At 69.0% G+C, this 42,881-nt stretch carries 43 protein-coding genes, 1 tRNA gene and 1 pseudogene; 26 read left to right on the forward strand and 19 right to left on the reverse strand.

Annotated features, from left to right (window positions below; all coding sequences use genetic code 11):
- Nucleotides 1-331: 331 nt before the first annotated feature.
- Entirely contained in the window at nt 332-2,431 is a 2,100-nt protein-coding gene (locus ABT296_RS33630) for an ATP-binding protein (RefSeq protein WP_351933078.1), read from the reverse strand.
- A gap of 141 nt (nt 2,432-2,572) precedes the next feature.
- On the opposite strand from ABT296_RS33630, the gene ABT296_RS33635 reads away from it, so the two are divergent.
- Together ABT296_RS33635 and ABT296_RS33640 are read left to right on the forward strand one after the other, a co-directional pair.
- On the forward strand, nt 2,573-3,646 hold the full coding sequence (locus ABT296_RS33635) for a DNA cytosine methyltransferase (protein ID WP_351933080.1): 1,074 nt from the start codon (nt 2,573-2,575) through the stop codon (nt 3,644-3,646).
- Between the two features lie 525 nt (nt 3,647-4,171).
- Nucleotides 4,172-4,690 carry a hypothetical protein gene (locus ABT296_RS33640; protein ID WP_351933082.1) on the forward strand — a complete coding sequence of 173 codons (519 nt, stop codon included), beginning with the start codon at nt 4,172-4,174 and terminating at the stop codon, nt 4,688-4,690.
- Nucleotides 4,691-4,749: 59 nt separating this feature from the next.
- On the opposite strand, the gene ABT296_RS33645 is transcribed toward ABT296_RS33640, so the two are convergent.
- Both ABT296_RS33645 and ABT296_RS33650 read right to left on the reverse strand, forming a co-directional pair.
- Nucleotides 4,750-5,319, reverse strand: a complete 570-nt coding sequence (locus ABT296_RS33645) for a GNAT family N-acetyltransferase (protein ID WP_351933084.1) — start codon at nt 5,317-5,319, stop codon at nt 4,750-4,752.
- On the reverse strand, nt 5,316-6,083 hold the full coding sequence (locus ABT296_RS33650; RefSeq protein WP_351933086.1) for a GntR family transcriptional regulator: 768 nt from the start codon (nt 6,081-6,083) through the stop codon (nt 5,316-5,318). The genes ABT296_RS33645 and ABT296_RS33650 overlap by 4 nt, the downstream gene beginning before the upstream one ends.
- 457 nt (nt 6,084-6,540) lie before the next feature.
- On the opposite strand from ABT296_RS33650, the gene ABT296_RS33655 reads away from it, so the two are divergent.
- The 17 genes from ABT296_RS33655 to ABT296_RS33735 all read left to right on the forward strand — a co-directional run bounded on the left by ABT296_RS33655 (nt 6,541) and on the right by ABT296_RS33735 (nt 20,189).
- The gene (locus ABT296_RS33655) at nt 6,541-6,789 is read left to right on the forward strand and encodes a DUF6284 family protein (RefSeq protein WP_351933088.1); all 249 of its coding nucleotides are present in this window, start codon (nt 6,541-6,543) and stop codon (nt 6,787-6,789) included.
- Nucleotides 6,786-7,319, forward strand: a complete 534-nt coding sequence (locus tag ABT296_RS33660) for a hypothetical protein (RefSeq protein WP_351933090.1) — start codon at nt 6,786-6,788, stop codon at nt 7,317-7,319. Before ABT296_RS33655 ends, ABT296_RS33660 begins: the two co-directional genes overlap by 4 nt.
- Nucleotides 7,316-8,323, forward strand: a complete 1,008-nt coding sequence (locus ABT296_RS33665) for a DUF2637 domain-containing protein (RefSeq protein ID WP_351933091.1) — start codon at nt 7,316-7,318, stop codon at nt 8,321-8,323. The genes ABT296_RS33660 and ABT296_RS33665 overlap by 4 nt, the downstream gene beginning before the upstream one ends.
- Complete coding sequence (locus ABT296_RS33670) at nt 8,323-8,664, forward strand: RRQRL motif-containing zinc-binding protein (RefSeq protein WP_351933093.1); 342 nt, start codon at nt 8,323-8,325, stop codon at nt 8,662-8,664. The genes ABT296_RS33665 and ABT296_RS33670 overlap by 1 nt, the downstream gene beginning before the upstream one ends.
- A 27-nt stretch (nt 8,665-8,691) precedes the next feature.
- Nucleotides 8,692-8,988 carry a hypothetical protein gene (locus ABT296_RS33675; RefSeq protein ID WP_351933095.1) on the forward strand — a complete coding sequence of 99 codons (297 nt, stop codon included), beginning with the start codon at nt 8,692-8,694 and terminating at the stop codon, nt 8,986-8,988.
- A gap of 897 nt (nt 8,989-9,885) precedes the next feature.
- A complete protein-coding gene (locus ABT296_RS33680) occupies nt 9,886-10,578 on the forward strand; it encodes a hypothetical protein (protein WP_351933097.1) in 693 nt (230 codons plus the stop codon).
- Nucleotides 10,578-12,689, forward strand: coding sequence for a hypothetical protein (locus ABT296_RS33685; RefSeq protein WP_351933099.1), 2,112 nt, complete (start codon nt 10,578-10,580; stop codon nt 12,687-12,689). Before ABT296_RS33680 ends, ABT296_RS33685 begins: the two co-directional genes overlap by 1 nt.
- A 233-nt stretch (nt 12,690-12,922) precedes the next feature.
- Nucleotides 12,923-13,228 carry a hypothetical protein gene (locus ABT296_RS33690; protein ID WP_351933100.1) on the forward strand — a complete coding sequence of 102 codons (306 nt, stop codon included), beginning with the start codon at nt 12,923-12,925 and terminating at the stop codon, nt 13,226-13,228.
- Nucleotides 13,229-13,618: 390 nt separating this feature from the next.
- Complete coding sequence (locus tag ABT296_RS33695; protein WP_351933102.1) at nt 13,619-13,786, forward strand: hypothetical protein; 168 nt, start codon at nt 13,619-13,621, stop codon at nt 13,784-13,786.
- A gap of 78 nt (nt 13,787-13,864) precedes the next feature.
- Nucleotides 13,865-14,377, forward strand: coding sequence for a hypothetical protein (locus tag ABT296_RS33700; RefSeq protein WP_351933104.1), 513 nt, complete (start codon nt 13,865-13,867; stop codon nt 14,375-14,377).
- 88 nt (nt 14,378-14,465) lie between these two features.
- Entirely contained in the window at nt 14,466-14,813 is a 348-nt protein-coding gene (locus ABT296_RS33705; protein WP_351933106.1) for a hypothetical protein, read from the forward strand.
- On the forward strand, nt 14,810-15,880 hold the full coding sequence (locus tag ABT296_RS33710; protein WP_351933108.1) for a DNA cytosine methyltransferase: 1,071 nt from the start codon (nt 14,810-14,812) through the stop codon (nt 15,878-15,880). Before ABT296_RS33705 ends, ABT296_RS33710 begins: the two co-directional genes overlap by 4 nt.
- Entirely contained in the window at nt 15,877-16,800 is a 924-nt protein-coding gene (locus ABT296_RS33715) for a bifunctional DNA primase/polymerase (RefSeq protein ID WP_351933109.1), read from the forward strand. Before ABT296_RS33710 ends, ABT296_RS33715 begins: the two co-directional genes overlap by 4 nt.
- Before the next feature lie 200 nt (nt 16,801-17,000).
- Nucleotides 17,001-17,219, forward strand: coding sequence for a hypothetical protein (locus ABT296_RS33720; protein WP_351933111.1), 219 nt, complete (start codon nt 17,001-17,003; stop codon nt 17,217-17,219).
- Complete coding sequence (locus tag ABT296_RS33725) at nt 17,216-18,370, forward strand: DUF3631 domain-containing protein (RefSeq protein ID WP_351933112.1); 1,155 nt, start codon at nt 17,216-17,218, stop codon at nt 18,368-18,370. The genes ABT296_RS33720 and ABT296_RS33725 overlap by 4 nt, the downstream gene beginning before the upstream one ends.
- A gap of 192 nt (nt 18,371-18,562) precedes the next feature.
- Entirely contained in the window at nt 18,563-18,748 is a 186-nt protein-coding gene (locus ABT296_RS33730; protein WP_351933114.1) for a helix-turn-helix transcriptional regulator, read from the forward strand.
- 61 nt (nt 18,749-18,809) lie between these two features.
- Nucleotides 18,810-20,189 (forward strand): tyrosine-type recombinase/integrase, encoded by a 1,380-nt coding sequence (locus tag ABT296_RS33735; RefSeq protein ID WP_351933116.1) that lies wholly within the window; start codon nt 18,810-18,812, stop codon nt 20,187-20,189.
- 174 nt (nt 20,190-20,363) lie between these two features.
- On the opposite strand, the gene ABT296_RS33740 is transcribed toward ABT296_RS33735, so the two are convergent.
- A tRNA-Tyr gene (locus ABT296_RS33740) sits at nt 20,364-20,445 on the reverse strand.
- Nucleotides 20,446-20,669: 224 nt separating this feature from the next.
- Between ABT296_RS33740 and ABT296_RS33745 the strand changes: the two genes are divergently transcribed.
- Nucleotides 20,670-21,158, forward strand: a complete 489-nt coding sequence (locus ABT296_RS33745; protein ID WP_351933118.1) for a YajQ family cyclic di-GMP-binding protein — start codon at nt 20,670-20,672, stop codon at nt 21,156-21,158.
- A gap of 108 nt (nt 21,159-21,266) precedes the next feature.
- Here the strand turns inward: ABT296_RS33745 and ABT296_RS33750 are convergent, their stop codons facing one another.
- The gene (locus tag ABT296_RS33750) at nt 21,267-21,533 is read right to left on the reverse strand and encodes a GlsB/YeaQ/YmgE family stress response membrane protein (protein WP_351933120.1); all 267 of its coding nucleotides are present in this window, start codon (nt 21,531-21,533) and stop codon (nt 21,267-21,269) included.
- A 154-nt stretch (nt 21,534-21,687) separates the two neighbouring features.
- Between ABT296_RS33750 and ABT296_RS33755 the strand changes: the two genes are divergently transcribed.
- Nucleotides 21,688-22,935 (forward strand): APC family permease, encoded by a 1,248-nt coding sequence (locus ABT296_RS33755; RefSeq protein WP_351933122.1) that lies wholly within the window; start codon nt 21,688-21,690, stop codon nt 22,933-22,935.
- Nucleotides 22,936-23,021: 86 nt separating this feature from the next.
- On the opposite strand, the gene ABT296_RS33760 is transcribed toward ABT296_RS33755, so the two are convergent.
- From ABT296_RS33760 to ABT296_RS33825, 14 genes and pseudogenes are all read right to left on the reverse strand, one after another.
- Nucleotides 23,022-23,582 carry an SMI1/KNR4 family protein gene (locus ABT296_RS33760; RefSeq protein WP_351933124.1) on the reverse strand — a complete coding sequence of 187 codons (561 nt, stop codon included), beginning with the start codon at nt 23,580-23,582 and terminating at the stop codon, nt 23,022-23,024.
- An 81-nt stretch (nt 23,583-23,663) separates the two neighbouring features.
- A complete protein-coding gene (locus ABT296_RS33765) occupies nt 23,664-24,062 on the reverse strand; it encodes a YccF domain-containing protein (RefSeq protein ID WP_351933126.1) in 399 nt (132 codons plus the stop codon).
- Nucleotides 24,059-24,922 (reverse strand): zinc metalloprotease HtpX, encoded by an 864-nt coding sequence (gene htpX, locus ABT296_RS33770; protein ID WP_351933128.1) that lies wholly within the window; start codon nt 24,920-24,922, stop codon nt 24,059-24,061. Before htpX ends, ABT296_RS33765 begins: the two co-directional genes overlap by 4 nt.
- A 223-nt stretch (nt 24,923-25,145) precedes the next feature.
- Nucleotides 25,146-26,270: a hypothetical protein gene (locus ABT296_RS33775; RefSeq protein WP_351933130.1), complete on the reverse strand. Its 1,125-nt coding sequence runs from the start codon at nt 26,268-26,270 to the stop codon at nt 25,146-25,148.
- 104 nt (nt 26,271-26,374) lie between these two features.
- The gene (locus ABT296_RS33780) at nt 26,375-27,898 is read right to left on the reverse strand and encodes an NADH-quinone oxidoreductase subunit N (protein WP_351933132.1); all 1,524 of its coding nucleotides are present in this window, start codon (nt 27,896-27,898) and stop codon (nt 26,375-26,377) included.
- Nucleotides 27,895-29,469 (reverse strand): complex I subunit 4 family protein, encoded by a 1,575-nt coding sequence (locus ABT296_RS33785; RefSeq protein WP_351933134.1) that lies wholly within the window; start codon nt 29,467-29,469, stop codon nt 27,895-27,897. The genes ABT296_RS33780 and ABT296_RS33785 overlap by 4 nt, the downstream gene beginning before the upstream one ends.
- 6 nt (nt 29,470-29,475) lie before the next feature.
- Nucleotides 29,476-31,470: an NADH-quinone oxidoreductase subunit 5 family protein gene (locus tag ABT296_RS33790; RefSeq protein ID WP_351933136.1), complete on the reverse strand. Its 1,995-nt coding sequence runs from the start codon at nt 31,468-31,470 to the stop codon at nt 29,476-29,478.
- On the reverse strand, nt 31,467-31,880 hold the full coding sequence (gene nuoK / locus ABT296_RS33795) for an NADH-quinone oxidoreductase subunit NuoK (protein ID WP_351933138.1): 414 nt from the start codon (nt 31,878-31,880) through the stop codon (nt 31,467-31,469). Before nuoK ends, ABT296_RS33790 begins: the two co-directional genes overlap by 4 nt.
- On the reverse strand, nt 31,880-32,458 hold the full coding sequence (locus tag ABT296_RS33800) for an NADH-quinone oxidoreductase subunit J family protein (protein ID WP_351933139.1): 579 nt from the start codon (nt 32,456-32,458) through the stop codon (nt 31,880-31,882). Before ABT296_RS33800 ends, nuoK begins: the two co-directional genes overlap by 1 nt.
- Nucleotides 32,455-33,051: a NuoI/complex I 23 kDa subunit family protein gene (locus ABT296_RS33805; protein ID WP_351933141.1), complete on the reverse strand. Its 597-nt coding sequence runs from the start codon at nt 33,049-33,051 to the stop codon at nt 32,455-32,457. Before ABT296_RS33805 ends, ABT296_RS33800 begins: the two co-directional genes overlap by 4 nt.
- A 2-nt stretch (nt 33,052-33,053) precedes the next feature.
- Nucleotides 33,054-34,022: a complex I subunit 1/NuoH family protein gene (locus ABT296_RS33810; RefSeq protein ID WP_351933143.1), complete on the reverse strand. Its 969-nt coding sequence runs from the start codon at nt 34,020-34,022 to the stop codon at nt 33,054-33,056.
- Nucleotides 34,019-35,278, reverse strand: coding sequence for an NADH-quinone oxidoreductase subunit C (locus ABT296_RS33815; protein WP_351933145.1), 1,260 nt, complete (start codon nt 35,276-35,278; stop codon nt 34,019-34,021). Before ABT296_RS33815 ends, ABT296_RS33810 begins: the two co-directional genes overlap by 4 nt.
- Before the next feature lie 146 nt (nt 35,279-35,424).
- Nucleotides 35,425-36,069: pseudogene (locus ABT296_RS33820) on the reverse strand (NADH-quinone oxidoreductase subunit B); the annotation flags it as partial.
- Entirely contained in the window at nt 36,060-36,479 is a 420-nt protein-coding gene (locus ABT296_RS33825; protein WP_351933147.1) for an NADH-quinone oxidoreductase subunit A, read from the reverse strand. The pseudogene ABT296_RS33820 and the gene ABT296_RS33825, both read right to left, overlap by 10 nt.
- A 188-nt stretch (nt 36,480-36,667) precedes the next feature.
- Between ABT296_RS33825 and ABT296_RS33830 the strand changes: the two genes are divergently transcribed.
- From ABT296_RS33830 to ABT296_RS33850, 5 genes are all read left to right on the forward strand, one after another.
- A complete protein-coding gene (locus ABT296_RS33830) occupies nt 36,668-37,888 on the forward strand; it encodes a sensor histidine kinase (RefSeq protein WP_351933149.1) in 1,221 nt (406 codons plus the stop codon).
- A gap of 112 nt (nt 37,889-38,000) precedes the next feature.
- On the forward strand, nt 38,001-39,332 hold the full coding sequence (locus ABT296_RS33835) for a sensor histidine kinase (protein WP_351933150.1): 1,332 nt from the start codon (nt 38,001-38,003) through the stop codon (nt 39,330-39,332).
- A gap of 302 nt (nt 39,333-39,634) precedes the next feature.
- Entirely contained in the window at nt 39,635-40,294 is a 660-nt protein-coding gene (locus tag ABT296_RS33840; RefSeq protein ID WP_351933152.1) for a LuxR C-terminal-related transcriptional regulator, read from the forward strand.
- 256 nt (nt 40,295-40,550) lie between these two features.
- Entirely contained in the window at nt 40,551-42,479 is a 1,929-nt protein-coding gene (locus tag ABT296_RS33845) for a 2-oxoacid:acceptor oxidoreductase subunit alpha (protein ID WP_351933154.1), read from the forward strand.
- Nucleotides 42,472-42,881: thiamine pyrophosphate-dependent enzyme (locus ABT296_RS33850; RefSeq protein WP_351933155.1), on the forward strand; the 410-nt coding region annotated here is incomplete at its 3' end. The genes ABT296_RS33845 and ABT296_RS33850, both read left to right, overlap by 8 nt.

Below are 42,881 nucleotides of genomic sequence, written 5' to 3' on the forward strand. Positions count from 1 at the left end.
TCGCAAACTGCGCTGCAGCACCACGAGGATCACCACCGTCGTCCGCGCCATCGTCACTCTCGAACTCACCAGCTGATCAAGATGGAAACGGCTCAATGCCCGCAAACTGCAGTTTCGTGCTTTTCCTCTACTTGGGGACGTATGGGTAAAAAGACCTCTGCTAGCTAGGCCTCCGTAAGGAGCACGCTACAGGCTCCTGGCCCCGAGAGGGCGACCAGCAAACCTGAGGACCAGATACTCCCAAGTGACGCGCCCCGGCTAACATCGGGCATCCCTCTTCCGCACGTGCGGAAGAGGGCCCCACCGAGCATCGTCAGCGAACAGCCTCGCTCTACGGAGCGCTTCCGTCGTTTTTCATGTCGTCAACACGAGCCAAAAAGTCACGGTGCGCCCTCAGGGTGTCATCGAGGAGATCGTGCCAGCCTCGGATTTGGATTCGGTCGTCGTTGGCGACCGAGGATAGCGAGACGCTGCTCAGCTTGTCCTTGTGATCGGCAATAAACGTGAGCTTGCGGACGGGGAATTGCTTTCCCAATGCTTCCACCTGGTTCAGGAACTCATCCAAGTCTGCCAGATAGTTCACGGCACGTAGATACTCGGCGTCGCTCAGGTGATAGTCCATCCGCTTAATCTCTACGATCCACAACGTTCCGGAATCATGCAGCAACACGAAGTCAGGGCGCTTCGTCTGCCGATTGATCGCTGTGGTCACCAGCGCAACGCCATGCTTTTTAAAGTACCAGGATTCGAAGGATCTACGTACCCTTTCCAACGATTCGTTCATACCAAGAGGGGTCCACTCCGGAGCCAGTAGCCAGGGGGCCTGCTCCAATAGCTCCTGGAGAGGCTGCTCCAACGTGGAGCCGTCATCAATGAAGGCCGCAAGCTTGTTTACAACTTCGATTCGCTCTGACGCAACCTGACCGAGCGAGTACATCTCGGCAATTCGCGCCTTCTGGAACAATCCGAGCACGATCTCCAGTGGACTACCAGCATCTTCGGCCACTTCATGTAGAGCATCAAGCAGTGTCCGATGAGGGCCAATTGTCTTTGCAAGCTGGTAGACCTTCTCTCGATGCTCCGGATCAGCGATGGCCTCCCTGTCCTTATCGCTCACCAGGAGTTTTGCAGCTTGCCTTACAGATTCTTGGAATGCCTTGTCTCCCGGGGCGTCCGCTTCCAATCGAGTTTGAAGGTTGGTTGCCTGCTCAAAGTCGTTCCAAGTTTCCTTCTTCAGTGAATTTCTGCCGCGTGCACCCAGCTCACGCATAACAGCGTGACCCCACTGCCGCAGCGCATCACCATAGTCGGAACTCCAAATGATATCCTGCCGGTCGGATCGGATCAGATCTTCTCCGTCGTCCAACCACTCAGCGTGAATTTCGCCGACTAGATACGAACGAATACTGTATTCGCCAAAGAATCCTTGATTGATGCCGAAATCGCGCGTCATGGAGACGATCTTTCCGCGTGAATAGATCCTCACACCAGCCATCGCCTCATCCCGATAGGGTTTCTTGCTGTACGCAAGCCAACCCGAGATTGGAAGCTCTTGGCCCGACGTCGTCTTGATGCTGCGGTCGGCTAGGTCGATGCGCGTTTCTGGCATCAACTCGATGTCCAACTCGCCGAGGCTGAAGGTCTCTGGAATCAGCGTATTTTCCGTGTTTACAATCTCGACATTCCAGTCTGCACGCCTGATTCCAAATCGCGCACTCAGTTGACGATGCAGCTCCGATCCGCTGGGCACTCGCTTGCGCCTGAAGTCGCGAAGCTTCACGGTTGTCCCATGCTCAGCGGACCAAGTTCCATCAAGCGGGCCAGGCAACGGCCGATACTCGTCATCCGTGTCAGAGAGGATCTCATTCAACGACAGAACAAGGTGAGCGACTTTATACCCCCTCGCCGTCTGCTCCCCTCCCGCCGTGATCACTTCAACGGTCTCACAGATCCCGAAGGGAGCTAGCTTGCCAATCCCTTTGCGCCCCATGACCGGTCGATCTTTGTCCCGAGACTTGTCTTTACCGAACCGCTTACGGCGATCCGAACCGACGGCCAGATAGTGCGAGTTGACTTCATCCGCAGTCATTCCATGACCGTCATCCGAGACCGTGATTTCGTAGGTCGCCCCAGCCCCATCCAAGAAGACGCCCCACGGCAACTCGACAGTCACCCGTTCGGCGTCAGCGTCGTACGCGTTTGCGATAACTTCTGCGAGCACCGCGGACACCCGGTCGTACATCTTGATGCCGAGTTTGTCGACTGTGAGGCGACTAATCCTCATCACATAGGGTTTGCCGGTTACCTCCCCGACACCCGTAGCGCCTCGCTCGCGGTCTCCACGGACTTGACGAGGGACATCCCCTCCGATGAGGCGATCCCCCGCAGGCTCACCTGACTGACCAATACCGCTCTCGTCTCGCTGCGTCATCACGGCTCCCCAATCCCTGACGGCCACTCACTGACGACGATGCCATCAAGGACCCCGTCGTGCGGCCAGTTTGAAGGGCCGGGCACCCAAGTGCTAGATGGCGCTAGTGCTTTGGAGCGACCCCATGGCTAAGATCGCCCCATGTCTAGACCGAGTGCCATCGACCTCTTCGCCGGGGCCGGGGGCGCTACGCGGGGTCTTCGAGATGCTGGGTTCCGCGTGCTCGCCGCCGTAGAAAACGACCCGGAAGCCGCCGAGTCCTACCGCAGGAACCATCCGCGCGTCCTTCTTTACGAGGCAGATATCAGACGTGTGCCGGCACCGCAGATCGCGAAAGCCGCCAAGCTGAAGCGCGGAGACTTGGATCTCCTCAAAGCTTGCCCGCCATGCCAGGGTTTCTCGTCATTGGCCAAAGGTGAAGTGGACCAAGCAAGAAACGATCTGGTACTCGATGTCGCCCGTTTCGTTGACGTTTTCCTTCCCAAAACACTTCTGCTGGAAAACGTTCCCGGGCTACAACGCGATCGACGCCTACCGCTGCTTCTAGACGAACTCGAATCCCTTGGTTATTCATTCATGAGAGCCCTTCTCGACGCCAGCACATTCGGCGTCCCCCAACGGCGAAGGCGTTTCATCCTGATAGGAGTCCGTAGAGACGTCGGACAGTTGCGTCCGGAATCAGATCCGTTGAGCTACTTGCCTAAAAGCTTCCTGACTACTCAGAAGACGGCACGCCAAGCTCTCGCGCACCTTGCTCGACATTCGATGCCGGATGATCCGCTAAACACTCACAGGAAGAGCAGCGATAAAGTCTTTGCCAGGATCTCTGCGATTCCAGTGGGTGGGAATCGCTTTGACCTACCAGAGGAACACCAGCTCGATTGTCATCGCAAGCTTAACAATCGGTCGGCCTCGGGCTCATACGGCCGCGTCAAACTCGACGAACCTGCTCCTACCATGACGACAAGGTGTACTACACCAGCCTGTGGAGCCTTTGTTCATCCGATCGAGAACCGTGGACTAACACTACGAGAGGCAGCAACCTTTCAGTCATTCCCTGTCACTTATAAATTCCACGGCTTCTACGGATCTATCGAGCGGCAGATCGGAAATGCTGTGCCGGTCAGGATGGCGAAGGGTTTGGGCTTGATTGCACGGTCCATCCTTGACAATTCAAGCCCAAATAGATCAAATTTCCCACTACTTAAACAGTGAGCCTCTTCAGCCGCCGATCCAACGAGCGAGCAACCGCTGGGCATTGACGACGGCGGTGAGTAGGAGGGGCTTCCGCCCCGCCGGCCCAGCCACGCCCCTAGACGTCACCTATCAGCGGCCACCCTGAAGAGGCTCAGTGAGCACAAAGGTCCGCGGCCTCCACTTCCTGGGCTGTGACCGTCTCGTTGGGACGTTTAACAGGGCCTCCGAGCAGCTGGCTCGGAGGCCCTGCTACGGCTCGACCATGGGTCTCGGGTGTGGAGGAACACTCGCATGGCTCATCAAAGTTGCCCGGTGCACGACACTCTATGAACTACTGGCATCGACAGCCACTAGACAAAGGTCGACACCGTGGATTCAAGACGCGATTGCGGAGCCCCGTTCCCTGGAGAACTCTGGGCCTACTGGAGTGGATCGCTCTACCCAGCAGCCCAAAAGCTAGCAGAATCATTCGAGTCGGCTCGCGTAGAGAGTTTTACAGTCGAAATCTCAACCGATTATGTGGATCCGGCGACCGTTGGACGCTTGCTGGAATACATCGACTTCCAATTTAGATGGGCATTGGCGATTGAGCCCTTGCTCAGGGAGGATGCAGCTTACGCGGAGGCTGCCGGATTCCCTATCCATGTCACCCCTCTACATTTTAAGTCTGGCCTCTTTGAGATCGTCGAGGCCGAAACAGGATCTTTCAAGTCGCGCATGAAAGCCACTGCGGCAGCAATGACTGTACTTGGCGGGGCGGTTGCATCATTTGGCGGCGCTTTCACGGCAATTACGGGGATGAACCCGTGGGATTTCGTAGTACACCGCGACGGAACCAGTGTCGAAGCCCCCGTCATTCCACACTCAGCAAAAGATCAGATCGCCCCAATCTGCCTGAATCCGGCCCCGTTTGACATCACGGTCGAACTTAAGATGTCGAATGGCGAGACAGTGAAGGTTGTGGCTAAAGTCCCACAGGGGCACTCTCCGAGTAGCGATCACGTCTACACCGAAATGCGACTGAAAGCCTCGATCGAGGACTTTTCTCGTCCGGCCGAATAACTACTTAGGCGCCCCTGGGTGCTTTTGCCTGAACCGTAGATGGATCTAGCACGTTCAGCTCAAGCTGCAAATCGGAGACGCTCTGGATTGGGCGCGCGGTCCACGAAGCCGTGCTCCGCCGACCGCGCGCGACGCTGGGCGAGCCATCCAGAGACACGTGGTCCCCCATTTACTGCCACGCCCTCGCGGACTGTACGAACGTGACCGAAGTGGTGCGCGAGGTAGTAGCGCTGAAGTGCTTCATTTGTCGTCCAAGCATCCAGACGCAACCACTGTGCTCCTGCGCGATATGCACGATCACCAGCCCAATCAAGCAACCTGCCGCCTAGATCTTGGCCTGCGTATTCCCGAGCTACAGTGAGCTTGTTGACGAACATCGACGGTTCGGTCAGTTCATCATCCGTCCACAGCCCCTCTTCAGCGTCAGGGGTGAGCGTGATCGTCCCAGCGGTCGCATGTCCGTCTCGGAGCATAAAGACGGTACCTGCCTCAATCGTCGCCAACAGTTTGGCTGCGGGATACGGGCGGCTCCACTGATCAGACCCAAGAGACCGCAACCAGACTGCAGCTTCCTCTCGAAAAGCAAGCAGTTTGGTTACGTCGTGCGGTTCTGCCTGGGTGACAATCACGGGGTCTCGCTTCGGGCGGACAGGTCGCCGATCTCGTAGTTCATGCGGTTCAGGTCTCCTCGGAAGGTCGTGATCGTGCACCGGATCGGACGGCCTGCCGAGTAACCGGTGCGGGTCCAGAGCATCACGGGCACACCAGCTCCGATCTCCAGCAGTCGAGCTTCCTCGGGCGTGGGCATCCGCGCTGCGATCTCGTCGAAGTACCCGACCTGCTCGATGCCTCGCGAGGCGAGGTACCGAGTCGTGCCTTCCTCGATGTCACCCGGCTCAGCCAGGCGCGGCGACTCCTCAACTAGCCAAGCCGGATAGTAGGTGGCCTGCGTGGACCATGGCACGTCGTCCACATAGCGATGACAGAACCGCAGTACGGCCTTCGTGCCTGCCGGAACGTTGAGGCGCGCAGCTACATCCTTCGAAGCCGGAAGCATCTCTACCCGGAACGTCTGATGAGGCCGACGGCCGGCGTTCGTTACATCCGTGCTGTATGCGTCCCCGTTCTGAGGGAACGTCAGGTTCTCGAACCGCGAGGCGTTCAGCTCGAAGACCTCGTGCGACTTCACCTGGTACCCGAGACCCTGGCTGGAGGCGATCAGTCCCTCACTGACCAGCAGACTTAGCCCGTTGCGGATCGTGTTTCTGGACGCGTCGAATCGCTGCTGCAAGTCGTTCTCAGACGGCAGCCGCGCTCCCGGCGCGTAGGTGCCATTGTCGATCTCGCGGCGCAGGATGTCCGCGATTTGCCGGTACTTCGGCTGCTTGGTCATAGCCCCATCATGGCGCACTCGCGCAACTTGTTGGTACATGTACCCCAACCCCCCTTGACTCTTCACCGTCCGTGGGTGCAGCATCACTACATCCGCTTGTACCAACAAGCTGAGCAGGTGGTGCAACACCACCGAGTTACGCATTGCTCCGTTGATGGCGTCCAGAGGAAAGCCCGCAGGGGTGAGTACGAAGGAAGCGCGGGTTCTTTGACAACTAAATGGGGATCACGCCGCCTCTCCTCGGCCAAGCAGGCGGCCACGCGGGACTTCTCGCGTGATGCACAGCGCATGCCCACCTTCCGCAGCTCATCTGCTGCGGCCGGCTGCCTCCGCTGCTCGTCTCATACGAGCAGCGCTAAGGGGAGCCGGATCTACCGACTTCAACGGCGCGCGGCCCCGGTGCTGGAACACCGAGGCCGCTGTCCGGGCCGTTCCTGTCTGAGAGGAACACGACCCAATGAACCTCATCGTCACTGTTCAGGAAGCTGTTACCGCGTTCGCCGACTTCATGGAGCCGACGGACGCAGAGCTGGACGCGATCGAGCGGGAGATGCCCGCGATCCTCGCGGGCATCGACCAAATCGACGCGGAGATTGCCGCGCTGGAGCTCCGGCCGGCCGAGCTGTACGCCCGCCGGGCGCGCCGCAAGGTGCTGGCCACCCGGGTGGTGTTGGCCAACCGTGCCGACCGCGAGGAGGCGGCGTGATCCGCATCGTCACCGCGGCCCGGCTCGAACGGCTCGGAATCGAGGCGAGCGAAGCCCGTGAGCACGCCAGGCGGACCAGCGGGGCGGCACACGACGCCTTCGGCCGGCACGTGCGGGAGCTATACAAGGCGACCGGCCGGGCGGAGCGGGCCGAGACGGTGACCGCGGAGGTTGGCGTGCTGCTCGCCGGCGCGGTGGCGGAGTTGTCCGTGGCGCAGCAGGAGATCCTGCTGAAGGACCTTGAGATCCGCCGGTTACGCGAGGAGCTGCGCGGCGGGCCGCGGGCGGGTGATCCGCTGGCGGTGCTGCTGCACCACGGCGAGCCGGTCGCCGTGTACGCCTGCCGTGAGGACGCGTTCGCCGACACCGCCACCCACGGGTTCCCGCCGGATCATCCGTGGAAGCCGTGCGATGAACGCCCGGCGTCCGCGTTCATCTGGCGGTGCGAGACGTTCACGTACAACCCCGCTTCCAACGGATTCCACCGCGCCGGCCTGTCCGTGCCGAGGGCGTTGGGGGGTGCGGCGTGAACAGTGTTCAGACGCGTTCAGCCGAGCGCGCCCTGTCGGGCGGCACGTGGCTGATCGTGTGCGGGGCGATGCTCTACTCCATCCTCACCGTGACACCGCTCATGGCCGCGCACACGGCGGATGAGTGGGACTGGACGGCGCCAATCCTGCCTCTGGTGGTGGATGCCGCGGTGGTCATCGTGGTCAAGCTCGACGACGTCCTCGCCCGCCTCGGAGGAGAGGGCGGCCCCTGGCCGGTCGTGCTGCGGTGGATGACCGGACTGATGACCCTCGCCCTCAACACCGCCGACTCCGCACTGAAAGAGGACCTGGTCGGCGTGGCTGTCCACTCGGTGGCGCCGCTGCTGCTGATCGTCACCGCGGAGACCAGCCTCGCCTACCGCCGGGCCATCGCCCGCGCGGTCGCCGCCCAGGAAGCCGCGCAGCAAGTAGAGCGGGAGCGGCGCGAGCAGGCGGCCCGCGAGCGTACCGAGCAGGTGGCCGCGCAAGCCCGTGAGGAGCGCGAGCACGCCGCGCAGGTGCAGCGTGAGCAGCGCGACCACGAAGCCGCACTCGCCCGCGCACAGGCCGAGCGCGAGGAACGGCGCATGCGGGAGGAGCGGGAAGCTCAGCAGCGGGCGGAGGTGGCTGCGCGGGAGATCCGTGAACACCGTGAACGCGAGCGTGAACAGCGTGAACAGGAGCGTGAACGGGCCGAACAGGAAGCCGCCGCCCGCCTAGCCCGCGAGCATGCGGAGCGGGAGGCGCGTGAACGCCGTGAACACCAGCAGCGGCAGGAGCAGGCCGAGCGTGAACGCGCCGCACTACTCGCCCGCGGCCCGGCCAACGGCAAGCTCCCCGAGGACGACGCCCGCCGGATCGTGACCGCCGCGTTCGCCGCGGAACTGTCCGTACGCACGGCCGCCGAACTGTGCGGCTGGTCGGTCGGATGGGTGTCCGCCCGCTACGCCGAACACCGCAACCCCGGCGCTGGCGGTGCCGAGTTGGCCATCGCGAGCACCTGATGACCACCCTCCCCGTCTACCGGTGGCGGCTCGCCCCGGACGGACTGGCCACACTCCGCCAGCTGCGCGCGCTCGGCCTGCGGCCCGGCGGGCAGGACGTCGCCGCGCAACTCGAACGCCCCCGGCGCCATGGCCGCCCACCCCTGGTCGCCTACCTCTACCGGGTAGACCAGGCCAAACCGGTCCGGCCCATGACGCCGGCGAAGTGGGCGGCCCTGGCCAAGGCAAACACCGCCCGCAGGCTCTGCCCCGAGTGCGGCAGGGATGCCGGATACGTGATCCCACCGACGCTCGGCACGTGCAGCCCGTGCGCCTACCCCGAGGAACAGCGCGCCGCCTGAACACCACTCCTACACAAAGAAGTCCACGTGAAAGACGCACGTCACCGCGTTCTGATCACGGGTGCTGTCGCCGTGAGTGCAGCCCTGGCCGCGGCCATCGGAGTGCGGCTGTCCGGCTACGGCGTGCCTGTCTCGCTGCTGCTGGCCTGCTGCCTGTCCTGCGCGGGCACGTTCTCCAACCTGCTGTTCCGCCTGGTGGATGCCTGGTCAACGACCACGCACCGCTGCACGCGGCCCGGCTGCAACTTAAGCGTCAGCCTCACCCGCGCGGAGACCCGGCGCTGGCAGGAGATCGCCGCACAACACCCGCACCGCAGCACCTGAACAGCGCCCTCACCTGATTCGGCAGGCCCGGCCATACGCCTCCTACAGCAACCGGCCGGGCCCTACTCCCCATAAGGAGTGCTCACAGCATGACGGAACTCAGCACCGAGCCGGTAGTAGCCCCGGCTCCCCCCACCGCACCGCCCCCGCCGCCCGACGGTCCGCCCGTCAAGGCTGCGAAGGAGGTGGAACACACGCCGGGCGGCTGGCCGATCGTTCCGCTCGCCCTGTCCGGGGCGAACAGCACGGTCGGCGCGGTCGCCGCCGCCTCCCTGGTGGGCGGCCCGGTCGCTGCGGCGGTCGCCGCGACCGGCATGGTCGTCCTCGGCACGGTCGCCGCCACCCGCTCCCGCAAGCCCAACCCCCGCCACGACGCCCGCCGGGCCGCAGCCCGCAACGCTGGCCGCGCCGCGGCCCGCACGTCCGCGCTGCGCAGCCCCAGTGCCAGCACCCGCGGGAGTTCCGGCAGCGGCTCGGGGGGCCGATCGGGCAGGATGCCCGGCCAGAACCGCCGTACCACGGCCCACCACGGCGGCCCCACCACGGGCGGAAAGCCCCACCACAAGCCCGACCACGGCAGGTCAAAGCCCACCGCGGGCGCGGGCAAGGGCGTTGGCCGGTTGGGTCAGGTCAAGGCGCTGCGCATTGCGCAGCGGTCCGCGGCTGGCTCGCGTAGTGCGCAGCGTGCGCAGACCACCAACGCGCGGCGTGCAGTGGCCGACGCGCGCCGCAACGCCAAAGCCAGCCCGGCCGGCGGCCGGTTGGGTAAGCGCTCTGGCCTCGGTGGTCGCCTGTTCGGTGGCACCGTACGCAAAGCCCGCGGCGTGCGGGATGCGGCGATCGCCAAGCAGCGCACCGCACGCGACGCGAAAACGCGCGGCACAGTGGCTGCGCAGCGTGCGCAGGTCCGCGGCCCGCTTCCACGGCCGCCGCCTGCTCGCTGCGCTGCTCGCCCTGCCGGTCGGTCTGCTCGGGCTGGTCACCACGCCGATCGGCCGCAAGTTCGACTTTCCGTGGCTGATGTACCCCGGCCGGCGCCTGTTCTGGCGCATCGTCCGCACCGCCACCGCACAGCGCTCCCAGCGTGACGCGGCGATCCGCCAGGTACAGGCCGAGCAGGAGGCCGCCGCCGACGCGGCAGCGGCCGAGGACGGCACGAACGGCCTGGGCGAGCAGGTGGAGCGCCCGCCCGCAGACACCCCCACCCCCATCAGCACGAACACCGAGGTGAGTGAAGGAGAGCACGTGTCCGGTTTCCGGTTCGAAGAGGTCGCCTCCGAGATGGAGCAGGCCGCCAACGAGTACGACCCCGAGAACGCCATGGAGATCCTCGCCATGGTCGAGGGCCTGCCCGCCGCCCTGACGTCGGTGGCGAACGTGATGAAGATCCTCGCGGAGCGCTCCGACTCGGAGTTCCCGCTGGAGAAGGAGGTCGCGGACGGCTTCAACGACATCTTCGGCGCCCTGATGAGCGCGGTCGCGGTCGCGGAGGACATGGGGCCGCTGTTCCGGCAGGCGCACGAGCAGGACATCGCCCGGCACGAGGACCCCCGCAACGGCCCCGAGGCCGAGAAGGGCTGGAACGTCTGATGACGAGCAGCACCGCCACCACCAACAAGAAGGTGAGGCAGCAGGTGGGTAGTGGTCCGGTGCTGGACTGGGCGGCCGGTCACGGACCCGTGACCGGCGCTCTGTCCGCCACCACCGGAGCGTTCGCGCTGGCCACCACCGGCGCCGCCACCGCCATGCCCCCCGGCTGGGTCCTCGCCGCCGGCGCCGCAGGCGCCCTCGGTCACACCGTCGCTGGGCTGCGTGTCCGCAACGCCGGCCGCACCCTCGCCACCCGCGCCGCGTCATGGCTGGTCGGTGCCGGGTGGACGACGTGGGCCATGACCACCGGCCCGCTCACCTGGGCTGCCCTCGGTTCCCTGGCCACGATGGGCATCGGGATCGGCGCCGCCGCACGGTCCGCCGCGCTGTTCGAGGAGGCGCGGGAGGAGGAGGCCATCGCCGCGGAGCAGCGGCAGATCGCTCAGGAACTCTCCGCGGAGCGCCGGGCGATCGCCGCGGAATGGGTGGAGCGGATTCAGCGGATCTGCTCGATCTTCGTGCGGGTCCTGGCTGTGGAGATGTGGCCCACCGGTACCGGCTACTCCCTCGATCTGGAGCCACAGGGTGGGATCACCCACGACCGGATCGCCCAGTACACGGTGGCCTTGTCGGCGGATGCGAAGCTGCCGCACGGCTGCACCGCCGCCGCCACCCCCGGCATCCACCAAGGCCGCACCATCTTGGACGTCACCACCGTCAACGTCCTCAAAGAGGCGCTCGACTACCCCGACGACTACAGCCGCCTGTCCGTGCTGACGGGCCTGCCGTGGGGGGTGCGGACGAACGGGGAGAGGGTGTCGGTGTTCCTGCGGGAACAGTGCGCGCTGGTGGTCGGGCCGACCGGTTCGGGCAAGACGAACATGGTCCACGGCATCCTGACCAGCTTCGCCCGCGCCGATGACCTGCTGACCTGGGTCATCGACCTCAACGCCGGCAGCGCGGGCCTGCCCTGGGTCCTGCCCGCCCTCAACGGCGAGTTGGAGAGCGCGGACGGCAAGCCCGTCCGGCCCGGCATCGACTGGCTCGCCTCCACCCACGAGGAAGCGATGCTGATGCTCGACGCGGCGCTGGCGATCGGCCTGCATCGCAAGAAGGCGTATCAGGACCTGCTCGCCAAGGCCAACACCGACCTGCTGCCGGTCAGCGCGAGGATTCCGCAGATCATGCTGGTCATCGACGAGGGCGCGGAGATCCTGGTCAGCACCGACCGGCAGATGAAACTCCTCGCCAAGAAGATCCTGGAAGTCATCCGCATGCTGCGCGCCATGGGCGTACGCACTGTGCTCACCGCCCTCGGCGCCACCAGCAGCGTGCTCGGCAACCTGATGATCCGCCGCGAGGGTAAGGTCCGCGTCGCCCTCACCGGCGGCGAGACCGAGGGCATGGACCTGTCCAAGATGTTCCCCGGCCGACGCGGACTCCGCGTCGAGCAGGCCCCCTACAAGGGGGCCGGGTTCCTGGGCACTCCGGAGTCGCCCGCCGCGCTGTTCAAGGCGTGGCGCATCCTCCCGAACCAGATCCGGGAGATCACCCTCGCGACCTCCGACCGGCACCCCCGTCTGGACGACGTGTCCGCCAAGGCCGCCGGGCCCGCGTACGCCCGCCGCTGGGACACCGACCGCACCGCATGGATGCGCGACCTCACCCCCACCGACAACCACGACCACAGCCCGACCACGTCGGACGGACTGAACCTCTCCGCGCTGCGCCAGGTCGAGGGCGGGGCGGGGTCATCGGAGGACGAGATGCTGCGCAGGTTCCGGGAGGAGATCGACGCGCAGTTCGCCACGACCACTGAGCCGAACAGCTCGGACGGCGTGCCGGGGCGGCCGGCGGGGCTGGATCTGTCGGCGCTGCGGGAGGAGCAGGACAGCCCCGCCCAACAGGCCGCGCTCGCCGCCCTGATCGCCGCCGGGCCCGACGGGACGGGAGCGTCCGCGATCGCCCGCAAGCTCGCGGACGCCTTCGGCACGACCCGCCAGACGGTCGTGGGGTGGCTGAAAACGTGGACGGCGGACGGCACCGCCGTACGCGTCGGTGAGGGCACCAAGGCCCGCTACGTCCACCGCTCCTACCTCCCCGAGCACTGACCGCTTGTCGCTTGTCGCCCGCACTCGAACACATGGCGTCTTCCGGGCCTTTGGGGCGCGGAAACGGCTTGTGAGCTGGGGGACGACAAGCGACAAGACAAGCGACAAGACAAGTAGGGCGACAAGCCGCACGACAAGTGAGACGACAAGCCGGACGACAAGCCACCACCCATACGTACGGGCCCGCGCCCCCAGTTGGCGCGGGCCTGTGGCCTACCCCGAGGGAGCCCCGAATGAGCCAGCACCACCCGCCCGGACAGTTAGCCCCGCATGTACCCGCCGACGAGTGGCAGCGCGCACAGGCCACCGGGCAGCCGATCGTCATCGTCCTGCCGACGACCGCCCCGGCCGGTATCCCGTGGCGCCGAGTACGGATCCCGTTTGCGATCGCCGGGGCGGTTGTCGCGGGCGGCTGGGGGCTGGTTGCCTGCCTGTGCCTGCTACTCGATGCCGCGGCCCACGCCGCAACCGTCGTTGCCGGGGTCGCCGGACCGATCGGCATCGGCGGGATCACCCTTCGCCTCGCCCGCTCCAAGTAGCCCCGAGCCGCCCCACAACGGCTCGACGCGCGGCCGGCCCACGGTCGCGCAACCCGCAACCTGGCGCCCCGATCCCCGAGGCGGCACCGCGCCCACCGCCCTTCACTCCTTCTACCAAGCGCAGGGGGCAGAGGGGCCGCAGAGGGGATGTCCGGCCCCGACCACGCCGAAAAGGTGCCCGCCACCAGCGCAAACACCGAGTGGCCGAAACGCGTGCCGCAACCTCTAGCGCAACCTCTAGCGCAGCCCCTTGGCGCAACACATGGCGCAACAGATGTTGAGCCCCCAGGCCCGAGCCTTGGCCGGTCAGAGCAGCGACACAGCAGCCACTCACCGGCAAGGCTCCAACTACCGCACCCACAGCACCTGCTGACTCAGGAGGACTCCCGCATGCCCGAAGACGAGCAGTACTGCGACGACTGCGCCGACTACGGATGCCCCGGTCACCGCGAATGCGACCAGTGCTTCGACGACATCTGCACCGAGTGCGGGGGCTGCGCCTGTTCCGAGACCTATTGCCCCGGCGCCCTTGCCCACGCCACCGGCGCCGACTTCTAGCGACACCAAAGGGCGGCCCCTCACGGAACGCCCACTCCCGATCCCGCACCCACAGGTACAGCCGACGAAGGAGACCGCATGTCAACCACCGTCGCCGACGCCACAACGCTTGCCCGCCAGGCAGCGGAAGCCGTCCGCGAGTTCAACCACCTCACCTTCCCCAACTCCCCCCAGCAGCCGGGCCTGACCTGTCCGGGTGAGGCGTACGACGCCGTCGCCGCGCTGAAGACCTTGGCCCAGCGGCTCCCGCAGGCCATCGAGCAGATCGGGACCGCGCTCGATGTCCTGAGCGCCCTGGGACACCTGGGATCCGCCGACGGCAACGACCCGGCCCGGCATGTCGCCGCCACCCAGGAGTTCCTGAGCACGGCCATGGAAAGCGCCGGCGGCCTCAGCCAGTGCCTGGAACTCGCACACAGCGCCGTCAGCCCGCTCACCTACAACGGCCCCGACAACGGGCCCGACGAGGAGCCGTGCGGCGAGGGCATGTGCCAGTGCCACTGCATCGGCGACCTGCACCCCTGCGGCTGCGACTGCCCCCACCCCGACGACTGCGACTGCCAGCTCTGCAACGCCCGCGACCTGTACTAGCTACGCCAAGGGCGGCCCCCGCTCACGCCAATGAATCCGGGGCCGCCCTTGCCAGCCAGTCACCTTCAAGGAACTGGAGACATCCAGCATGACCGACGACACCGCCATGCCGCGAGTACCGGACCGCCCGGAACGCGTGACCATGCTCCGCACCGAACCGAGCCCCGACGGCAGCACCGTCCTGACCCTGCTCGTCCCCGGCCCGCTGCTCGTCATGAACGAGCACCGCTTCGCCCTGGACCCCCAACTGACGTGGGCCCTGCTCCACAACCTCAACCGCGACCTGGACGGCATGACCGACCCCGGCCCCCGCCCCGAGGTCACCACCATGCTGGAAGCCCTGCGTACCGGCGACCGCGCCGCGTTCAGCGCCGCCCTGGACGACTACAACCAGCACATCCTCAACCTCTGGACGGACCAGGGGGCAGACGCATGATGCGCCCCACCGACACGGGGCAAGAGCCCGACTCGCCCCCGACGATCGTGGCCCTGTGCGCCGGCTACGGCGGCTTAGAAGCCGCGATCCGCTCGCACGTCGGCGGCCAGGTCGCCGCCTACGCCGAGAACGACCCGTTCGCCGCGACCGTGTTCGCCCACCGGCATCCCGGGGTGCCCAACCTCGGCGACATCACCCGCGCCGACTGGGACCGGGTCCGGGACCTGTACCGGCCGGACGTGGTCGGGGCGGGCTTTCCCTGCCGCAACACCTCCAACGCTGGACGAAGGGACGGAATCAATGGCCAGTGGTCACGGGTCTGGAAGAACGTCGCTGAGGCTGTGGGCGTCCTTCGACCGCGCCTCGTCTTCCTGGAGAACGTGGCGGCGCTCCGCTCGCGGGGGCTGGACGTCGTCGCCGCGGACCTGGCCGCGATCCGGTATGACCTCCGGTGGACATGCGTACGAGCTGGTGACCCCGAAACCGGCGCCCCGCACGAACGGGACCGTTGGTTCGCAGTTGCCCATCCCGCTGATGCCGACCCCCACCAGCTCGGACGGCACTGGCGGCCCCGGCACCTCGCCGAAACGGCGGGGCGGGCTGAACCTGCGCACCGCAGTGACCCGACTGCCGGCCGCACCACAGCCCTGAGCCTGGTCCCCACCCCGGCCGCACGCGACTGGAAGTCCGGCGCATCCAACCTCATGGACCGCAACGCCCGACCCCTGAACGAGTTCGTCGTCAACCGGCTTCCCTACACCGGCTCGTGGGTCTCCACCGACGGCACCGACTACGGGCCCGCCATCCGACGCTGGGAACGCATCACCGGCCGCCCCGCCCCCTGCCCCACCGAACCCGGAACCCGCGGCAACCGCCGCCTGTCCCCGATCTTCACGGAATGGCTCATGGGCCTGCCCGACGGCTGGGTCACCGCCGTCCCCGGCATCCCCCGCAAGGAACAACTCCGCATCCTCGGCAACGGCGTCGTACCCCGCCAGGCCCACCACGCCTACGGCTGGCTCCTCGGAACCACCACCGCCAAACCGACCTGGGAGGTGGCCGCATGAGCAAGCCCTTGACCGCCGAACCGGCGTGCCTGCCCATGCTCGCCTCCGCGCTCACCAGCGCTGAGCGAGGCTGGCCCGTCATCCCCCTGCACCCCCGTGCGAAGCGGCCCGCAGGGCACGCCGAACGCGACTGCCCGCGAACGGGCCGCTGCGCGGGCGGGCACCGCAAGCCCGAGCAACGCGCCACGACCGACCCCAACCTGATCCACGCCACATGGGCCACGCGCCCGTACAACGTCGGGATCGCCACCGGCCCGGCCGGGCTGCTGGTCATCGACCTGGACCCGGTCAAGCCCGAAGAGCCGAAAGGAGCGCCTGACGGCGCCACTTCATTGCAGGCGCTCTGCGAGCGCGCCGGACAGACCGTGCCTGCCACCTACCGGGTGCGGACCGCTCGCGGCGGGGAACACCTGTACTTCACCGCACCTGCCGGGGTGCGGCTGAAGTGCAGCGCGGGCCGGCTCGGCCCTCACATCGACACCCGCGCCTGGGGCGGCTACGTCGTCGCCCCCGGCAGCAGCACCCCCGACGGCACGTACGAGGTCACCGGCGACGCTCCCGTGGCCGAACTGCCCGGCTGGCTCGCCGCGTTGCTCAGCGAGCCTCACAGGCCCGCCGTGGCGCCTGTCCGGGTCCACGACGGCACCCTTGCCGCACGGACCGCCCTGGAACGGGAGTGCGCGGTCATCGCCGCCGCATCCGAGGGCGGGCCGAACGGCCGCAACAACACCCTCCACCGAAGCGCCTGCAAGGTCGCCCGGTTCGTCGCATGGGGCGACCTGCCCCGGGACGTGGCGGAGCAAGCAATCCAGGGGGCGGGGGAGTCGACAGGGCTGCCGCCGGCCGAGTGCCGCACGACCATCCGCAGCGCCATGGACTGGGTCCTCACCCACGCCACACCGCGGCCGGCAGCTTCATGAGCGGCCCCGACTCCCCCCGCCTGGATTGCCCCACCCTGTCGGCCACCGGCCCGCGCGCCGCCCCACAGCCTGTGGACACGGGGACCGCGGGCGAGCCGAAAGGCGCCGCCCGACAGGGCGTCGTCACTGCCCTTCCACGCTGGAACCGCGCCCCGGCACGGCCAGGCACCGACCCCACACCGGACAGCCCCGGGATCCGGGTGTTCGCCCCGCCGGTCTACCGACACCACTACGACGGCGCCCGCTGGTCCACCAGGTCCGGAGCCCTGCCTACCGCCGCCTACGCCTGCGCCTGCGGGCAGACCGGCACCGCCACCGGCACCGACGACGTGGCCGCACTGGTCGGCGAATACGACTACCACCAATCCATCTGCACCGGGGCGCCCGCCGCAACCCCGGAAGGGAGGACCGCCGCATGACCGAGCCGAACATCATCGACGGTGCCGCGCTGCTCGACGAGGTGGAAGCCTTCCACCGCCGCTTCAACGTCTTCCCGCACGAGTCCGCCTACGTCGCAGTCGTCCTGTGGGACGCACACGCTCACCTGCTCGACTGCTTCGAGTCCACCCCACGCCTGGCCTTCCTGTCCCCCGAACCGGGATCGGGCAAGTCCCGGGCGTTGGAGATCGTGGAAACCCTCGTGCCCAACCCCATGGCCGCTGTCGACGCCTCCGCCGCCGCGCTCTTCCGCTCAGCGTCCGGCATCGACGGCAAACGACCCACCATCCTCTTCGACGAAATCGACACCGTCTTCGGCCCCAAGGCCGGCGACAACGAGCAGCTCCGGGGCTTCATCAACGCAGGACACCGCCGCAACCGGCCGATGTTCCGCTGCGTCGGCGACGGCGCCAACCAGACCGTGCAGGCATTCCACTCCTACACCGCCGTGGCCGTGGCCGGCCTGGGCTACCTGCCCGACACCATCCGGGACCGCTCGGTCAACATCCGCATGCGCCGCCGGGCCCGCAACGAGAAGATCGAGCCCTACCGCACCCGCATCCACGAAAAGGAAGGGTTCGCGCTGCGCGACCGGCTCGCCGCCTGGGCAGAGCAGGCCGCCGAACACGTCACGGGAGCCTGGCCGGACATGCCCGAGGACATCACCGACCGGCCCGCCGACGTCTGGGAACCCCTGCTCGCGGTCGCGGACGCTGCCGGCGGGGACTGGCCCGACCGGGCGCGAGCCGCGTGCACGGCCATGGTCACCGCTTCCAAGGCCAACGACAAAGGCAGCCTCGGAGTTCGGCTCCTGACCGACCTGCGCGACCACGTCATGGTCGGCATCGACCGACTGCCAACCGTCGCCATCCTGGACCGGCTCAACGCCCTGGACGACGCACCCTGGGCCGACCTGCACGGCCGGCCGCTCGACAACCGGCGCCTGGGCAAGATGCTCGCCGACTACATGACGGCCGACAACGAGCCCATCACCTCACGCAACATCAAGACCGGCGGGAGCGTCCTCAAGGGCTACTACGCCTCCGATCTGTTGGACGCCTGGGACCGCTACTGCCCCCCACCCCCCGAAAGTCCGCTACCTCCGCTACCACGCACCGAAACCCTCGTCTGACCAGCGCGAACGCGGTAGCGGCAACCCTCACCGGCCGCCGCTACCACGCCGCTACCCACCCGCTACCGCTACCCCTTCCCGCTACCCCGAACAGGCCCCTGACCTGCGCGGTAGCGGCAGTAGCGGAAGTAGCGCCCCTCAGAAGAGGGGCCCGACAGCCCCGCGCCCTTCCCGTCTTCGCCAAGGAGTGGCATGGCCCGGCCCAAGATGCTCAAGCTCCCCGAAGTCCTCGAAGAGATCGAGATGAGCCGCGCAGCCTTCTACCGCATGCGCGCCCGCGGCAAGGCACCCAAGCTCATCAAGCTCCCCAACGGCCAGCTCCGCTGCCGCCGCGCCGACCTTGACGCCTGGTGGTCTTCCCTGGAAGACGCCGCCTGACCACCACCCTCACACCCGAGAAGCGAGGGGCCTGCTTCCGGCGGGCCCCTCTGGAGTTCATATGGCCCTGACCTACGACGTCCGCCTCTATGCCATTGAGGTCCGTAAGGATCGCCCGAAGCAGTACCGGGTGCGCTGGCTGGTCGGCGACCGGAAGCACTCCAAGAGCTACACGCTCAAGGTCCAAGCCGAGGGGCGCCGCTCGGAACTCATGTCCGCCGTGCGGCGCGGTAATCAGTTCGACGAGGAAACGGGCCTGCCCGTTTCCGAACTGCGCGCCAAGCAGGGCGCCATCACTTGGTACGAACACAGTCGCGCCTACGTGGACCGTAAATGGGCGCTGGCACCCGCGAAGTCTCGAAAGAACTACGCCGATGCGCTGGCCACCATCACCCCCGCGCTCGTGAAGACCAAGGCGGGGATGCCCGATGCCGCCCTGATCCGGCGCGCGCTGTACGGATGGGCGTACAACCGAAACCGCTGGAACGAGAATCCGCCGGACGATGTGGCGCGCACCCTCGCATGGGTCTCCAAACACTCCATGCCGATCTCCGAGTTGGAGGACCCGGCCACCGTGCGCCTGGCCCTCGACGCGCTGTCCCTGAGGCTCGACGGGAAGGAAGCATCGCCGCGCACGGCCAAACGCAAGCGCGCATGTCTGAGCGACGTGCTCGGACTGGCCGTGGAGGAGCAGTACTTCACCATTCCGGTCAACCCGATCACGGCCGTGAAGTGGACCGCCCCGAAGTCGGTGGAGGAGGTGGACCCCGAGAGCGTTGCCAACCCTCGCCAAGTTCGGGCGTTACTCGCCGGAGTGCGAGAGCAGGGACCGCGTGGGCGGCACCTGGAAGCATTCTTTGGGTGCCTGTACTACGCAGCAATGCGTCCCGCGGAGGCCGCCGCGCTCAAGGTAAGCCAGTGTCACCTCCCTGAGAGCGGATGGGGGATGCTCACCCTTCGGCAGGGAGTTGTCCGAGCCGGACGGAACTGGACGGACGACGGAACGGCTCACGAGACACGTCATCTCAAGGCCCGCGCCAAGAAGGACTCCCGTCCAGTTCCGATCCCGCCGCACTTCGTGCGACTCCTCCGGCAGCACATCGGCACGCATGGCACGGCGCCCGATGGTCGGCTGTTCCGGACAAACCGCGGCGGCCTGCTTCAGGAGACCGGATATGGGGAGGTGTGGGCCAGGGCCCGAAAGGATGTACTCAGCGAGTCGGAGACTGCCTCGCTACTGGCCCGGCGCCCCTACGACCTGAGGCATGCCGGGGTGTCGTTCTGGCTCAGTTCTGGAGTGGACGCGATGGAGTGCGCCCGTCGCGCCGGCCACAGCATCGCGGTGCTGCACAAGGTGTACGCCAAGGTGCTTGACCAGACTCGGGAACGGGCGAACAGCCGGATCGATGCGGCTCTCCGCGAGTGGAACGAGCCTGAGTGACCATGCTCACCCCCGGGGGACACCTGGGGGACGCACCCTGATCGAGCATGGGATTCGGGCGGTACGGGGTGAGACACGTCCGTGTCCCGTCCGCAGCAGATCGAACAGGGAGAGCAAAACAGAAACCCTCTCTGATCAGGTACGTAACCTGATCAGAGAGGGTTTCCCTCAGCGTGGCGGCGCCAGGATTCGAACCTGGGAAGGCTGAGCCGGCAGATTTACAGTCTGCTCCCTTTGGCCGCTCGGGCACACCGCCGGGGATGATGCCTTTCGAACGGGCTTTCGGCCGCGTTCCCTGGCAACGACGTAAACAATACCCGATGGGGAGGGGTGCTCCGCCACTCGATTCGTCTCCGCCCCGGGAGGCGGGGATGGCTAGGCTTGTCCGGATGCGGTCCGGCCCCACGCCGGGCTCGGCGGTCGCCCCCACGTACGCCGATACGCACCTGACCAGCACCCCGATACAAGGAGCCACAGGACATGGCCGACTCCAGTTTCGACATCGTCTCGAAGGTCGAGCGGCAGGAGGTCGACAACGCCCTCAACCAGACCGCCAAGGAGATCTCGCAGCGCTACGACTTCAAGGGCGTGGGCGCCTCGATCTCGTGGTCCGGGGAGAAGATCCTCATGGAGGCGAACTCCGAGGACCGGGTCAACGCCGTCCTCGACGTCTTCCAGTCCAAGCTGATCAAGCGTGGCATCTCGCTGAAGGCGCTGGACGCGGGCGAGCCGCAGCTCTCCGGCAAGGAGTACAAGATCTTCGCGACGATCGAGGAAGGCATCTCCCAGGAGAACGCCAAGAAGGTGGCGAAGATCATCCGCGACGAGGGCCCCAAGGGCGTCAAGGCCCAGGTCCAGGGCGAGGAACTCCGGGTCAGCTCCAAGAGCCGCGACGACCTGCAGACCATCATCGCCCTGCTCAAGGGCAAGGACTTCGACTTCGCCCTGCAGTTCGTCAACTACCGGTAGACCGGACGGGACACGGCACGCCGGCTCGGCCGGCCGTCGCCACGGGGAGGGGTGGGCACCCGGCCGGTGCCCACCCCTCCCGTCTTCCGGCCGCGGCCGGGGCCCGTGTCAGTCGCGGGAGTTGCCGAACAGGATGCGGTAGGCGACCAGGAGGACCAGCGAGCCGCCTATCGCGGCCGCCCAGGTGGCGCCGTCGTAGAAGTCCTTGGTGACGGGGTGGTCCAGCCAGCGGGCCGAGATCCAGCCGCCGATGAACGCGCCCGCGATGCCTATGACGGTCGTGCCGACGAAGCCGCCCGGGTCCCGGCCCGGCAGCAGGAACTTGGCGATGGCTCCGGCCAGCAGCCCCAGGATGATCCAACTGATGATGCCCATGCCGTGAACCTGCCCCTCCACGCTGTTCCTGCACTGTCCGTGCGGTGTGATCTTCGTCAGGGCCTACGGTGCCCGTGCCACTGTTCGCCTCCTGTTGGGGGCGATGACGCCGGCACCGCGCCCGGCGGTGGGGACGATCAGTAGGGTTCGGCGCATGAGTCAGTCCCCCGCCGGGCTCCGGCGCACCCTCGGTGTGGGCGACGCCGTCGTCATCGGGCTCGGCTCGATGGTCGGGGCCGGTGTCTTCGTCGCGCTGGCTCCTGCGGCGCGCGCCGCAGGCACCGGGCTGCTCCTGGGCCTCGCCGTCGCGGCCGTGGTCGCCTACTGCAACGCCACCTCCTCGGCGCGTCTCGCCGCCCTGTACCCGGCCTCGGGCGGCACCTATGTGTACGGCCGCGAGCGGCTCGGGGAGTTCTGGGGCTACCTCGCGGGCTGGGCGTTCGTGGTCGGCAAGACCGCTTCCTGCGCCGCGATGGCGCTCACCGTGGGCGCGTACGTCTGGCCGGATCAGGCGCACGCGGTGGCGGTGGCGGCCGTGGTGGCGCTCACCGCGGTGAACTACGGCGGTGTCCAGAAGTCAGCATGGCTGACGCGGGTGATCGTGGCTGTGGTGCTGGCCGTTCTCGCCTCCGTGGTGGTCGTGTGTCTGACGTCCGGGCAGGCCGATGCCGGGCGGCTGGGCATCGGGGCCTCCGGCGGTCTCGGCGGGGTGCTTCAGGCGGCCGGTCTGCTCTTCTTCGCGTTCGCCGGGTACGCGCGGATCGCCACGCTCGGCGAGGAGGTCCGGGATCCGGCGCGGACCATCCCGCGCGCGATCCCGATCGCCCTGGGTATCGCGCTCGCGGTGTACGCGTGCGTGGCCTTCGCGCTCCTGTCCGTGCTCGGCGCCGACGCTCTCGGCGCCGCGACGGCTCCCCTGACCGACGCGGTCCGGGCGGCCGGGGTGCCGGGTCTGGTGCCGGTGGTCCGGGTCGGTGCCGCCGTGGCCGCGCTCGGCTCGCTGCTCGCGCTGATCCTGGGCGTCTCCCGGACGACCCTCGCCATGGCCCGCGACCGGCATCTGCCCGCCGCCCTGGCGGTGGTGCACCCCCGGTTCCAGGTGCCGCACCGGGCGGAGCTGGCCGTGGGCGCGGTGGTCGCGGTGCTGGCCGCCACGGTGGATGTGCGCGGTGCCATCGGGTTCTCCTCCTTCGGTGTGCTGGCGTACTACGCGGTGGCCAACGCCTCGGCCTGGACGCTGGGTCCGGGGCCGGCCGCGCGGGCCGTGCCGGCGGCCGGGCTGCTCGGCTGCGTGGTCCTGGCGTTCGCGCTGCCCTGGACCTCGGTGGTGACGGGCACCTGCGTGCTGCTGGCGGGCGTCGCCGCGTACGGCGTACGGCGACGGCTGCGGGCGGCGGCGTAGGCAGTACGGGGGCGGTTGGCGGTACGGCGGGCCACCAAGCCGTGTCGGAGCCGTGCCGGACGCGACTCGGAGGGGCCGGGGCCGATCTAGCGGGTCCCGGACGTCCGTATGCGGAAGCCGGGCCATGGAACCATGTCCATGTCGTCGTTCGCCTCCTCGTACCAGCCGGTGCCCTCGACCCAGGTGCGCAGCCAGGTTTCGAGGCTGTGGGCGTCCACGTACCAGGCGCTGTCGCTGGTGTCGGCGTTCGGCTCGAAGAGCAGGACCGTCGCCTCGGGGGCGAGGCAGTCCACGCACGCGTACATGGCGCAGCCCCAGTGGGATATCGGCAGCACTCCCTCGGGCCACGGCCAGTCGGGGTCCCTGCGCCCGCTCTCGCGGTTGGCGAGGTACTGCACGACGGCGGCGGGCTCACCGGAGGGCGGGCTGTCGAGCAGGGGCAACAGGCCGTACTCCGGCCCAAATCCGCCGTCTCCTATGCGGAGGTACAGCTCGGCGAGCAGGGGCGGGAGCGGGAAGCCCAGCGCGGCCTCGGCGCGGGCCGGGGCCGCCCCGTCCACGGGCTCGGGGAGGGAAGTCCATCCCCAGGGGCGGGTGTTGCGGGCCTTGTCGGCCACCCGCTCCAGCAACTGCTCGATCTCGGTCATGCGTTCATGATGCAAGCCGGCACTGACAATCGGGCCGGCCTGTGGACAACTCGTCGGGCGGCGACGGGTGAGGGGGCCCTGTTACCAGCGTGACGACGCGAACGCCTCGTCGGTCCGCACGATCTCGCGGCCCAGCGGCAGCAACGACACCGGGATCAGCTTGAAGTTCGCGAACCCGAGCGGGATGCCGATGATCGTGAGGCACAGGAGCACGCCGGTGACGATGTGCCCGAGAGCCAGCCACCAGCCCGCCAGGACCAGCCACAGCACGTTGCCGACGCAGGACGGCGCACCCGCGTCCCGGCGTTCGATCGTGGTGTACCCGAAGGGCCACAGGGCGTAGACGCCGATACGGAACGCGGCCACGCCGAACGGGATTCCGATGATGGTGATGCACAGCAGGACGCCCGCGAGCAGGTAGGCGAGGAACAGCCAGAAGCCGCTGAGGACGAGCCAGATGACGTTCAGGATTGTCTTCACTGGTGGGGACCTGCCATCTTCTCGAGCCGGGCGATCCGCTCGGCCATCGGCGGGTGTGTGGAGAACATCTTGGAAAGCCCCTGCCCCGGGCGGAAAGGGTTCGCGATCATCATGTGACTCGCCGTCTCGATGCGGGGCTCGGGGGGCAGCGGGAGCTGCTTGGTGCCCGCCTCCAGCTTGCGCAGTGCACTGGCGAGGGCAAGCGGGTCGCCGGTGAGCTGGGCCCCGGAGGCGTCCGCCTCGTACTCCCTGGAGCGGCTGATCGCCATCTGGATGAGGCCGGCGGCGAGCGGGCCCAGGATCATGATCAGCAGCATGCCGAGCAGGCCGGGGCCGTCGTCGTCGTCCGAGCGTCCGATCGGGATCAGCCAGGCGAAGTTCACCAGGAACATGATCACGGAGGCGAGGGCGCCGGCCACCGACGAGATCAGGATGTCGCGGTTGTAGACATGGCTGAGTTCGTGGCCGATGACCCCGCGCAGTTCGCGCTCGTCGAGCAGGCGCAGGATGCCCTCAGTGCAGCACACCGCGGCGTTGCGCGGGTTCCGGCCGGTGGCGAAGGCGTTGGGGGCCTCGGTGGGTGAGATGTACAGGCGGGGCATGGGCTGTCTGGCCTGGGTGGAGAGCTCGCGGACCATGCGGTATAGCGCCGGGGCCTCGAACTCGCTGACCGGGCGGGCCCGCATGGCGCGCAGCGCGAGTCTGTCGCTGTTCCAGTACGCGTACGCGTTGGTGCCCAGCGCGATGACGACAGCGACGACGAGGCCCGTGCGGCCGAAGAAGCTGCCGATGACGATGATGAGCGCGGACAGTCCCCCGAGGAGTACTGCGGTCCTGAGCCCGTTGTGCCGGCGGTGCACGGTACGCCCTCCAAGTCGTGCCGCAGGGGAACCCTTTGCTGGTCGATCCTCGATGCCACTGGTGTCGTGGTGACACGTCCAGTGGACCCTCCCGTACTGGTCAACGCCAGGCGAGAGGCTGGGGTTCCCCGGGGCACGCGGCCGTGCGGGTGGGCCGTACGGGTGAGGGCGGCTCCGTGTCGCGCGAGGGGGCGGGTGCCTGCCCGCCCCCGCCGTCGGGCCGCTACTTCAGGGCGACGCCGTCGCCGGTCGCGTTCACGGAGGCGACGGTCGAGCTGCCCGCGTACGACCAGCGCCAGTAGCCGGCGGCGTTCGCGGTGGTGGTCGTCGTCAGGTAGCCGGCCGAGTCCGTGGTGACGGTCTTGACCGTGGTGTACGTGCTGGAGCCGGACTTCCTGAACTGGAGCTTCACCGGCTGGCCGGCATACCCGGCGAAGGTCGTGGCCGCGTCGGTGGTGGCGCGGGTGAGGCGCCCCTTCACGGTGAGCCTGCCGCCCTTGGCCACGGGCTCGGGAGAGGCGTCCACGGTCAGTTTCGCCACCTTCAGCAGGGTGACGGAGTCGCCCGTGGAGACGGCGGCCGAGGAGGTGCCGTTCTCGGAGAACGCCCAGCGCCAGGCGCCGGAGTCCTTCGCCGTGACGGTCGTCCGCAGCTTGCCGTCGGCGTCGGTGGTGGCCGTCTTCACGGTGCTGTAGGAGGTGGCACCGGCCTTCTTGAACTGGAGCCGCACCGATTGCCCCGCGTATCCGGCGGGGATCGCGCTTCCGTCCACGTCCCGGGACTGCCAGTCCGGCCGGGTGAGCTGCCCGGTGACGGTGAGCGTGCCGTCCTTGCGCGCGGGCTCGGGGCCGGCGTTTCCGGTCAGCGTGGTCTGCTTCAGCAGCGGGACGCTGCGGCCGGGGAGGTCCTCGTAGCCCACGTAGCTCGTGTACTGGAGGTACTGGGCGCCGTCGTAGGCGTATCCGAAGATCCCCAGGTACACCGGCGCCGCGGCGGAGTTGTACAGGACGCCGGGCGAGATGACCGCTGTTCCGGTGCAGGTGCTCACGGTCGGCGTGGTCTGCACGCAGCTCATGTTCTGGCCCGTCTCGCCCTCCAGGAAGATGGGCTGGCCGCCCACCACGAGATTGGCGTCGATGGTCGCCAGGCCGCCCGAGTCCTCCTGGATCTGCGCGGTGACCGGGACCGTGACGGGGTCCTTGCCGCCCACCACGATGGGCTTGCCCCCGTTGATCGTGACGCTCTTGAAAGCGGTGTCGTTGTACGCCGCGTGCGCCTGCGGCGCCAGCAGCAGTCCCCCCGCGGTGGCTGCCGCGAGGAGCAGCGCCGTACGTCGCGCTCGTGCCAAGGAATCCCCCCGGAGGATCAGGCTGTGACGTGGCTTCGACCGGCACGTCCGTTGATCGATTGGCCGAATCCTGTCACAGGCCGCGATGACCCTTGGCCACAGGTTCAGAACAGGGCTGTGTCGGCGAAGCGCAGGACCAGCTGGGGGGCTCCGGACAGGGCGACGCCGAGTACCGCGGTGACGGCGATGGCGGCCGTGACGGGCGCGGGGCCCCGGTGCCGTACGGGCTCGCCCTCGGGGGCGCGGAAGAGCAGGGCCGTCCACTGCAGGTAGTAGAACAGCGCGATCACCACGTTGACGGCCATGACCACGGCGAGCCAGCCCAGGCCCGCGTCGACGGCCGCCGAGAAGACGGTGACCTTCGCGAAGAGGCCGATGATGCCCGGGGGCAGTCCGGCGAGGCAGAGCAGGAAGAAGGCCAGGACGAGCGCGGAGAGAGGGTTCTTCGCGTAGAGACCGCGGTAGTCGGTGAGGCGGTTCAGCGGGCGGGTGCGGCCCACCAGGGCGGCCACCGCGAAGGCGCCGAGGTTGACGGCGCCGTACATGAGGGCGTAGGCGAGCGTGGAGCCGACGGAGTGCTCGGGGTCGTCGGAGTACGCGGCTGCGGCGATCGGTACGAGGAGGTAGCCGGCCTGGCCGACCGACGACCAGGCGAGCAGCCGTACCGCGCTGTACGCGCGCGTGGCCTGCTGGCGCAGGGCGCCGACGTTGCCGACGGTCATGGTGAGGGCGGCCAGCGCGGCGAGGGCCGGGCCCCAGACGTCGGCGTAGGAGGGCAGGGCGATGACGGTGATCAGGATCAGGCCGGAGAAGCCGACGGCCTTGCCGACGACGGACAGGTACGCGGCGACCGGGAGGGGCGCGCCCACGTAGGTGTCGGGGACCCAGAAGTGGAAGGGGACGGCGGCCGTCTTGAAGGCGAAGCCGACGAGGGTGAGGACGACGCCGGTCTGGGTGAGGGTGTGGAGCTGGCCGTCGACGTCCTGGATGCGTTCGGCGATCTGGGTCAGGTAGAGGGTGCCGGTGGAGGCGTACACGAAGCTGATGCCCATCAGGCTCACCGCGGTGGCGGTGACCGAGGACAGGAAGAACTTCAGGGCGGCCTCGGAGGACCTGCGGTCGCCGTACCTGAGGCCGACCAGGGCGAAGGCGGGCAGGGAGGCGACCTCCAGGGCGACGACCAGGGTCGCGAGGTCGCGGGAGGCGGGCAGCAGGGCGGCGCCGGCGGCGGAGGAGAGCAGCAGGAACCAGAACTCCCCCTCCGGGAGCCGCTTGTCGGACTCCTTGAGGGCGGTGACCGACAGCAGGGCGGCCAGGAGGGCGCCGCCGAGGACGAGGAGCTGCAGGACGAGCGTGAAGCGGTCCGCGGTGTAGCTGCAGGTGTCGGGGGCTCCGGTGAGGCAGAAGGTGGAGCGGTCGCCGTCCAGGAGGGGCAGCAGCAGGAGCGTGGAGGCGGTGAGGCCCGCGACCGACATCCAGCCGAGCAGCGCCTTGCGGTCCTCCGCGACGAAGAGGTCGGTGACCAGGACGACGAGTCCGACGACCGCCGCGAGGGTGGGCGGCGCGATGGCGAGCCAGTCGACGTCCTGGACGACGGACGCGGCCAGTGGCTGGGCCAGGGAGCTCATCGGGTGCCTCCTGCGAGAAGCTGCTGCACGGCCGGGTCGGTCAGGCCGAGGAGGGTTTTCGGCCACAGACCGGCGATGACGGTGAGGGCGACGAGCGGGGTCCAGGCCACGAGTTCGTACGCCTGCACGTCGGCGAGCTTGGGCGCCTGCTGCGGTACGGCGCCCATGCACACCCGGCGGACCACGATCAGCAGGTAGGCGGCGGTGAGCAGGGTGCCGAACGCGCCGATCGTCATGAAGGTGAGGAACGCCGGGCGGCTCAGGCCCTCGGCGGGCTCGAACGCGCCGAAGAGGGCGAGCATCTCGCCCCAGAACCCGGCGAGGCCGGGCAGGCCCAGCGAGGCGACCGCGGCGAAGGCGAGCAGGCCGCCGAGGCGCGGGGCCTTGCCGTACAGGGCCGCTCCCGTCTCCTCGGCGAGGGTGTCGAGGTCGGTGGTGCCGGTGCGGTCCTTCAGCGCGCCGACCAGGAAGAACAGCAGGCCGGTGATGAGGCCGTGGGCGACGTTGGCGAACAGGGCGCCGTTCACTCCGGTCGGTGTCATGGTCGCGATGCCGAGCAGCACGAAGCCCATGTGGCCGACGGAGGAGTAGGCGATGAGCCGCTTCAGGTCGCCCTTGGCGCCCTGCTTGGCGAGGGCCAGGCAGGCCAGGGATCCGTAGATGATCCCGACGACGGCGAACGCGGCCAGATAGGGCGCGAAGTCGGCGAAGCCGTCCGGGGTGATCGGGAGCAGGATGCGGACGAACCCGTAGGTGCCCATCTTCAGCAGGACGCCGGCCAGCAGGACCGAGCCGACGGTCGGGGCAGCGGTGTGCGCGTCCGGCAGCCAGCTGTGCAGCGGCCACATCGGGGTCTTGACCGCGAGCCCGATCCCGATCGACAGAACGGCGATGACCTGCACGGATGTGGTCAGGGACCGGCCGTTGTCAGTGGCGAGTGCCACCATGTCGAAGGTGCCTGCCTCAAGCCCGATCAGAAGCAGGCCCAGCAACATGACGACCGAACCGAGCAGCGTGTAGAGGATGAACTTCCAGGCGGCCTGGGTCCTGCCCGCGCCGCCCCAGCGGGCGATGAGGAAGTACATCGGGATGAGGACCATCTCGAAGGCGAGGAAGAACAGCAGCAGGTCGAGTACGGCGAAGGTGGCGAGGGTGCCGGACTCCAGGACGAGCACCAGGGCGACGAATGCCTTCGGGGTCGGCCCCGAGGGCATCTTGAAGTACGAGTAGAGCGCGCACAGGAAGGTCAGCAGCGCGGTCAGGACCAGGAGGGGGAGTGAGATGCCGTCGATGCCCAGGTGGATCCGCACGTCCAGGGCGGGGATCCAGCTGATGTCGGTCGTGGCCTGCATCTTCGAGGGCTGGTCGTGGTCGAAGCCGAGCACCAGGACGATCGCGGCGGCGAGGACCGCGCCGGTGACGGTCACGCCGTGCCGCAGCACGGCCTGCTCGGGCGACTTCCCCTTCAGTCCGGGCGGCGCCGGCAGCAGAGCGGCGGCGGCGCCCAGGAGCGGGCCGACGACGACGAACGCCAGAAGAAACTGCATCACGGACTCGTTGATATCGATCACGCCTGCTCACGCTCCCGCGGCGACGAGGACGGCGGCGACCGCCAGGACGACGGTTCCGGCGAGCAGCGCGCTCACATAGGTCTGCACATTGCCGGTCTGGGCGCGCCGTACGGCGATGCCGAGCCAGCGGGGCAGCGCGCCCGCCCCGCGGACGTAGGTGTCGACGACCTCGCGGTCGAGGAACCGGACCAGGCTCGCTCCCGCCTGCACCGGACGCACGAACAAGGTCGTGTACACGGCGTCCAGGTGGAAGCCGACGGCCGCGTGGCGGTGCAGCGGGCCGAGCAGGAGCCGGCCGGGGTCGGCCGGGTCCGGTGCGGAGGCCACGTCTCCGTAGGCGGGCGCGTGGCCGGCGATGGCCTCGGCCTCGACCAGTGCGGCGTCGCCCTCCGGGTGGGCCGCGACCGCGCCCAGCGGGACGTGGACCGCGAGCACGGAGGTGTGCCGCCAGGCCGCGTAGGTGATGATGCCGCCGACCAGGGCCATACCGGTGCCGAGCACCGAGGTGGTCAGGGTCGGGGCGAGGTCCCGGCCGTCGAACCAGTCGGGGAGCGTGCCGTAGGCGAAGCCGCCGAAGGCGAGAGACGGGACCGCCAGCACCCACAGCACCGCGGTCATGGTGACGGGCTGCCGGCCGTGGTCCGGGGCCTGTTCGCCGTGGCCGCGGAAGGTCAGCAGCCACAGGCGGGTGGCGTAGGCGGCGGTGAGCACGGCCGTGAGCAGGGCGGAGATCAGCACGAGCCAGCCGGCGGCGCCGGGGGCGTGCTCGGTGTGTCCGGTGGCCACGTGCTCGGCGGCGCCGAGGACGGACTCCTTGGAGAAGAAGCCGCTGAAAGGCGGGATCGCGGCGAGCGCGAGGAGCGCCACGGTCATCGTCCAGTAGGCGTCGGGGACGCGGGCCTTGAGGTCCTTCATCCGGGACATCGCGGCCAGTGAGTTGGTGCCGGCCGCGTGGATGATCACGCCGGCCGCGAGGAACAGCAGCGCCTTGAAGGCGCCGTGCGACAGGAGGTGGAAGACGGCGGCACCGCGGTCGGCGACGGCGAGGGCGCCGGTCATGTAGCCGAGCTGGCCGATCGTCGAGTAGGCGAGGACGCGCTTGATGTCGTCCTGGGCGAGCGCGGCGAGGCCGGAGCCGAGCATCGTCACGGCTGCCATCGCGGCGAGGACGACCATGGCGGCCTGGGAGGCCTCGAACACCGGGAGGAGTCGGGCGACGAAGTAGACACCGGCGGCGACCATCGTCGCGGCGTGGATCAGCGCGGAGACGGGCGTCGGGCCCGCCATCGCGTCGGGGAGCCAGGTGTGCAGCGGGAACTGCGCCGACTTGCCGGCCACGCCCGCGAGGAGCAGCAGCGCGATCAGCGTCGGGTGGTCGAGGCCGCCGCTCGCGACGGTGCCGAGGATCTTCGTGATGCTGAACGAGCCGGCGTCGGTGGCCAGCGCGAACAGACCGATCAGGAAGGGGACGTCGCCGAGCTTGGTGACCAGGAACGCCTTGAGGGAGGCGGCACGGGCCTCCGGGGTCTCCCAGTAGTGGCCGACCAGGAAGTACGAGCAGATGCCCATGACCTCCCAGCCGACCAGCAGCACCATCAGGTCGCCGGAGTAGACGACGAGCAGCATCGCGGAGGTGAACAGGGAGACGAGCGCGGCGTACGAGGGGTAGCGGGGGTCGTCGCGCAGGTAGCCGGTCGAGTAGATCTGCACGCAGCTGGCGACGAGGCCGACGACCACGGCGACGAGGGCGGCGAAGCCGTCGATGTGCAGGGCGAGTTCGATCGGCACGGAGCCGGTGGGCGTCAGCTCGGTGGCGGCGTCCAAGGTCCGGTCCCCGCCCAGGTCGACGGCGACGAGGACGGCGAGGACGAGGGAGGTGAGCGTCGGCAGGATCGCCAGCGGGCGGACGTAGCCGGGGGCGGTGCGGCCCAGGAGCAGGCCGGCGGCCGCGCCCAGGAACGGCAGGACGGGGACGAGGACGGCGAGGGTGGTCGTGGTCACGCGGTGGCCTCAGCCTTCTCGTCGGCCTGCCCGTGGGCTGTCCCGTCGGCACCGGGCTCGCCGTCGGGGGCGTCCGGGGCGTCGCTCTCGTGGCCCTCGGCGGTGTCGCGGAGCTTGTCGATGTCCGCGGTGCCGCGGTTGCGGTGGACGGCGAGGACGATCGCCAGGCCGATGCCGATCTCGGCGGCGGCGATGGCGATGGTGAACAGGGTCAGGGCCTGGCCGGAGTGCAGGGTCTCCTCGGCGGCCCGGCTGAGCCAGACGTCGAAGGCGACCAGGTTGAGGTTGACGGCGTTGAGCATCAGCTCGACCGACATCAGGACCAGGATCGCGTTGCGGCGGGCGAGAACGCCGTACAGGCCCGTGGAGAACAGGAGGGCGGAGAGCACGGCGGGATAGGCGAGGTGCATCAGCGGGCGCCTTCCTTCTCGTCGGCCGCGGGCGTGGCGTCGGCCTTCGCCTTGCGGGACAGGACGATCGCGCCGACCAGGGCGGCGAGGAGGAGCACGGAGAGGGCCTCGAAGGGGAGGACCCAGTTCTGGAAGAGGGCCTTGCCGGTGACCTCGGTGGAGCCTGCGGGGGCGCCGTCGAGGTCGATCCAGGTGGTGCGGAAGGCGTCGACGACCACCCAGATCAGGGCGGCCGCGGAGGCCACGGCCACCGCGAGGGCTACCCAGCGGTTGCCGGAGTCGGCGTCCGGGGAGCGGCCGATGGGGGCCCGCGTCAGCATCAGACCGAACAGGAGGAGCACGACGACGGAACCGACGTAGATGAGGACCTGCACCCAGGCGATGAACTCGGCGGTGAGCAGGAGGTACTCGACGGCGAGGCCGCCGAGGGCGACCACCAGCCAGAGGGCGGCGTGCACCAGCTGGCGGGTGGTGACGGTGATCAGGGCCGCGCCGAAGGTGACCAGGCCGACGAGGAGGAAGGTGATCTCCACGCCGGTCGGGGAGAGGAAGCCGTGGGTGTCTGCGGCGAGGGTCACGACGCTCCCTCCTCGGGTTCGGACGCGGTGGGCGGGGCCGGGGCGGGTGGGGCCGGCGTGGGCTCGGCCTGGGCGGCGGCGAGTTTCTCCGCCGTCTTGCGGGCCGCGGCGATCTCCTTGGGCTCCTCGGCGCCGGGGTCGAGGGCGGGCGGTGCGGGAACCGTCCACATCCACTCGCGGAGCTTGTCGCGCTCGTGGGTGAGTTCGTGGATGTCGGTCTCGGCGTACTCGAACTCCGGTGACCAGAAGAGCGCGTCGAAAGGACAGACCTCGATGCAGATACCGCAGTACATGCACAGGGAGAAGTCGATGGCGAAGCGGTCGAGGACGTTGCGGCTGCGCTCGCGGCCGCCGGGGGCCGCCGCCGGGACGGTCTCCTTGTGGGAGTCGATGTAGATGCACCAGTCGGGGCACTCGCGGGCGCAGAGCATGCAGACCGTGCAGTTCTCCTCGAACAGTCCGATCACACCGCGGGTCCGGGGCGGCAGGTCGGGCTGGGTCTCGGGGTACTGCTTGGTGACCGACTTGCGCGTCATCGTGCGGAGGGTGACGGCCAGGCCCTTGGCGAGGCCGCTTCCGGGGATGGGGGCCATGGTTACGCGATCACCACCTTGACGACGCCGGTGAGGGCGATCTGAGCGAGGGCGAGGGGGACGAGGAGGGTCCAGGAGAGCTTCTGGAGCTGGTCCTCGCGCAGGCGGGGATAGGTGACGCGCAGCCAGATCACGACAAAGGCGAGAAGCGCGGTCTTCAGCAGGGTCCAGACCCAGCCGAGTCCGTCGGCGCCCCAGGGGCCGTGCCAACCGCCCAGGAAGAGGACGGTGGTCAGACCGCACAGGACGACGATCCCGGCGTACTCGGCGAGCAGGAAGAGCGCGAAACGCAGGCCCGTGTACTCGGTGTACGCGCCGAAGATGATCTCCGAGTCGGCGACCGGCATGTCGAAGGGCGGGCGTTGCAGCTCGGCCAGGCCCGCCACGAAGAACACGATGGCGCCGACGATCTGCCAGGGCAGCCACCACCACTCGAAGGCGTCGAGGATGCCGGGCAGGGAGACCGTGCCGGCCGCCATGGCGACGGAGGCGGCGGCGAGGAGCATCGGGAGTTCGTAGGCGAGCAGCTGGGCGGCGGTGCGCAGGCCGCCGAGCAGGGAGAACTTGTTGGCGGAGGCCCAGCCGGCCATGAGGGCGCCGAGGACGCCGACGCCCATGACGGCCAGCACGAAGAAGACACCCGCGTCGATGACCTCGCCGACGGCGCCCTCTCCTGGGCCGATCGGGATGGCGAGCAGGACGAGGAGGTACGGCAGCAGGGCGACGGCGGGGGCGAGCTGGAAGACACGGCGGTCCGCGCCGGCCGGGACCACGTCCTCCTTCTGCGCGAACTTCACGCCGTCGGCGACGAGTTGGGCCCAGCCGTGGAAGCCGCCGGCGTACATCGGGCCCAGGCGGCCCTGCATGTGGGCCATCACCTTGTGCTCGGTCTGACCGATGAGCAGCGGGAAGGTGAGGAAGACGACGAAGACGATCAGGAGTCGCAGGGTGACGTCGAGCACGTCGTTCACCGCGGGCCTCCTGAGGGGTTCTCCGGGTCTTCAGAGGGGGACTTCGGGTCTGCGGAGGAGGGCTTCGGGTCTTCGGGGTGGCTCTCGCCGGAGGCCTCGTCCGGTGCGTCGGTCCCGGGCTCGTCCGTGGTTGCGGCAGTGCGGCCGGGCTGGGGTCCGGGGGCGGTATTCGCGCCCTCGGCGGCTCCGGAGGCTTGCGAAGCCGCATCGGGCGCGGCTTCCTGGTCCTCGAACGCCGGGCGGGCGTGGTGCCAGGGGGCGTCCGGGCTGCGCGGAGGCCGGGGCGGGGCGGCCGCGGTGTCCCCGGCCGCCTCGGGCGTGGTCCGCTGGGAGGCGGAACCCTCGCTCACGCTGCGGGAACGGCGTGCGGGACGGGCGCCGGTGCCCTCCGGGGCGGCCGGACCGGATCCGGGGCCGGCCTGGTCGGCGGCCCCGCCCTCCTCCGTACCCGCCCGCCGGCTCGCCGAGCCCTCGCCGACACTGCGCGACCGGCGCGGCGAAGCAGCAGGGGGCGCGCCTTCGGCAGCGGGCGCCGGGGCGGCCTCCGGTGCCGCGCTCTGGCTCGCCGAGCCCTCCGAGACGGACCGGGCACGCCGTACGGGACGGTCTCCCGCGGCCGCGCCCCGCGCCGGACGCTCGCCCGTGGCGCGGCCCGCACCCCGTGCCGGACGGGCCGGGGCGGCGGGCACCCGGCCCTTGAGCGGGCCCCACTCGTTGGGGTCGGGGACGCCCGGGGGAAGCATCTGGCGGCGCTTGGGGCCGCCGTGGTCGGACTCGCCGGGCTCCTTCGCGCCGGGCCACGCCTTGGCGACGCGCGCGGCGAGCACGAAGTCCTTGCGCAGGGGGTGCCCCTCGAAGGTCTCCGGGAGGAGGAGGTGCTCCAGTCCCGGGTGGCCCTCGAAGGTGACGCCGAACATTTCGTGGGTCTCGCGCTCGTGCCAGCCCGCGCCGGCGAAGACCGTGACCGCGGACGCCAGTACCGGGGCCTCGTGCGGCACCGTCGTACGCAGGAGCAGTCGGCGTACCGGGGCCAGGGCGGCCACATGGGCGGCCACGCGGAAGCCGGTGCCGGGTTCGTCGACGGCGCTCAGCCAGTCGAAGTAGGTGCAGCCCAGTTCGTCGCGTGCCGTACGGAGCGCCTGGATCCAGGACGTCGGCGGTACGTCGACGGTGAGGACCTCGTAGGACTCCTCGGCGGTGGCCTCCGTGCCGAACAGTTCCTCGACGGGGGCCGGCAGCCAGCCGATCGTGGTCATCTCGCCTCCCCGGAGTCGGAATCCGCTGCGGATTCACCCGCCGGTCGGGAACTCGGCTCCGCGGCCGATCCGTTGGACGAAGCAGAACCCGCCACCGACCCGTCCGCCACAACCGAACCAGCACCAGAACCGGAACCGGAATCAGCCCCGGAACCAGCAACCGACCCCGTGTCCGAACCCGAACCCGAACTCGCACCCGAACCCGGCGCAGCCGCAGGCCCCGTGACCAGTCCGCTCTGCAGCGCAGCCACCGAAGGGCGCGTCACCCCGTACCGCTCCCCCAGCGACTCCCGGGCGATCTTCTCCTGGAGCTTCAGGATGCCCTGGAGCAGTGCCTCGGGGCGGGGCGGGCAGCCCGGCACGTAGACGTCCACCGGGATGATCTGGTCGACGCCCTTGGTCACCGAGTACGAATCCCAGTACGGGCCGCCGCAGTTGCTGCACGCGCCGAACGAGATGACGTACTTCGGCTCGGGCATCTGCTCGTACAGACGCTTGACCGCGGGTGCCATCTTGTCGGTGACCGTGCCGGAGACGACCATCAGGTCGGCCTGGCGCGGGCCCGGCGCGAAGGGGATCACGCCGAGGCGGATGAAGTCGTGGCGGGCCATCGACGCGGCGATGAACTCGATCGCGCAGCAGGCGAGGCCGAAGTTGAAAACCCAGAGCGAGTAGCGGCGGCCCCAGTTGAGGACGACCTTCATCGGCTCGGGCGCGAGGCGGGCGAGCGCGCCCAGCCGCTTGGGCTCCGGCAGCGGCACGGGCTCGGAAGAGGAGGGGGTCACGTCCATGCCAGGACGCCCTTCTTGTATGCGTACAGCAGACCCACGGTCAGGAAGCCGAGGAAGATGAACATCTCGACGAGGGTGGTGGCGCCGTAGCCGGGCGCGGCGAAGACCGTCGCCCAGGGGAACAGGAAGATCGAGTCCACAGCGAAGATCACATAGAGGAAGGCGTAGACGTAGTAGCGGACCTGGGTGTGGGCCCAGCCCTCGCCGACGGGGTCGACACCGCACTCGTACGTCATGAGTTTCTCGGGTGTCGGGACCACGGGTCGCAGCAGGCGCCCGGCCCCGAAGGCGACCGCGACGAACAGCACGCCGACCACGGCGAGCAGTCCGACCACCGAGTAGGACTGGAAGTAATCCGCCGAGACGACGACACCCTTGTCCGCCGCGACGACGACGGTCGTTTCCGGCACGTCCGTCCCTCGCTCCCTGACCAGTGAACACAGCCGTTCGACGATCTGTACGCACGGGAGTCTAGGCCCTGCTAAAGCGAGCGTAAGCAGCCTGTCATGGCTTGTGCGGCGTGGGTGGGGTTTTCCCCAGGGGATCGCGGCGGTCCACCTCATGGCGCGAGCGCGGCTCGACCGGCACGCTAGCCCATATGACCGAACGCCACCCGTCCCTCCCGCACGCCCCGAGCAGCGGCCGAGCGCGCAGAGCGGACACCACGGAGCCGCTGCCGCCGGCTCGTTTCGCCTACGACCGGCACACCTGGAAGGAGATCGCGCACCTCCTGGTGAACCTCCCGGCCTCCCTTTTCGGCTTCGTCTATGTGGTGACGATGCTGTTCACCGGGGTCGGGATGACGGTGACGGTGGTCGGTTTCCCGTTGCTGGCCCTGGGCCTGCTGGGCGCCCGGCAGCTCGGCAAGCTGGAACGGGCCCGGGCCCGGGCGCTGCTCGGGGTGCGGGTGGACGAGCCGACCCCGCTGCGGATGCGCGGCAGCCGCAACGGCTTGTTCGCCCAGCTGTGGCTGATGCTGAAGGACCCGGTGGGCTGGCGCACGGTGCTCTACGACTTCATCCGGCTGCCCTGGGGCATCCTCACCTTCACCATCACGCTGACCTCGCTGTTCGTGCTGTGGCCGGTGCTGCCGTTCATCGCGCGGGGGCTCGCCAACGCGGACCGGGCGATGGTGCGCGGGCTGCTGTCCCCCTCGGACGAGTTGGAGCGCCGTATCGCCGAACTCGAGTCCGACCGGGGGGTGGTGGTCGACACCGCCGCCGCCGATCTGCGCCGGATCGAGCGCGATCTGCACGACGGGGCGCAGGCCCGGCTGGTGGCGCTGGCCATGGGGCTCGGCCTGGCCAAGGAGAAGCTCCTGGAGGATCCGGACTACGCGGCCGCGATGGTGGCGGAGGCGCACGGCGAGGTGAAGCTCGCGCTCCAGGAACTGCGGGACCTGGCCCGCGGGATCCATCCGGCGGTGCTGACCGACCGCGGCCTGGACGCCGCCCTGTCCTCGGTCGCCTCGCGGTGCACGGTGCCGGTGAAGGTGACGGTCGATCTGTCGGAGCGGCCGGCCGCCGCGATCGAGGGCATCGCGTACTTCACCGTCTCGGAGCTGCTGCAGAACGTCAGCAAGCACAGCGGGGCGCGCTCGGCGTCGGTCGAGGCCTGGCGGACGGAGGACCGGCTGCTGCTCCAGGTCTGGGACGACGGTCGCGGGGGCGCGCGGCTGGACGGCGGTACCGGGATGCGCGGGCTCGCCGACCGGCTCGGCGCGGTGGACGGGCTGTTCGTCATCGACTCCCCGCAGGGCGGGCCGACCACGGTGACGGCCGAGCTGCCCTGGCGTGACCGGGTACCGGAGCAGGGGTAGGGAAAACCCCCCTTCGAAGACGCCGGACGACTCCATGTCCCCGGGACCTGGGACGCAGGAGGGTGGAGGTACGCACCCACCCGCAGGACACGAGCAGAAACGGACGACGCCGATGGCCATGGAGTACGGACAGGGGTACGGGCTCGACCTGCCGGAGCGGCACCGCCGGCTGCCCGCCGGGCTGCGGGCGCCCATCGAGGCACGGCACTGGCGGGAGCTGAGTTTCGTCCTGCTGAGTCTGCCGATCAGCGTCCTGTTCTTCACCTACGCGGTCACCATGGTGTCGCTGGGCGCCGGCCTCCTGGTGACCTTCCTGGGCATCCCGGTGCTGGCGGCGGGCCTGGCCGGCTGCCGGGGGCTGGGGTCGCTGGAGCGGGCCCGCGCGCGTGGTCTGCTGGATCTGGAGGTCTCCGAGCCGGAACCGCTGCGGATGCGCGGGGAGGGGTTCATGGCCTGGATGGGTGCCGTCCTGAAGAGCGGCGTCTCCTGGCGGTCCCTGCTGTACGCGGTGCTCCAGCTGCCGTGGGCGACCTTCTCCTTCGTCGTCGCGGTGAACTTCTGGGTGATCGGCTGGACCCTGCTGACGTACCCCCTGTGGTTCTGGGTCTTCCCGCTGTACGGCGGACAGGGCGGCATACAGCTCTACGGGGACGAGTCGCACCGCATCTACCTCGACAACGCGTTCGAGATCACGGTGACGGCGCTGGTGGGGCTGCTCTTCACGCTGGCCACCCCCTGGATCGTGCGGGCGCTGACGATGGTGGACCGGCTGCTGGTGCACGGGCTGCTGGGCCCGTCCCGGCTGGCCACCCGGGTGGTGGAGCTGGAGTCGGACCGCGGGGTCGTGGTCGACACGGCCGCCGCCGACCTGCGGCGCATCGAGCGGGACCTGCACGACGGGGCGCAGGCCCGGCTGGTGGCGCTGGCCATGGATCTGGGGCTGGCGAAGGAGAAGCTGGCCGAGGACCCGCAGGCCGCGGCGCGCATGGTGGACGAGGCGCACGGCGAGGTGAAGACGGCGCTCCAGGAGCTGCGGGACCTGGCCCGCGGGATCCATCCGGCGGTGCTGACCGACCGCGGCCTGGACGCCGCCCTGTCCTCGGTCGCCTCCCGCTGCACGGTCCCGGTCGAGGTGCAGGTCGATCTGGTGCAGCGGCCGGTGCCCGCGATCGAGGGCATCGCCTACTTCACCGTCTCCGAGCTGCTGCAGAACATCAGCAAGCACGCGCGGGCCACCTGGGCGGGCGTGGACGTCTGGCGGGTGGAGAACCGGCTGATGATCCAGGTGGTGGACAACGGCGTCGGCGGCGCGGACACGTCGGCGGGGTCGGGCCTGGCGGGTCTGACCGAACGCCTGGACGCGGTGGACGGGATCCTGGTGGTGGACTCGCCGAAGGGCGGACCCACCCGGATCACCGCGGAGCTGCCCTGGCGGGCGGTGTAGGACCCCTTCGCCCGCTCGCGGAGCCGCCGGCCGCATGTGACACCTGGCGGACCGTGCGGCACCCCTCGCTCCGTGTGTCCGCCTCCCGGGCTTCGGCCCCGGAGGCGGGCACATCCGTGCGTATGCACGCGCACCCGGCCGGAAGCCCCCCTCCGGTCGCGGGCCCCGGAAATCGGCTGGCCAGGTTATCCACAGGCCCGGTGAGGAAGGGCCGATCGCGGGATACTGAGGAGCCGTGGGACGAGGCCGGAGACCGCCGGCCGAGGCAGAGGCTCGGGGGGCCGAACGTCGTGGAGGACAAGGTGCGGGTGGTTATCGCCGAGGACTCAGTGCTGCTCAGGGAGGGCCTGACCCGGCTGCTGACCGACCGCGGGCACGAGGTGGTCGCCGGCGTCGGCGACGGCGAAGCACTGATCAAGACGATCACGGACCTGGACGCGCAGGGAGCGCTGCCGGACGTCGTGGTCGCGGACGTGAGAATGCCGCCGACCCATACCGACGAAGGGGTCCGGGCCGCCGTACAGCTGCGCAAGGCGCATCCGGGACTCGGGGTGCTCGTCCTGTCACAGTACGTGGAGGAGCGCTACGCCACCGAACTGCTGGCCGGCTCCAGCAGAGGCGTGGGGTATCTGCTCAAGGACCGGGTGGCCGAGGTCCGGGAGTTCGTGGACGCGGTGGTGCGGGTGGCGCAGGGAGGCACCGCACTGGACCCGGAGGTCGTCGCGCAGCTGCTCGGGCGCAGCCGCAAGCAGGACGTGCTGGCGGGGCTCACCCCGCGGGAGCGGGAGGTCCTGGGGCTGATGGCCGAGGGGCGGACCAACTCCGCCGTCGCCCGCCAACTGGTGGTCAGCGACGGCGCGGTGGAGAAGCACGTCAGCAATATCTTCCTGAAGCTCGGGCTGTCCCCGAGCGACGGGGACCACCGGCGGGTTCTCGCGGTCCTGACCTACCTGAACTCCTGACGAACTGACACCGTGTCAGCCAAGGCCGGCGGGCGTCGCCGGCCGGAGAACCACACCACGAGCGGGGAGCGTCTTCACAAGAAGCGCCGGGGGGCGTGTAAATCATGACAAGTCAGGGTGGCAAAGCGTCTCAAAACCGTGTCCATCATGCGAATGGCCCGGGGAAGCCGACCTTTACGGACGTAGGGTTGATCCTGTGGGGAGGGCCTGCGGTAGGGCCCGTCCCCGGCAGCCGCCTCGAGGGAGGTCCAGTTCAGTGACCAGCCAGGTCAGTAGCCCAGCGGAGCAGGCCGACGAAGCAGTACTGGGAGAGCAGCGCAAACCGGCGACGGGCAAGGACGTCCGCCGGCTGGACCGGGTCATCATCCGGTTCGCGGGGGACTCGGGTGACGGTATGCAGCTCACCGGTGACCGGTTCACCTCGGAGACGGCGTCGTTCGGCAACGATCTGTCGACCCTGCCGAACTTCCCCGCCGAGATCCGCGCCCCCGCAGGGACGCTGCCCGGCGTCTCCTCCTTCCAGTTGCACTTCGCCGACCACGACATCCTGACGCCGGGTGACGCCCCGAACGTGCTGGTCGCGATGAACCCGGCCGCCCTGAAGGCGAACGTCCAGGACCTGCCGCGCGGCGCGGAGATCATCGTCAACACCGACGAGTTCACCAAACGGGCCATGCAGAAGGTGGGCTACGCCTCCTCACCGCTGGAGGACGGCTCACTGGACGGCTACCACCTGCATCCGGTGCCGCTGACGACACTGACGGTGGAAGCCCTCAAGGAATTCGACCTGTCCCGCAAGGAGGCCGAGCGCAGCAAGAACATGTTCGCGCTCGGCCTCTTGTCATGGATGTACCACCGGCCCACCGAGGGCACGGAGAAGTTCCTGAGATCGAAGTTCGCCAAGAAGCCGGAGATCGCGGCGGCGAACATCGCGGCGTTCCGGGCGGGCTGGAACTTCGGCGAGACGACGGAGGACTTCGCGGTCTCCTACGAGGTCGCCCCGGCCGCCAAGGCGTTCCCGGTCGGCACCTACCGGAACATCTCCGGGAACCTGGCGCTGTCGTACGGGCTGGTCGCGGCCTCCCGGCAGGCGGATCTGCCGCTCTTCCTCGGCTCGTACCCCATCACGCCGGCCTCCGACATCCTGCACGAGCTGAGCCGGCACAAGAACTTCGGCGTGCGGACCTTCCAGGCCGAGGACGAGATCGCCGGTATCGGGGCGGCGTTGGGGGCGGCGTTCGGCGGCTCGTTCGCGGTGACCACCACCTCGGGTCCCGGCGTGGCGCTGAAGTCGGAGACGATCGGTCTCGCGGTGTCGCTGGAGCTGCCGCTGCTGGTGGTGGACATCCAGCGGGGCGGCCCGTCGACCGGCCTGCCGACGAAGACGGAACAGGCGGACCTGCTGCAGGCGATGTACGGCCGCAACGGCGAGGCGCCGGTGCCGATCGTGGCGCCGTGCACACCGGCCGACTGCTTCGACGCGGCTCTGGAGGCGGCCCGTATCGCCCTGACGTACCGCACCCCGGTGTTCCTGCTCTCCGACGGCTACCTGGCCAACGGCAGCGAGCCCTGGCGCATCCCGGAGCTGGACGAACTGCCCGACCTCCAGGTGCAGTTCGCGCAAGGACCGAACCACACGGCGGAGGACGGCAGCGAGGTCTTCTGGCCGTACCAGCGCGACCCGCAGACGCTCGCCCGGCCCTGGGCCGTGCCGGGCACACCCGGACTCGAACACCGCATCGGCGGCATCGAGAAGCAGGACGGCACGGGGAACATCTCCTACGACCCGGCCAACCACGACTTCATGGTGCGCACCCGGCAGGCGAAGATCGACGGCATCGACGTGCCGGACCTCGTCGTCGACGACCCGGACGAGGCCGGGACCCTGGTGCTCGGCTGGGGTTCGACGTACGGGCCGATCACCGCGGCCGTCCGCAGACTGCGCACCGCCGGACACCGCATCGCGCAGGCGCATCTGCGGCATCTCAACCCCTTCCCGCGCAACCTCGGTGACGTCCTCGCGCGGTACGACCGCGTCGTCGTCCCCGAGATGAACCTCGGGCAGCTCGCCACCCTGATCCGGGCCAAGTACCTGGTGGACGCCCACTCGTACAACCAGGTCAACGGAATGCCGTTCAAGGCCGAACAGCTCGCAGCGGCTCTGAAGGAGGCCATCGATGGCTGAGACGTCCAGGGAAGGCACGGGCACGATCGAGGCGCTCTCGCTCGTTCCCAAGGCCGAGGCCAGGCAATCCATGAAGGACTTCAAGTCCGATCAGGAGGTGCGCTGGTGCCCGGGCTGCGGTGACTACGCGATCCTGGCGGCCGTGCAGGGCTTCATGCCCGAACTCGGCCTGGCCCGCGAGAACATCGTGTTCATCTCGGGCATCGGCTGCTCCTCCCGCTTCCCGTACTACATGAACACCTACGGGATGCACTCCATCCACGGGCGTGCGCCCGCGATCGCGACCGGGCTCGCCGCGAGCAGACGTGATCTGTCGGTGTGGGTGGTGACCGGGGACGGCGACGCGCTCTCCATCGGCGGCAACCACCTCATCCACGCCCTGCGCCGCAACGTCAACCTCAA

The sequence above is a fragment of the Streptomyces sp. NPDC000983 genome, assembly GCF_040299205.1.
Lineage (GTDB): Bacteria > Actinomycetota > Actinomycetes > Streptomycetales > Streptomycetaceae > Streptomyces.

What these genes read in the sequence shown, in the direction of transcription:
- ABT296_RS33630 (WP_351933078.1), bottom strand. Translation starts at nt 2,431, where the DNA reads ATGACGCAGCGAGACGAGAGCGGTATTGGTCAGTCAGGTGAGCCTGCG.
- ABT296_RS33635 (WP_351933080.1), top strand. Translation starts at nt 2,573, where the DNA reads ATGTCTAGACCGAGTGCCATCGACCTCTTCGCCGGGGCCGGGGGCGCT.
- ABT296_RS33650 (WP_351933086.1), bottom strand. Translation starts at nt 6,083, where the DNA reads ATGACCAAGCAGCCGAAGTACCGGCAAATCGCGGACATCCTGCGCCGC.
- ABT296_RS33655 (WP_351933088.1), top strand. Translation starts at nt 6,541, where the DNA reads ATGAACCTCATCGTCACTGTTCAGGAAGCTGTTACCGCGTTCGCCGAC.
- ABT296_RS33670 (WP_351933093.1), top strand. Translation starts at nt 8,323, where the DNA reads ATGACCACCCTCCCCGTCTACCGGTGGCGGCTCGCCCCGGACGGACTG.
- ABT296_RS33685 (WP_351933099.1), top strand. Translation starts at nt 10,578, where the DNA reads ATGACGAGCAGCACCGCCACCACCAACAAGAAGGTGAGGCAGCAGGTG.
- ABT296_RS33690 (WP_351933100.1), top strand. Translation starts at nt 12,923, where the DNA reads ATGAGCCAGCACCACCCGCCCGGACAGTTAGCCCCGCATGTACCCGCC.
- ABT296_RS33695 (WP_351933102.1), top strand. Translation starts at nt 13,619, where the DNA reads ATGCCCGAAGACGAGCAGTACTGCGACGACTGCGCCGACTACGGATGC.
- ABT296_RS33700 (WP_351933104.1), top strand. Translation starts at nt 13,865, where the DNA reads ATGTCAACCACCGTCGCCGACGCCACAACGCTTGCCCGCCAGGCAGCG.
- ABT296_RS33705 (WP_351933106.1), top strand. Translation starts at nt 14,466, where the DNA reads ATGACCGACGACACCGCCATGCCGCGAGTACCGGACCGCCCGGAACGC.
- ABT296_RS33710 (WP_351933108.1), top strand. Translation starts at nt 14,810, where the DNA reads ATGATGCGCCCCACCGACACGGGGCAAGAGCCCGACTCGCCCCCGACG.
- ABT296_RS33715 (WP_351933109.1), top strand. Translation starts at nt 15,877, where the DNA reads ATGAGCAAGCCCTTGACCGCCGAACCGGCGTGCCTGCCCATGCTCGCC.
- ABT296_RS33725 (WP_351933112.1), top strand. Translation starts at nt 17,216, where the DNA reads ATGACCGAGCCGAACATCATCGACGGTGCCGCGCTGCTCGACGAGGTG.
- ABT296_RS33730 (WP_351933114.1), top strand. Translation starts at nt 18,563, where the DNA reads ATGGCCCGGCCCAAGATGCTCAAGCTCCCCGAAGTCCTCGAAGAGATC.
- ABT296_RS33735 (WP_351933116.1), top strand. Translation starts at nt 18,810, where the DNA reads ATGGCCCTGACCTACGACGTCCGCCTCTATGCCATTGAGGTCCGTAAG.
- ABT296_RS33745 (WP_351933118.1), top strand. Translation starts at nt 20,670, where the DNA reads ATGGCCGACTCCAGTTTCGACATCGTCTCGAAGGTCGAGCGGCAGGAG.
- ABT296_RS33750 (WP_351933120.1), bottom strand. Translation starts at nt 21,533, where the DNA reads ATGGGCATCATCAGTTGGATCATCCTGGGGCTGCTGGCCGGAGCCATC.
- ABT296_RS33755 (WP_351933122.1), top strand. Translation starts at nt 21,688, where the DNA reads ATGAGTCAGTCCCCCGCCGGGCTCCGGCGCACCCTCGGTGTGGGCGAC.
- ABT296_RS33760 (WP_351933124.1), bottom strand. Translation starts at nt 23,582, where the DNA reads ATGACCGAGATCGAGCAGTTGCTGGAGCGGGTGGCCGACAAGGCCCGC.
- ABT296_RS33780 (WP_351933132.1), bottom strand. Translation starts at nt 27,898, where the DNA reads ATGAGCTCCCTGGCCCAGCCACTGGCCGCGTCCGTCGTCCAGGACGTC.
- nuoK (WP_351933138.1), bottom strand. Translation starts at nt 31,880, where the DNA reads ATGCACCTCGCCTATCCCGCCGTGCTCTCCGCCCTCCTGTTCTCCACG.
- ABT296_RS33805 (WP_351933141.1), bottom strand. Translation starts at nt 33,051, where the DNA reads ATGGCCCCCATCCCCGGAAGCGGCCTCGCCAAGGGCCTGGCCGTCACC.
- ABT296_RS33815 (WP_351933145.1), bottom strand. Translation starts at nt 35,278, where the DNA reads ATGACCACGATCGGCTGGCTGCCGGCCCCCGTCGAGGAACTGTTCGGC.
- ABT296_RS33830 (WP_351933149.1), top strand. Translation starts at nt 36,668, where the DNA reads ATGACCGAACGCCACCCGTCCCTCCCGCACGCCCCGAGCAGCGGCCGA.
- ABT296_RS33835 (WP_351933150.1), top strand. Translation starts at nt 38,001, where the DNA reads ATGGCCATGGAGTACGGACAGGGGTACGGGCTCGACCTGCCGGAGCGG.